At 54.0% G+C, this 57,671-nt stretch carries 54 protein-coding genes (1 of these 54 running past the window's edge); 22 read left to right on the forward strand and 32 right to left on the reverse strand.

Annotated features, from left to right (window positions below; all coding sequences use genetic code 11):
- The first annotated feature begins 20 nt into the window (after positions 1-20).
- On the forward strand, positions 21-821 hold the full coding sequence (locus B1C80_RS17500; RefSeq protein WP_077922498.1) for a molybdopterin-dependent oxidoreductase: 801 nt from the start codon (positions 21-23) through the stop codon (positions 819-821).
- 55 nt (positions 822-876) lie between these two features.
- Positions 877-1,614: a thioredoxin family protein gene (locus B1C80_RS17505; RefSeq protein ID WP_077922499.1), complete on the forward strand. Its 738-nt coding sequence runs from the start codon at positions 877-879 to the stop codon at positions 1,612-1,614.
- Between the two features lie 21 nt (positions 1,615-1,635).
- On the opposite strand, the gene B1C80_RS17510 is transcribed toward B1C80_RS17505, so the two are convergent.
- Complete coding sequence (locus B1C80_RS17510) at positions 1,636-4,074, reverse strand: alpha-L-rhamnosidase C-terminal domain-containing protein (RefSeq protein WP_077922500.1); 2,439 nt, start codon at positions 4,072-4,074, stop codon at positions 1,636-1,638.
- 641 nt (positions 4,075-4,715) lie between these two features.
- Between B1C80_RS17510 and B1C80_RS28140 the strand changes: the two genes are divergently transcribed.
- The 8 genes from B1C80_RS28140 to B1C80_RS17540 all read left to right on the forward strand — a co-directional run bounded on the left by B1C80_RS28140 (position 4,716) and on the right by B1C80_RS17540 (position 11,682).
- Complete coding sequence (locus B1C80_RS28140) at positions 4,716-5,408, forward strand: hypothetical protein (RefSeq protein ID WP_139361674.1); 693 nt, start codon at positions 4,716-4,718, stop codon at positions 5,406-5,408.
- Between the two features lie 385 nt (positions 5,409-5,793).
- Positions 5,794-5,994 carry a hypothetical protein gene (locus B1C80_RS28145; RefSeq protein WP_099076887.1) on the forward strand — a complete coding sequence of 67 codons (201 nt, stop codon included), beginning with the start codon at positions 5,794-5,796 and terminating at the stop codon, positions 5,992-5,994.
- Positions 5,995-6,047: 53 nt separating this feature from the next.
- The gene (locus tag B1C80_RS17515) at positions 6,048-6,758 is read left to right on the forward strand and encodes a hypothetical protein (RefSeq protein WP_077922501.1); all 711 of its coding nucleotides are present in this window, start codon (positions 6,048-6,050) and stop codon (positions 6,756-6,758) included.
- Between the two features lie 41 nt (positions 6,759-6,799).
- Complete coding sequence (locus B1C80_RS17520) at positions 6,800-7,381, forward strand: hypothetical protein (protein WP_139361675.1); 582 nt, start codon at positions 6,800-6,802, stop codon at positions 7,379-7,381.
- A gap of 4 nt (positions 7,382-7,385) precedes the next feature.
- Positions 7,386-7,874 carry a peroxiredoxin gene (locus B1C80_RS17525; protein ID WP_077922503.1) on the forward strand — a complete coding sequence of 163 codons (489 nt, stop codon included), beginning with the start codon at positions 7,386-7,388 and terminating at the stop codon, positions 7,872-7,874.
- Positions 7,871-9,610: a peptidase domain-containing ABC transporter gene (locus B1C80_RS17530; protein WP_077922504.1), complete on the forward strand. Its 1,740-nt coding sequence runs from the start codon at positions 7,871-7,873 to the stop codon at positions 9,608-9,610. Before B1C80_RS17525 ends, B1C80_RS17530 begins: the two co-directional genes overlap by 4 nt.
- Positions 9,555-10,058, forward strand: coding sequence for an ATP-binding cassette domain-containing protein (locus tag B1C80_RS28895; protein WP_161492785.1), 504 nt, complete (start codon positions 9,555-9,557; stop codon positions 10,056-10,058). The genes B1C80_RS17530 and B1C80_RS28895 overlap by 56 nt, the downstream gene beginning before the upstream one ends.
- 136 nt (positions 10,059-10,194) lie before the next feature.
- The gene (locus tag B1C80_RS17540) at positions 10,195-11,682 is read left to right on the forward strand and encodes a xylulokinase (protein WP_077922506.1); all 1,488 of its coding nucleotides are present in this window, start codon (positions 10,195-10,197) and stop codon (positions 11,680-11,682) included.
- A 139-nt stretch (positions 11,683-11,821) separates the two neighbouring features.
- Here the strand turns inward: B1C80_RS17540 and B1C80_RS17545 are convergent, their stop codons facing one another.
- The gene (locus B1C80_RS17545; RefSeq protein ID WP_077922507.1) at positions 11,822-12,505 is read right to left on the reverse strand and encodes a DUF3431 domain-containing protein; all 684 of its coding nucleotides are present in this window, start codon (positions 12,503-12,505) and stop codon (positions 11,822-11,824) included.
- Between the two features lie 138 nt (positions 12,506-12,643).
- On the opposite strand from B1C80_RS17545, the gene B1C80_RS17550 reads away from it, so the two are divergent.
- Positions 12,644-14,776, forward strand: a complete 2,133-nt coding sequence (locus B1C80_RS17550) for a S9 family peptidase (protein ID WP_077922508.1) — start codon at positions 12,644-12,646, stop codon at positions 14,774-14,776.
- 225 nt (positions 14,777-15,001) lie between these two features.
- On the opposite strand, the gene B1C80_RS17555 is transcribed toward B1C80_RS17550, so the two are convergent.
- The 20 genes from B1C80_RS17555 to B1C80_RS17655 form a co-directional block, all read right to left on the reverse strand.
- Positions 15,002-15,700: a DNA alkylation repair protein gene (locus B1C80_RS17555; protein WP_077922509.1), complete on the reverse strand. Its 699-nt coding sequence runs from the start codon at positions 15,698-15,700 to the stop codon at positions 15,002-15,004.
- 75 nt (positions 15,701-15,775) lie between these two features.
- Complete coding sequence (ftsZ, locus tag B1C80_RS17560) at positions 15,776-17,233, reverse strand: cell division protein FtsZ (protein WP_077922510.1); 1,458 nt, start codon at positions 17,231-17,233, stop codon at positions 15,776-15,778.
- An 87-nt stretch (positions 17,234-17,320) separates the two neighbouring features.
- On the reverse strand, positions 17,321-18,736 hold the full coding sequence (gene ftsA, locus B1C80_RS17565; protein WP_077922511.1) for a cell division protein FtsA: 1,416 nt from the start codon (positions 18,734-18,736) through the stop codon (positions 17,321-17,323).
- Entirely contained in the window at positions 18,733-19,506 is a 774-nt protein-coding gene (locus B1C80_RS17570; protein WP_077922628.1) for a cell division protein FtsQ/DivIB, read from the reverse strand. The genes ftsA and B1C80_RS17570 overlap by 4 nt, the downstream gene beginning before the upstream one ends.
- A 37-nt stretch (positions 19,507-19,543) precedes the next feature.
- The gene (gene murC, locus B1C80_RS17575; RefSeq protein ID WP_077922512.1) at positions 19,544-20,929 is read right to left on the reverse strand and encodes a UDP-N-acetylmuramate--L-alanine ligase; all 1,386 of its coding nucleotides are present in this window, start codon (positions 20,927-20,929) and stop codon (positions 19,544-19,546) included.
- Positions 20,926-22,020 carry an undecaprenyldiphospho-muramoylpentapeptide beta-N-acetylglucosaminyltransferase gene (gene murG, locus B1C80_RS17580; RefSeq protein ID WP_077922513.1) on the reverse strand — a complete coding sequence of 365 codons (1,095 nt, stop codon included), beginning with the start codon at positions 22,018-22,020 and terminating at the stop codon, positions 20,926-20,928. Before murG ends, murC begins: the two co-directional genes overlap by 4 nt.
- A 64-nt stretch (positions 22,021-22,084) precedes the next feature.
- A complete protein-coding gene (locus tag B1C80_RS17585; protein WP_077922514.1) occupies positions 22,085-23,206 on the reverse strand; it encodes an FtsW/RodA/SpoVE family cell cycle protein in 1,122 nt (373 codons plus the stop codon).
- Between the two features lie 51 nt (positions 23,207-23,257).
- Entirely contained in the window at positions 23,258-24,613 is a 1,356-nt protein-coding gene (murD, locus tag B1C80_RS17590; RefSeq protein WP_077922515.1) for a UDP-N-acetylmuramoyl-L-alanine--D-glutamate ligase, read from the reverse strand.
- An 88-nt stretch (positions 24,614-24,701) separates the two neighbouring features.
- Positions 24,702-25,034 (reverse strand): large-conductance mechanosensitive channel protein MscL, encoded by a 333-nt coding sequence (mscL, locus tag B1C80_RS17595; protein WP_077922516.1) that lies wholly within the window; start codon positions 25,032-25,034, stop codon positions 24,702-24,704.
- A gap of 269 nt (positions 25,035-25,303) precedes the next feature.
- The gene (mscL, locus tag B1C80_RS17600) at positions 25,304-25,624 is read right to left on the reverse strand and encodes a large conductance mechanosensitive channel protein MscL (RefSeq protein WP_077922517.1); all 321 of its coding nucleotides are present in this window, start codon (positions 25,622-25,624) and stop codon (positions 25,304-25,306) included.
- 84 nt (positions 25,625-25,708) lie between these two features.
- On the reverse strand, positions 25,709-26,659 hold the full coding sequence (locus B1C80_RS17605; protein WP_077922629.1) for a DUF3078 domain-containing protein: 951 nt from the start codon (positions 26,657-26,659) through the stop codon (positions 25,709-25,711).
- 55 nt (positions 26,660-26,714) lie between these two features.
- The gene (locus B1C80_RS17610; RefSeq protein ID WP_077922518.1) at positions 26,715-27,539 is read right to left on the reverse strand and encodes a hypothetical protein; all 825 of its coding nucleotides are present in this window, start codon (positions 27,537-27,539) and stop codon (positions 26,715-26,717) included.
- 207 nt (positions 27,540-27,746) lie between these two features.
- Entirely contained in the window at positions 27,747-28,352 is a 606-nt protein-coding gene (locus B1C80_RS17620) for an RNA polymerase sigma factor (RefSeq protein WP_077922520.1), read from the reverse strand.
- Between the two features lie 178 nt (positions 28,353-28,530).
- Entirely contained in the window at positions 28,531-29,082 is a 552-nt protein-coding gene (locus B1C80_RS17625) for an RNA polymerase sigma factor (protein ID WP_077922521.1), read from the reverse strand.
- Positions 29,083-29,219: 137 nt separating this feature from the next.
- On the reverse strand, positions 29,220-30,053 hold the full coding sequence (gene tsf, locus B1C80_RS17630) for a translation elongation factor Ts (RefSeq protein ID WP_077922522.1): 834 nt from the start codon (positions 30,051-30,053) through the stop codon (positions 29,220-29,222).
- A gap of 200 nt (positions 30,054-30,253) precedes the next feature.
- On the reverse strand, positions 30,254-31,099 hold the full coding sequence (rpsB, locus tag B1C80_RS17635) for a 30S ribosomal protein S2 (RefSeq protein WP_077922523.1): 846 nt from the start codon (positions 31,097-31,099) through the stop codon (positions 30,254-30,256).
- Between the two features lie 153 nt (positions 31,100-31,252).
- On the reverse strand, positions 31,253-31,639 hold the full coding sequence (gene rpsI, locus B1C80_RS17640) for a 30S ribosomal protein S9 (protein WP_077922524.1): 387 nt from the start codon (positions 31,637-31,639) through the stop codon (positions 31,253-31,255).
- An 11-nt stretch (positions 31,640-31,650) separates the two neighbouring features.
- The gene (gene rplM, locus B1C80_RS17645) at positions 31,651-32,094 is read right to left on the reverse strand and encodes a 50S ribosomal protein L13 (RefSeq protein WP_077922525.1); all 444 of its coding nucleotides are present in this window, start codon (positions 32,092-32,094) and stop codon (positions 31,651-31,653) included.
- A 124-nt stretch (positions 32,095-32,218) separates the two neighbouring features.
- Positions 32,219-33,427, reverse strand: a complete 1,209-nt coding sequence (gene mraY, locus B1C80_RS17650; protein ID WP_077922526.1) for a phospho-N-acetylmuramoyl-pentapeptide-transferase — start codon at positions 33,425-33,427, stop codon at positions 32,219-32,221.
- A 94-nt stretch (positions 33,428-33,521) separates the two neighbouring features.
- Entirely contained in the window at positions 33,522-35,000 is a 1,479-nt protein-coding gene (locus B1C80_RS17655; protein WP_077922527.1) for a UDP-N-acetylmuramoyl-L-alanyl-D-glutamate--2,6-diaminopimelate ligase, read from the reverse strand.
- Positions 35,001-35,207: 207 nt separating this feature from the next.
- Between B1C80_RS17655 and accD the strand changes: the two genes are divergently transcribed.
- The 3 genes from accD (at position 35,208) to B1C80_RS17670 (ending at position 38,172) form a co-directional block, all read left to right on the forward strand.
- Positions 35,208-36,050, forward strand: coding sequence for an acetyl-CoA carboxylase, carboxyltransferase subunit beta (gene accD, locus B1C80_RS17660; protein ID WP_077922528.1), 843 nt, complete (start codon positions 35,208-35,210; stop codon positions 36,048-36,050).
- A gap of 36 nt (positions 36,051-36,086) precedes the next feature.
- The gene (locus tag B1C80_RS17665) at positions 36,087-37,064 is read left to right on the forward strand and encodes a radical SAM protein (protein ID WP_077922529.1); all 978 of its coding nucleotides are present in this window, start codon (positions 36,087-36,089) and stop codon (positions 37,062-37,064) included.
- Positions 37,065-37,359: 295 nt separating this feature from the next.
- A complete protein-coding gene (locus B1C80_RS17670) occupies positions 37,360-38,172 on the forward strand; it encodes an enoyl-CoA hydratase/isomerase family protein (RefSeq protein ID WP_077922530.1) in 813 nt (270 codons plus the stop codon).
- A gap of 4 nt (positions 38,173-38,176) precedes the next feature.
- Here the strand turns inward: B1C80_RS17670 and B1C80_RS17675 are convergent, their stop codons facing one another.
- On the reverse strand, positions 38,177-38,620 hold the full coding sequence (locus tag B1C80_RS17675; RefSeq protein ID WP_077922630.1) for a nuclear transport factor 2 family protein: 444 nt from the start codon (positions 38,618-38,620) through the stop codon (positions 38,177-38,179).
- 156 nt (positions 38,621-38,776) lie between these two features.
- Complete coding sequence (locus tag B1C80_RS17680; RefSeq protein ID WP_077922531.1) at positions 38,777-39,538, reverse strand: hypothetical protein; 762 nt, start codon at positions 39,536-39,538, stop codon at positions 38,777-38,779.
- 191 nt (positions 39,539-39,729) lie between these two features.
- On the opposite strand from B1C80_RS17680, the gene B1C80_RS17685 reads away from it, so the two are divergent.
- The 5 genes from B1C80_RS17685 to B1C80_RS17705 all read left to right on the forward strand — a co-directional run bounded on the left by B1C80_RS17685 (position 39,730) and on the right by B1C80_RS17705 (position 45,060).
- The gene (locus B1C80_RS17685; protein WP_077922532.1) at positions 39,730-41,223 is read left to right on the forward strand and encodes a M28 family peptidase; all 1,494 of its coding nucleotides are present in this window, start codon (positions 39,730-39,732) and stop codon (positions 41,221-41,223) included.
- A gap of 93 nt (positions 41,224-41,316) precedes the next feature.
- Positions 41,317-41,718 carry an FtsL-like putative cell division protein gene (locus tag B1C80_RS17690; protein WP_077922533.1) on the forward strand — a complete coding sequence of 134 codons (402 nt, stop codon included), beginning with the start codon at positions 41,317-41,319 and terminating at the stop codon, positions 41,716-41,718.
- Positions 41,708-43,819, forward strand: a complete 2,112-nt coding sequence (locus B1C80_RS17695) for a penicillin-binding protein (protein ID WP_077922534.1) — start codon at positions 41,708-41,710, stop codon at positions 43,817-43,819. The genes B1C80_RS17690 and B1C80_RS17695 overlap by 11 nt, the downstream gene beginning before the upstream one ends.
- A 423-nt stretch (positions 43,820-44,242) precedes the next feature.
- On the forward strand, positions 44,243-44,728 hold the full coding sequence (locus B1C80_RS17700) for a nucleotidyltransferase substrate binding protein (RefSeq protein ID WP_077922535.1): 486 nt from the start codon (positions 44,243-44,245) through the stop codon (positions 44,726-44,728).
- Positions 44,725-45,060: a nucleotidyltransferase domain-containing protein gene (locus B1C80_RS17705; protein ID WP_236648823.1), complete on the forward strand. Its 336-nt coding sequence runs from the start codon at positions 44,725-44,727 to the stop codon at positions 45,058-45,060. The genes B1C80_RS17700 and B1C80_RS17705 overlap by 4 nt, the downstream gene beginning before the upstream one ends.
- A 311-nt stretch (positions 45,061-45,371) precedes the next feature.
- Here B1C80_RS17705 and B1C80_RS17710 read toward each other — a convergent pair whose 3' ends face one another.
- The 5 genes from B1C80_RS17710 to B1C80_RS17730 all read right to left on the reverse strand — a co-directional run bounded on the left by B1C80_RS17710 (position 45,372) and on the right by B1C80_RS17730 (position 52,493).
- Positions 45,372-45,719, reverse strand: coding sequence for a DoxX family protein (locus B1C80_RS17710; protein WP_077922536.1), 348 nt, complete (start codon positions 45,717-45,719; stop codon positions 45,372-45,374).
- Between the two features lie 36 nt (positions 45,720-45,755).
- Positions 45,756-48,563 carry a response regulator gene (locus B1C80_RS17715; RefSeq protein WP_161492786.1) on the reverse strand — a complete coding sequence of 936 codons (2,808 nt, stop codon included), beginning with the start codon at positions 48,561-48,563 and terminating at the stop codon, positions 45,756-45,758.
- A 340-nt stretch (positions 48,564-48,903) separates the two neighbouring features.
- Complete coding sequence (locus B1C80_RS17720; RefSeq protein ID WP_077922538.1) at positions 48,904-50,763, reverse strand: PQQ-binding-like beta-propeller repeat protein; 1,860 nt, start codon at positions 50,761-50,763, stop codon at positions 48,904-48,906.
- 89 nt (positions 50,764-50,852) lie between these two features.
- Positions 50,853-51,302 carry a GNAT family N-acetyltransferase gene (locus B1C80_RS17725; RefSeq protein ID WP_077922539.1) on the reverse strand — a complete coding sequence of 150 codons (450 nt, stop codon included), beginning with the start codon at positions 51,300-51,302 and terminating at the stop codon, positions 50,853-50,855.
- 18 nt (positions 51,303-51,320) lie between these two features.
- Positions 51,321-52,493, reverse strand: coding sequence for a glutathionylspermidine synthase family protein (locus tag B1C80_RS17730; protein WP_077922540.1), 1,173 nt, complete (start codon positions 52,491-52,493; stop codon positions 51,321-51,323).
- Between the two features lie 174 nt (positions 52,494-52,667).
- On the opposite strand from B1C80_RS17730, the gene B1C80_RS17735 reads away from it, so the two are divergent.
- Both B1C80_RS17735 and B1C80_RS17740 read left to right on the forward strand, forming a co-directional pair.
- A complete protein-coding gene (locus B1C80_RS17735; RefSeq protein ID WP_236648824.1) occupies positions 52,668-53,615 on the forward strand; it encodes a nucleoside hydrolase in 948 nt (315 codons plus the stop codon).
- A 113-nt stretch (positions 53,616-53,728) separates the two neighbouring features.
- A complete protein-coding gene (locus tag B1C80_RS17740) occupies positions 53,729-55,270 on the forward strand; it encodes a YifB family Mg chelatase-like AAA ATPase (RefSeq protein ID WP_077922541.1) in 1,542 nt (513 codons plus the stop codon).
- 15 nt (positions 55,271-55,285) lie between these two features.
- On the opposite strand, the gene B1C80_RS17745 is transcribed toward B1C80_RS17740, so the two are convergent.
- Complete coding sequence (locus tag B1C80_RS17745) at positions 55,286-55,795, reverse strand: hypothetical protein (RefSeq protein ID WP_077922542.1); 510 nt, start codon at positions 55,793-55,795, stop codon at positions 55,286-55,288.
- Positions 55,796-55,822: 27 nt separating this feature from the next.
- Positions 55,823-56,737, reverse strand: coding sequence for a phospholipase A (locus B1C80_RS17750; protein ID WP_077922543.1), 915 nt, complete (start codon positions 56,735-56,737; stop codon positions 55,823-55,825).
- Positions 56,738-56,978: 241 nt separating this feature from the next.
- Here B1C80_RS17750 and B1C80_RS17755 point away from each other — a divergent pair, with 241 nt between their 5' ends.
- Positions 56,979-57,488, forward strand: coding sequence for a hypothetical protein (locus B1C80_RS17755; protein WP_077922544.1), 510 nt, complete (start codon positions 56,979-56,981; stop codon positions 57,486-57,488).
- Positions 57,489-57,492: 4 nt separating this feature from the next.
- Here the strand turns inward: B1C80_RS17755 and B1C80_RS17760 are convergent, their stop codons facing one another.
- Positions 57,493-57,671: the end of a sugar phosphate isomerase/epimerase gene (locus B1C80_RS17760; protein ID WP_077922545.1), read on the reverse strand. Its footprint extends 754 nt past the window's final position; only the last 179 of its 933 coding nucleotides appear in the window; its start codon lies off the right edge, out of view; its stop codon occupies positions 57,493-57,495.

Genomic DNA, 57,671 nt, shown 5'->3' on the forward strand with positions numbered 1-57,671 from the left:
CCCATACACCCTGCCCTGTCATGAAAATCGATAACGAACCCAAGCTCCCGGAAAGCGACGCTCCCGAATCAGCCATACGTCGTCGAACGCTCCGCTCGTTTGGGCTGTTCGCGCTGGCCGCCACCGTTCCGTTCGGCGTTTATTCGTGGATTAAAAGCAGCCCGAAGGTCCTGGGCATGAAAAAACCGTTGCGCCGGGTACTGGATGCCAACGAACAGATTGCCCGTACGTATTTCAGCAACATCAACCTGGTTAAGACCTACTCCCGCGAAGAAGCGGCTAAACAACCGCGCGTAAACGGCTTCGACGGGTTACGCGCACCCCTGCCGACCGACTGGAAGCTACAGATCGACCGGCCGAACCAGGAGCCGCTGCTCCTCACCATGGACGACGTTCGGGCGCTGCCGAAGCAGGAGCTGATCTATGATTTTAAGTGTGTAGAAGGCTGGAGTCAGATTCAGCACTGGGGTGGCGTACGACTCTCCGATTTTCTGGAGCGTTACAAACTCGGCACCAAAAGCGGCAATGCCCCTACGCCGGACAGTCCGACCGATCTGTATTCGTTTGTCGGTATGGAGACGCCTGACAAAGGGTATTATGTGGGTATCGACATGGAAAGTGCGCTGCATCCGCAAACGCTACTGGCTTACGAACTCAACGGGCAGCCGATCAACAACCAGCACGGCGCCCCGATCCGGCTGATTATTCCGCACAAATACGGCGTCAAGAACCTCAAACGCATTGGTCGGATTTTCTTTTCCGACACCCGACCGCGCGACTTCTGGGCCGAGCGTGGCTATGACTATTACCTGGGTCTGTGAAACGGCTTGTGTACCGTTCACAGCAGCCCTGCATCATCACTCAACAACGTTACTCATGAACGCATTTTTCTGGCTGGCGGTGACCCTGCTGCTGGCCCCAGCCGAGTCGATACCAGCACCCGTCAAACCAGCCGCGCAGCCGGTCGTGGTGCTGGAGTTGTTCACCTCGCAGGGCTGCTCCAGCTGCCCGCCCGCTGACCGGGCTTTACAGGAAATCACCGAAAAAGCCGCCCGATCCGGCCAGGCGGTATACGGTCTATCGTTTCACGTCGACTACTGGAACCGGCTTGGCTGGCAGGACCCGTTTAGCAGTCGGCAATTCACCGATCGGCAACGGCAGTATAACCGGCAGCTACGCACACAAACCTATACACCCCAGCTGATCGTAAATGGGCAGCAGGATATCATTGGCGGCCAGCGAAGCCGCATTGAGCAGGCTGTTGCCGCCGTTCAGAAACAACCGGCTTCCTCATTTGTAACAGTAAACGGCCAGATGAGTCGTACGGCCAAAATCCTGACGGTGAGCTATACGCTGTCGGCGAAAGGGCCTTACCGCGTCAATATCGCCCTCGTACAGAAAGAAGCCCGTACCGCCGTCGGCAACGGAGAAAACGGGGGGCGAACGCTTGTCAACACCAACATCGTACGGCAGTTCAGGACCATCGACCAGGCGGGGTCGTCGGGCAGCGCCACCCTGGCGATACCCAATGGTCTCAGTCCGGATCAAAGCAGCGTACTGGTTTACGTTCAGCGAACGGACAACGGACAGGTTGTTGGCGCCAGCTTGCTGTAGCCGACCCAACAGAAACTGGTCTTATAAACTTACCGTCTGCGTGCCTCCTTTCAGAGGGAGACTTTTGCCTTTCCAGCGCAGCGTACCAGTCATTTTCTCGGGTAAGCTCACGCTGCCGGTCAAACCGCCCGCTGCCGTTTTCTGGAAGCTGACAGCAATCTCACCCTGCGGATGAGGCACGCGGCCATCAACGCGGGTCAGGGTACCGAAGGCCGGCTCGATGCGCACCGTGCGGAAGCCCGGCTCGGCAGGCTGGATACCGCAGGTCGTCGACAGCAGCGCATACAGGGGCGAGGCACTCCAGGCGTGACAATCAGAGCGGGTTGGTTCTGGATTTTCGGCAAAGGTAGTCAGGCCAATAGCCAGCATATCGCGCCATGGCTTGAGTTGCGGCACCAGTTCATCGCCCAGCCCGGTTTTCTTCAGAGCCTCGAACAGGTAAAACTTGAAGTAAAAGGTAGCCTGAATGATATCCGTAGCGGCCATTGTTTTTGTCAACAAAGCCACCTGCTGATTTTTCGGCACGGCGTCGGTCAGGATCGCCAGCAGATTGGCATGCTGGCTGAAGCTGTTTTTCGCGGGTGTATCGGCCAGCAGGCCCCGTCCGGCATCCCAGCATTGGGCATAAACTGCCTTGTTCAGCCGGCGGGCCAGCTCGCGGTAATGCTCGGCGCGTTCGTTCTGACCAAAATGGGCCAGCAGATCGGCCGCGCGGAAATAGGTATAAGCCTGTTGTAAAGTTAAAATGCTGGACCCACCCTTCTTAGCGCCCGGCGGCACCCCACCCGCCACCTCATCTTTCGCGTTCTGCCACTTGGCCCAGTCCACAAAATTCCACCAGAGCAGCGGCCCATTCAACCCGTTCTTATCGAGCCGCTCTTCGTGCCAGTTCAGCACGCTCAGTACGCCGGGCATCATAGACTTGACGAAGGCATCGTCGGACCGGTGCATCCAGTAATCGTGGATCATGCAGACCCAGAAGAGCGAAAACGTCGGTATTACCTGAAAGTCCGCACTGGGATAGCGGCTTTGGGTCAGCCCGTCATTGAAGCGGCTGTGGTCATAATCGAGAATGGCTTTGCGCATCAGCCGATCGTCACCCGCCACATACAGCGAAATCAACGACTGTACACGTGTATCGCCGGTATACTGCAGCTGTTCGTAATAAGGGCAGTCGTAGTAGGTTTCGCCCGCACAAAGCCGGGCCGTTCGCCAGCCCACCTCCCAGATTCGCTGCAACGACGAGTCGCCCGGCGTGGATGCGCCCGGCGCATTCATGCCGGGCGTGGATGTTGTTGATGTGGGGGCGTTTGCGGTAAACGTTCCTTTTTGCTCGAATGGGTAGCCGGTAAATTGCCCGACGAGGTCGTTCAGTACGAGCGGTTCGTCTTTGGTTTCTACCGTCAGCTGCAGGTACCGATACGTCCGGAACCAGAGTGGCCGAAACGTACGGCGGTCCGACCCGTCGGCTACGAACTGATCGTCGAAGCCGCGTAACGACCGGCCTTCCACCTCGTTCCGGTTTCCTTTTTTACCGGCTGCGTCGATCAGGGCTTCGGCATAGCTCAGGGTGATTACCGCGTTTTTGCCACGGCTTACGGTCAGTTCCGGGTAGGCGTTTGTCAGCACCCCATTGTCAAGCAGAAAGACCGCTTTCTTATTAGCAGTAACGGTTACGGGCGCTTTTCCCTGCAAGAAGGCGGCCTCCATCTGTCCGTTCTCTACCCGCCGAACGGCCGCCAGTCGCTCGGGATGTTCTTCCATCATCGGAATCTGACGGGGTACCAGCCCCCAGTTCCCATCGGTGCCGAGTCCGCGGGGCTTGGTTGGAAAGCCAAACGGTTTGGCCGCCAGCCAGGCACTGTCGTTGAAGTCAGGCTGCTCCCACCCCCAGGGATAACGGGCCGCATCGACCCGGTCGCCATCGCCCGCCACGATGTAGGTTCGCAGTTTGGAGATATCGTTCTTGATAGGCGAGTAAGCCGGGTTCTGGTATACCTTCCAGCTGGCGTCGGTATTGGCTATTTTTTCAGGGTCGGTGTCGCCCTGCAGCACGAATCCGGTCTGGTAGCTCATCTGCGCGAAAGGAATGCCCTCGCCCATGTTCCAGACCTGCGCGGCCAGCACATTCCGCCCGGCCTGCAGATACGGCGCCAGATCAATCGTTTCGTAGTTCCAGTTCTGTGTATCGCTGCGAGCCGGCCCCAGCAGCACCGCCCGACCGTTCACGAACAGCCGATACCGGTTATCGCCCGAGACGTGTACAACGAAGCGGGCCGGCTTCTGCGGCAGGTCAATGGCTTTTCGCAGGTGAAACACCCCATACTGCCGGGCCGGCGCCGTTGGGTGCAGAATCCAGCGCGCAGGCCAGTAGGTAGTAGTCCAGTCGGTAGTAGGTGTCTGAGCCAACGAGGCTATCGACGCAACAAAGAAGAGGAACACGAATTGGAACCGGATCATAAGGCAGAGGGGCTTAACAATAGGACTGCAAGTTAGCTTTCTGCCCTTTTTCCTGTTTCCGGAGCGGTACAAATAATGGATATGAAGATTCACCAACCGTGCTTTTTATAGGTTTATGGGTGATTTCACACATAAAAAGAGTGATTTCACGCAGTTTAACCCACAAACAAGTACACATTCTACAGCATGATGTCGTCTTAACTGAAGGAGTTAATCCTACCCACCATTATGATTCAGAAACTATCTAACCGGTTCCGCTTTTTAGATTATCTAATCCGCAAACGGGCCACTGGCTCACCCAGAGAACTAGCCCAGCGCCTGGGCATTACCGAACGCGCCTGGCACAAGATTCGCGACGAGCTGGCAATGATCTCAACCTGCCCCTCGCCTATGATCCAATCCGCAAAACGTATTACTACACCGAAGAGGGCCAACTCGTGTTTGGGTTTCAGCGAAAGCTAAATAATAATGACATGGAGAAGTTGGAAGGCGGAAGAAAACTTCAGACAGTTGGCTCCCTATGTTCATTTTGGTCTCTGATTTCAGCAGGCTATTGAAACATACACACGCGGTGCACTATGATTATTTTGACCAGCAACAATTTTGGATACTTTAACAAAGCACCTCTTTGTCTTACCAAAATGGTCCTCATCATTGGATTACAAATCAGCTACGGACAATCTGTGCAATCTATACATGAGAAGTATTTACAGAACCTTGGTAGCCGACGTTGTATAGATTCTATCACCACCATTTTCTTATCCGGAGATGGATTTGATAGTCAAACAGGAACCAGGTACATAGTTAATATACATAAAGCTCTTCCGAACCTTTGTTCTTATGAAAGAATTAACGATACTGATACAACATACTTTAATTATGATGGTCACACTAATTGTTTAGGTAGTAGACCCGAGCGCAATTCTATAAAGCTACTCAATAAAATTTTATCTGATAATCAGTCTTATTTCAGAAATGAAAAATTATTTAATGATTTTGTATACATTGGCGATAAATGTACTCTTATAAAAAGAATAGTTGAAAGCGACGAAGAGTTTTATGTACTTGAATATAATGACAAAAAATTCATACAAACATTTTACACAAACTGTCAAACCTACAACATATCTAAAGAGGTAGTATATAATACTATAAGTACAGCCAAGAAAGAGACAAAATACTCTAATTTTAAAATCATAAATTGTATAAATATTCCATTAACAGAAGTAAGCAACTTCAATATTGATGGCATTCCCACTTCCACGTCTATTTATAACTATAAAACTGTAGTCATAAACAAAGACATGAGTAAACATCGTTTCTCATGCGATTAAAAATCAACTCAAGCTTCGGAAAATATATTACTGCGTGTTTATTAACCAGTCCGCAAAATGTACTACTATACCGAAGAAGGGCGAATCATACTCAGGTTTCAGCGAAAGCTAAACAATGAGGATGTAGAAAAACAACAAGTAAGCTAATAATTTCAGACAGCTAGCCTCCTCTGGTCTTTGGCTGCAGCAAGTACCAGCTCAATGAACCGAGAGAATAGTTATTTAAAATTCATTTTAAATAATGGATTTACTGCTGCTTTATAAGATAAATTGGAAATTTCTATAAAATTTATATCGATGAACTCTCAGTTCAGTGAAAGCCCCGAAGTTGCGAGGGTCATTCAGTATCGAATGACACGTATTTAACACTAAATTTTTAAAACGCATGAAAAAGCTAAATGTTATCCAGTTGGAACGCATGATGGGTGGAAGATGCACGGGGGAGTCTATTTCGTTTGCTTCGTCAGTAGCAAGTCTTGGCAAAGCAATCGGTGATGATGATTCTTCAGGATGGGACTATGCTACAGCCTCTTTAGGAGTAGCTGCTGCAGGCGAAAAATGGATGGCTTGCATGGGCTGGCTTTAATCTGAAATCTACGGTCAGTAGGATTATCTACTGACCGTTTTATCTTAAGCAATATGAGAAAATATTTAATTTTATACGCCTTCTCTTTTTACACTTGCTTTTGTCATGCCCAAAAAATAACACGTTTTATAGGCACGTATTTTTCAAAAGACACCTTACAACCAGTTAGCCTTATTTTAAAACCGGGCGATAATAAATCTATTTCAGGAATACTTATTACGGCAATAGGTCAGGAATACACATACTTCACGCATCAAAATGACACCCTGACAGGGTATTTTATCCCATCTCAACCCGACAATTATATTAAAGCTATTATCAAAGGCGACTCCCTTGAACTATTTATTATGCATAACGACCTAACAAAACATCTATTTTTGTCAAAACTAAAAAACTTCGATTCAGAATTAACTAAAAATAAGCAATTTGACCAGGTACTTTTTGGGAGGTGGGTCTATTATGACGAAAAACAAAGAAAGCTCATAAATACTCAGTACTTTGTATTTTATCCAGATGGAAAATTAGAATTTAGCCACGCCAAACACCCTGACATAATGAATTCTGATATTATCAAATCAGGTAAAGTTAAGCCTAAATGGGCTACACAAAATCAACACCTACATCTATTATTTGAAACAAGCCTACCATTATACACTCCTAGTATCCCAGCAAGCATTTATCGTATAGGTGGCGATACGCTTTACATGACTAATAAATCTGGCCGCGTTCATAAAGCGGTAAGAGACAAATCGTTTATACCATGAGTAGGTTGATTCGATATTTACTACTCTTTTCATTACTTCTAATGATCGACTTTACATTAGGAGCAATCGTAGATCACTTTTTCTTACCTGAACAGTTAGTATTAGAAAGTTTATCTAAAAAATTTACACAGTCTGAAATAGCAACTCTATTGAAGCACAAAGAGGGACATTATGTACTTTTGAATCTATTAAAAGGAATTTTTAAGCTATTTAATATTGTGGTTATTACAAGCATTTTGTCAATTGGTATTCTGCTAAATGATTTCAAAGTTCAGTGGATACGTATTATTAATATAGTAACTATTGCTCAATTTGTATTTTTCATCCCATTGCTTTTAAAACTAGGCTGGTTTTCCTTTATCAAGACAGACTATACCTACGCTAATTTCAGCGATTTTAGTGCGCTTTCACTATATAACCTCCTGGATTATTCTGAGGAATGGCAAAGATGGCCTCTTAAACAACTCAATATTTTTGAATTTTTATTTTGGCTTATTCTGGCAATAGGTTTACAGAAGGCTTATAACATTCCACTAAGCAATGGAATGTCAATTGTGGTGCAGTCATACGGCGTGTCTTTCTTTTTATGGATAACAGTGATTGTTTTTTTAAGTATTATGTAATCACATGAAGAATTATTTGTATTTATTATTATTCATTCTATTTACTGGAATGATTTACAAAATTCTTGATCGTTTAGCCGTACGCAAAGAGACGTCCCACAAGATTCACACCCTGCCGATCGTGGCATCAGCCAAGTTCACAACACTCAAGCCCATGCTTCTCGGAAAACCTACTATCGTCATTTTCTTTGATCCTGATTGTGAGCTATGTCACCGGGAAGCTGCACAAATACGCCAGCAACAAGCAGCCTTTGCCAATACGTCTGTTTACTGGCTCACTACGCAACCCCTTAATAAAGCCCGAGCCTTTGCGCACCAGTTCGGCTTAGATACGCTCTCGATGATGCACGTAGGGGCGCTCACCCGCGAAGAAGCTTACCAGGCTTTTGGCCCCACAGGCGTACCTCATATTTTCATTTACGGCGCCGATAAGCGACTCCGTAAGGAATACAAAGGCGAAGTAAAAGTAGAGGCCCTCCTGAAATACTTATGAAACACATTCACCGGACCTTCACCCGCCAGCTCGACCAGACCGATTGTGGAGTAGCCTGCCTGTTGTCTGTTTTGCGGTATCATGGCGGAGATGCCAGCCGGGAACGACTCCGCGAACTCAGCGGCACCAGCATTCAAGGTACTTCGCTGCTTGGGCTGTACCAGACTGCGCAGGCGCTAGGCTTTGATGCCGAGGGCCTCGAAGCCGAAGGTATCCATAATCTGAGCGAACTAACCGAACCGGCTATTCTGCACGTCTTAGTCGACGACGGCCCCACCGGGCAGCGGTTACAGCACTATGTTATTTATTACGGGCAGGACAATGGACACTATACCATTGGTGACCCGGGGCAGGGTGTGGTGCAGATGCCAGCCGAGGAGCTAACCCAAATCTGGCAGTCGCGGGCCTTACTGTCGCTCAAACCCACCAATACGTTTGTCAGAACGACTCAAAGTCGCCAACAGCAGTGGCAGTGGTTCCGGCAGTTGCTGCATGACGACCTGCCGCTGCTGGGCATTGCAGCCGGGCTGGGTGTGCTGATGGCGGCTTTGGGTCTGACGATGGCGCTGTTTTCGCAAAAGTTGCTGGATGAGATTCTGCCCCGGCAAAACGTAGAAAAACTGACGCTGGGCTTGTTGCTATTGGCGGTGCTGTTGCTCGCTCGGGCGGGCATTGGCTACCTGCGAGGCTTTTTGCTGCTGCGGCAAAGCCGGGATTTCAACACGCGCATCGCCAATCACTTTTTCCGCGATCTGCTACGGCTACCCAAATCGTTTTTCGACACCCGCAAAACCGGCGATCTGGTGGCACGGCTCAACGACACCCGCCGGATTCAGGCTACCATCAGCTTCCTCACGGGCAGCGTAGTCATCGATGTACTGATGGTGCTTATTACGGCTGGTTTCCTGTTTATTTACCACTGGCAAATCGGTTTACTTAGCCTGGTTTGCCTGCCTTTATTTGGCTGGCTGGTATGGCGATTCAACTCCCGGATCATTGCGGGCCAACAGGAAGCCCTGGCAGGGTATGCTCATACGGAAAGTCATTTCATTGACTGCATGGGCGGTATTGGCGTCATTAAGGCGCATCAGAAGGAACCGTTTTTTGGTGCTGTAACGTCGGCTATTTACAGGTCTTTTCAGCAAAAACTCTACCAATTGGGCTTACTAGGCAATCGCTATAGCCTGCTGAGTGAGTTAATCAGCGTCGGGATGCTGGTTACGCTTATTGCTATGAGTACGTTTATGGTACTGCATAAACACTTGAAACTGGGCGAGATGATGGCCGTACTAAACATGTCCGGTACACTCATCAGTGCCATCGCCCGGCTTTCCACAACCAATATTCAGTTGCAGGAAGCGCGTGTAGCATTTCAACGGATGCGCGAATTTACCGAACTCCCCGCCGAAGTGTCTGCCAGCCAGAACGGGTCAGCCAGCAATAATCAGCCACCGGAAATCATACTGGAGTCACTGACGGCCAAAAGCTTGTCGTACCGGTTTGCTGGGCGTCCGGCCCTGTTGAAAGACATCTCATTTTCGGTACAGAGAGGTCAGATTATAGGGCTGATTGGCGAAACAGGTTCGGGCAAAAGTATGCTCCTTCAGATTCTACAGAAATTTTATGAGCCGGAAGAAAAAGACCAGCTAAGCGTCAGAATGACTCTCCCTGGCACTTCATTTGCGGGGGGGGGGCGATACCGCCTGGGCAGCCATTCCCGCTGCCGATTGGCGTAGACTGATCGCCTGCGTACCCCAACCGATCAAGATTTTCAACGGCACCCTGCTCGACAACATCTGCCTGGGTAACTCAATCGAGGAAGCCGACGCGGTTGTACAGTTTTGTCAGGAGTACGGTTTCCACGATTATTTCATGAAGCTGCCGCAAAACTACCTTACCCTTGTCGGCGAGGAGGGCATAAACCTGTCGGGTGGTCAGCAGCAACTGGTTGGTCTGGCCCGGGCTCTGTACCGCCGTCCTCAACTGTTGTTGCTGGACGAAGCTACGTCTGCCCTCGACCGCCAAACGGAGCAGTTCGTGCTTACCCTGCTTCAGCGGGTCAAATCGCAGATGGCCATTATCATGGTTACGCACAGGAGCCAGTCCGTTTTACTGGCCGACCGGGTTTATGTGATGGAAGACGGCATTCTTCAGGTAACCAGTACAGCATCGACGGTTGCCTGAGCCCGTCTGGACACGACAGGCGGTAAGGCACAACTCTACCAAAAATTGGCGGATTGAGAGCGGTTTGTTAACTCATTTGTCACCTTCGGGTTGTACTTTCGCGTTAAATTTCCGACTCCCAAATTCTGGTATCTGCATGTATTTTCTTGGATTCGACCTCGGCTCATCGTCCGTCAAAGCGTGTTTACTCGATGCCGAAAGCGGTAAAGCCGTAGCGTCGGTGTTCTTCCCCGAAACCGAAATGGCCATCGATTCGCCCCAGCCCGGGTTTGCCGAACAGCAGCCTGAGCAGTGGTGGCATAATGCCTGCCGGGCCAGCCAGGCGGTACTGAAACAGGCCAGCGTTCGGCCCGAGGACGTCAAAGCCATCGGCATCTCGTACCAGATGCACGGGCTGGTGGTGGTAGACAAGGATATGAACGTATTGCGGCCTTCCATCATCTGGTGCGACAGCCGGGCCGTTCCGTACGGCAACCGGGCTTTCGATGACCTCGGCCGCGACCGGGTCCTGAAACATCTGCTCAACTCGCCGGGCAATTTTACAGCCGCCAAACTGGCCTGGGTCAAAGCTAACGAACCCGACGTATACGCGCAGGTAGCTCACTTCATGCTCCCCGGCGATTACCTGGCGGCCCGCATGACGGGCGAGATCGTCACAACGGGATCGGGTTTGTCAGAAGGAATCTTCTGGGATTTCCAGACTAACGAGCCCGCGCAGTTTCTGCTCGATTATTACGGCTTCGATGCATCGCTGCTGCCTACCATCCGGCCTACGTTTGCCCCCCAGGGCGAACTAAGCGCCACGGCAGCCGCCGAACTGGGTCTTGCCGCCGGAACGCTCGTTACCTACCGCGCCGGCGACCAGCCCAACAACGCTTTCTCGCTCAACGTACTCGAACCAGGCCAGATTGCCGCTACGGCGGGTACGTCTGGTGTCGTATACGGCGTCAGCGACCGGGCCGATTACGACACCAAATCGCGGGTCAATACGTTTCTGCACGTCAGCCACCGCCCCGAGGCCCCACGCTACGGGGTACTGTTGTGCGTAAACGGAACGGGTATTCTGAACAGCTGGCTCCGCAACCAGGTGCTGCGCCGGACTATCAGCTACGACGAGATGAACCGCCTGGCCCACGAAGCACCCGTTGGTGCCGATGGCCTGGTTTGCCTGCCGTTCGGCAATGGCGCCGAACGCGTACTCGAAAACGCCGATCCGGGCGCGTCGTTCCACGGCCTGCAACTGACCCGCCACGAACTGCCCCACCTGATCCGGGCCGCTCAGGAAGGTATCGTTTTTGCGCTTTATTACGGGATTCAGGTTATGGAGAGCGTGGGCGTTGGTCTGCAAACGATCCGGGCCGGCGAAGCCAATATGATGCTCAGCCCGCTCTTCCGCGACACGCTGGCCAACCTGACCGGGGCAGCTATCGAACTGTACAATACCGACGGGGCGCAGGGAGCCGCCCGCGGAGCCGGACTTGGTCTTGGCTATTACAAAACCGCGCAGGAAGCATTCACCGGCCTCCACGTCACCAAAACCATCGATCCCAACATCCGCGATCAGGAACGGTATCGGAACGCGTACGGAACCTGGCTGACCCAGCTGGAAAAGACCGGCTTGTAGATAATTAGCGTTGCCGACTACCCCTTTGCTCATCCCTACAAACCGGCGGCCAGTGATCGAAACCACTGGCCGCCGTTTTATAAGGCCTCATGCGCCACAAGACAGTTTCTGCATTTGCTTACAGCAACTGGCCTCAAACTCACTGAAGCAGATCAGGCGTCTGGTGTCGCATCGGCTTCAGATGAACCGTTTGCCGACCGGCCAGCCACTGGCGGTCAATACCGACCAGGCCAAATACCAGATCCCAGCTCCGCTCGAAACAGTGGGCTGCGTCGGGAAACGTGATCGATACAGCCAGAGCCCGCTCGTAAAAGGCGCGCGTTTGCCGACGCACTACATCGCGATGAACGGCAAACTGAGCACCCAGCACAAAGGTGTACGCTGGCGGTCCGTCAGTGTCGAACAACGCCCGATGAAAGCCGCGCAGATCAAGACCGCGCCCGTCTTCGTTCTTGCTCCAGGGCCTGAACAAGCGGTCACCCTGATTATCGTCGGTATCGATCAGATGGCCCAGCCAGCAAAACCCCAGCGGACTGATCGCGTCGGGAGCATCGGTAAAGGCCCGCAGGGTTTTTTTGAAATCGAAGGCATGGTCAAACGGTTTCCCCTGACAGAAGATGGTCCATTCGGCCAGCGTGTCGTAGCGCTCAACGAGGTGGTGGAGATAGGTATGGGCCTCACGCCCTACGTTGGGGAGCACAAGCGCATCGGGCCCCGCCGACCCATCGGCACTTTTATCATAGACGGTTACGTGCAGACTGGCAGGGCGTTTCCGTAGCCAGGCCAGGTCTTCGGTATAGCGGGCAACAACAAGTTCTAGCATAGGCGATACTCGCAGAACAGTACAGGTCGGGCAAAGTTCGATCCGTCGATTGGTTTCTTCCTGTTGGCGAGTCGGCCGCATCGCCGGTGCGCGCAAACAAAGCGTATCTTTACAAACTGACCTCTTAAACGAACTGCTATGAAGGGAACGTGTTTACTGATTATTACCACCCTCACGCTGCACAGCATGACTCAGGCACAAAACGTACAGCCCCCCAGGGCCGCTATCAAGCCCAAAGAACTTACCATTCACGGTGACACCCGCGTCGATAATTACTACTACCTCAACGAGCGCGAAAATCCGGATGTAATCAACTACCTGAAGGCCGAAAACGCCTACCTGGACCAGGTGCTGGCCCCGGTAAAAGGACTGCAGGACAGACTGTTCGACGAGATGAAGGGCCGCATCAAACAGCAGGATGAATCGGTTCCCTACAAAGAAGGAGACTACTACTACTACACCCGCTACGTAACCGGTGGCGAGTACCCGATCTACTGCCGCAAAAAAGGCGCGCTGACCGGTACCGAAGAAGTCATGTTTGACGGGAACGCCCTGGCCCGCGGCCATAACTACTATCAGCTGGGCGGCTATGAGGTGTCGGACAACGACGAACTGGCCGTATTCTGCGAAGACACCGTAAGCCGACGACTCTATACACTGCGGATCAAGAACCTCAAAACCGGCCAGATCTACCCCGAGATCATACCCAATACCGAAGCAGGCAGCTTTGCCTGGGCGGCTGATAACAAGACGCTGTTCTACATCAAGAAAGACCCGCAGACGCTGCTCGGCTATCAGGTATTCCGGCACGTGCTGGGCACCAGCCCCGAGCAGGATGTGCTGGTCTACGAAGAGCCGGATAACCAGTTTTACATGGGGCTGGGCCGTTCGAAATCAAAGAAATACATCACAATCGGCGTCGATCATAATGGTGTCGCTACGGAATACCGGCTGCTCGACGCCAGCAAACCCACTGGGGCCTTTTCGGTATTTCTGCCGCGCGAGAAAGGACACGAATACGACATCGTTCATTACAAAGACAAGTTCTACGTGCGGACCAACTGGAAGGCAGAAAACTTCCGGCTCATGGAAGTGCCGGAAGGCAAAACGGCCGACCGGAACGCCTGGAAAGAAGTCATTCCGCACCGGGCCGACGTGTACCTGAGTGACCTCGACGTGTTTGCCAATCACCTCGTCCTGGGCGAACGCAAAGCAGGCCTGACCAACATTCGGATTATCAGCCAGAAACGAACCGGCGATCCGGCCAGAGCTGACTTTTACCTGCCGTTTCAGGACCCGGCCTACGTAGCAGGCATCGGCTACAACCCGGACTTCAACACGAACGTAGTGCGCTATACCTATGCGTCGCTGACCACGCCCAGCTCGACCTACGATTACAACATGGACACCCAGACCGCCACCCTGATGAAGCGTCAGGAGGTACTGGGTGGCTTCGATCCGGCCAACTACACCTCCGAGCGTATTTTCGTAACGGCCCGCGACGGTGCCAAAGTGCCGGTATCGATCGTGTACCGGAAAGGAACCAAAAAAGACGGCTCGGCACCCCTGCTGCAATACTCCTACGGCTCTTACGGTATCAACATGGAACCCAGCTTCAGCTCGACCCGCCTGAGCCTGCTGGACCGGGGGTTTATTTACGCCATGGCCCACATTCGGGGCGGTCAGGAGATGGGGCGTCGGTGGTACGAAGACGGAAAGATGCTGAAGAAGAAAAATACCTTCAACGACTTTGTCGACGTATCGCAGCACCTCATCAACCAGAAATACACCTCGCCGGATAAGCTGTTTGCTATGGGCGGCAGCGCAGGTGGTCTGCTGATGGGTGCGGTCATTAACCAGGCGCCCCAGCTCTACCGGGGCGTTGTAGCCGCCGTCCCCTTCGTCGATGTAGTCACGACTATGCTCGACGAAACCATTCCGCTCACGACGGGTGAATTTGAAGAATGGGGCAACCCCAAGCAGAAGGTTTACTACGACTACATGAAATCGTATTCGCCTTACGACAACGTCACGAAGAAAGCCTATCCCAATCTGCTCGTGACCACGGGGCTTCATGACTCGCAGGTGCAGTATTGGGAACCCGCCAAATGGGTTGCCAAACTCCGTACGCTGAAAACCGATACCAATCAGCTATTGCTCCATACCAACATGGAAGCGGGCCACGGGGGTGCTTCGGGCCGTTTCCAGGCCCTGAAAGAAATTGCGCTGGAGTACGCCTTCATGCTGAATCTGGTCGGGGTGCAGCAGTAAATAGCCATAGTGCACGACCATTGTACAGGCGTGTCGCCCTATCAGCGGCTGAAGTTCAGTACGTTCTGACAGCTACTTATTCCGTCCGGGCTGTGCTGGCAGAAGAAGATTACGTCTTGGATTTTGTGCTAATTTTTGTCGGATCGGGTGCCGGGCTAGAAGCGCACCCGATCCGACGAAACCGTCCTGTTGTTAACCAGACAGGCTGAGTACCGTGCCATCACCTTACAGCTTCAGATAATACTGCCGACGGGCGGGGTCAAATTTCTCGATGGCATAGCGTAGAGCCGTACGCGGCATCTGCCGGATGTGGTCGTGCAAAAACTCCTCCAGCGCTTCGGGGCTGCGTTTACCCACCTCGCGCAGCATCCAGCCAATTGCTTTATGAATCAGGTCGTGTTTGTGGGTCAGGAGTAGTTCGGCCAGGGCAAACGTATCCGCAAACTGTCCTTTCCGGATAAACGCCAGTGTCGACACCATGGCTATTCGCTGGCTCCAGAGGTGATCCTGCCGGGCCAGATCGTACAGCACCGATCGATCGGTATGCAGGAGATACTCGCCCAGAATAGCCGGGCAGGTCACGTCTACCAGGTCCCAGTTGTTGACATACTGTCGATTGGCCAGGTAGCGGTCGGCCAGGTCAGCCCGACCGGTTATCCCTGTTTTTCGGGCCTGATACACCCAGATAAGCAGGGCCGTCATCCGGCATTCGTGGTACGGATCGTGGAGCAGCTGCTCCACGTCATCGGCCGGTAGCAACCTGAACTGCCGCGCAATCGCATGCTGCTGCGGCATCGAGAGCCCCAGGAACTGGTCGCCCTCGCCGTACTGGCCGGGCCGGGTCTTGAAGAAACGAGCTACAAACGAAGCCCGTTCGGGTTGTTCCAGCGCCAGCAGCGCCGTCTTAACGTCGGTATGGGTCACGGCAGGGTCGGGCTTAACGCAAAAGTCCGGCAATTGCGCTACCGCAACCCCGGACTTTTGTAGGATAGTGACTAATTAATCGTTCAGTTTCGAGCGGACGAACTCATGTTCGGGTAGCATCGGCAGCGAATACAGCAGCGTCTTGTTCCGCTCGAACGTAGGCCGGTCAAGTTCGGTGGCGGTGTATTTACCATCCACAAACGTCCGGATCATCCGTTCGATCAAGTCTGCGTCGCTCGGGCGTTCATCTTCGTCGAGCAGTAAAATGCCATTTTCGTCATGCTGGTGGTTAGGCCGCATGCCCGCGCCCGGCAGCGTGTCGGGCCGGACGATGGTGGCGCCGTTATAGCCGGTTGGTGTCAGCTGCCGTTCATCGACTGCTACCACCACGCCTTCCGGTTTGGGAGCTACCACCGGGTCGATGATTACAGGATCGGCAGGGAATAGCTCGGTCGGCTCGGTCGCATCCTGTGGCTGTTCATCGATCACCTCTTCCGGCTCTTTCTCCGGCTCCGCAATGAGTTCAGGTTCAACAACCGTGTTCTTGAGCTGATCCATCAGCGTTGATGTCCCGTCGAAGCCAGCCGCAATGATCGTAACGCGCAAACTGTCGCCCAGATTCTTGTCGGTAATAGCGCCAAACTTGAACATTCGGGCTTCGGTCTGAATTTTCTTGGCTACATGCTCCGAGATGGCCATCTGCTCCTTCAGTCGCATGGCGTGTTCCTTACTCGACGAGATCGTGAGCAGAATCCGTTTAGCACCCCGAATGTCATGATCGTTGAGCAGGGGCGAGTTCAGAGCCGCTTCGATAGCGCGTAACGCCCGGTCTTCACCAGCCGCTTCGGCCGATCCCATCACCGACTGACCCGCGTTTTCCAGTACTTTCTTAACGTCGGCAAAGTCAGCGTTGATGTCGCCCTGGGTCGTGATGATTTCGGCAATACTCTTTACCGCGTTGGCCAGTACATCATCGGCATGTGCGTAGGCATCCGTCCAGGTCAGTTCGCTGTAGAGTTCGGCCAGCTTGTCGTTCAGAACGACCAGTACCGTATCGCAGCTGCGTTTCAGCTTCTCGATCCCTTCGCGAGCCTGTTCTTTTTTGTCGGTTCCTTCAAAGTAGTAGGGCGCCGTGACGACAGCTACTGTCAGAAGTCCCATTTCGCGGGCCACCTCGGCCACTACCGGCGCAGCACCGGTTCCGGTACCACCGCCCATACCCGCCGTAATGAACACCATCTTGGTCGGTGGCGCCAACAGGTTTCGGATCTCGTCGATGCTGGCACGGGCTGCATCTTCGCCCGCTTTGGCTTCGGTACCTGCTCCCAGCCCATCGCCCAGTTGCAATTTGGTTGGAACGGGGTTGTTCATGAGTGCCTGACGGTCGGTATTGCAGACGGCAAAATTGACGTCCTGCATCTTCATGTCAAACATGTGCTTGACGGCATTGCCGCCCATGCCCCCTACCCCAACCACTTTAATGATTGTCGGATTGTCATCCGGTATGTCGAATCTATAGCCCTGACTTTGCATGTGTGGGTCTGTGGTGTCTGTTTCGATAGTTGGTACTGCCTGAATGCAAATGAACCGGCTTGGGGCCGGTCTCCCCTCGCGGGTCGGTTAATAGGGGTCGGTTTCGTTACCGCGAATCGGTCGCGTTACCTTACGGAGCCAGCCCAGCAAACCTCCGCCCTCTTCGGGCGCCTTCTCGGGGACAGGTGCTTTCTCTACCTTCTCGCGCACCGGCGTTGGTGGCGGACCGTATGTCGGCTGGCGGGTTGGCACGTTGGCTGGCTCGTCGTTATAGGCGGCCCGGTTGGGATCGCTGATAAACGAAATCCGATTATCAATGGTCTTATAACCAGCCCACACCAGACCCACGGCCGTAGCATAGGCAGGGTCGCCCACCAGATCGGCCCGACCGTTGGGTTCCAGATGCTCGGGATAGCCAACGCGCACTTCTTCAACGCCCGTTACCCGCCCAAATATCTGCTCAACGCCGGGAATCAGCGCCGTACCGCCGGTCAGGACAAGCCCGCCCAGTAGTTTGCCTTCGTAGCCCGACCGAATGATTTCAGCCTGGATCAACGCAGCAATTTCGCGCAGACGATCTTCGATAATAACCGCTACATTCTTCAGTAAAACATCTTTAGGACGCCGGTTGCTCAGACCCGGTACCGCCACCACTTCGTTGAGATTGTACTCACCCGGTATGGCACTGCCGAACTTGCGCTTGAGCTGCTCCGCCTGATTGGGCAGAATTTTACAGCCCGCCTGAATATCGGACGTCAGGCTGTTACCGGCCCACGGGAACACCGCCACATGACGAAGCACGTTGCGGTAATAAATAGCCAGTTCGGTCGTGCCACCACCAATATCGACCAGGGCCACGCCGGCGTATTTTTCTTCATCAGTCAGTACCGCCAGGCCCGACGCCAGGGCCGACAGCATCATCGTTTCCTGCTCCAGATTGTTTCGGGTAATGCACTTGCGTACGTTACGGGCCGCGTTGGCCTGCGCCGTAATGAGCTGAAAATCGGCCCCGAGCTTTACGCCGTTACGACCAACCGGCTGATTGATATTCGATTCGTTATCGACCATGAAATCCATGGGCAACACGTGAATAATCTCTTTATCGGCCGGAATTGACGTACGGTTTCGGTACATATCGCTCAGGAGGTGATCGATATCCTCAATCTGAACTTCATCACCCATCGACGAGCGCGTGATGTTGCCATTCGCCTTGATCGACGTCACGTGTGCTCCGCTAAAGCTAACGTTGACCGAGTGAATGTTCAGGTTCGACTGGTTCGATGCTTCGGCTACGGCGCGCCGGATGGCGTTTACCGTGTTGTTGACGTTAACCACCGACCCTTTCGTAACCCCATCGGCCAGAGCGGTTTCTCCCACGCCCAGTACTTCAAGCGTTTCCTGTTCTCTGTTGTTACGAACCAACCGGCCAGCCACCGCACACACTTTGGTGCTGCCGATGTCGAGCCCGACCACAATTTTCTCGTCACTTCCCGTTGTTGTCATTCGCACACGATTTGATTTCGGTACTGAACGTTTACCCGGCTGTAGCGATCCCATCCCTTAGCCGGTAAAACGTCGGTATATACTAACTTCAATTTCTTAAACTTCGCATCCAGATCGGTTGGCAAGCCAAGCTCGATTCGGTGGTTTCCCACCTGCGGCCACATGGTTACCTCGCCCTGCTCATCGACCGACAGTTCGGCGATCTGCGCCCGCCAGAGCGGGTCGTCGGCAATGTACCGAAGCAGGCCAAGTAAAGGCTGGTTCCGTTCGCTGGCCAGCGAGCGGTTCCGTTTAAAATACGGCCCGGTCAGGATAGGCACACGAGCGGTATAATTCATCGAGATCGGAAAGAACCGACCTTCTTCGCTAATGTACTGCCCCGAGACGGTCCGAACCCCTTCGCTGTCTGTCATCAAACGAGCAACAGGCCTGGGCTGTTCAACACTGACGAGTAGATTTCCCATTAAGTCTCGGGATACCTGACAAGTTTTTACCAGCCCATGCTGCCGTAAGCGAACTTCCAGCTGCCGAAAATCAACCTCTTCGTACTGTTTACCAATTACCGGGTCAGCTCCGCCGTTTGTTAAGTACCCCGTCACGTCCCGACGCGTCAGAAACTGGTGACCGTCAACCTGATTAAGTTTTACAACCACCGCACGAACCCGTTTTTGATCCTGCCGCACTTCGGTGAAGGCGATCAGACCAAGCAACGTGACAAGCCCGCCGGCCATGTAAAACCACTTCCTGGTTGATTTAAAGGTAGAAAACATCTGCGTATAAGCTAAGTCATTATCCAACTATTTTTATCTATTGGTCTATTAATGCTGATTTCAGTGCCGGCAGTTGCTGATCAATGTCGCCCGCTCCGATCGTGACCAGCAAAGAAGGCTTCATATCCCGCACAACGCCTGCCAATTCAGCTTTGGTACTTTGTCGTTTGGTTTTCGATTGTACCGCCCGAAATATCAGATCTGACGTTACTCCTTCGATCGGTAATTCCCGCGCCGGATAAATATCCAGCAGAATCACATGATCGGCCAGCGACAGACTTTCGGCGAACCCTTCGGCAAAATCACGCGTGCGGCTGAAGAGGTGAGGCTGGAAAACAGCCGTCAGCTCCCGATCCGGATACAGCGCTTTTACCGACGACAAAAAGGCTCTAACTTCTTCAGGATGATGCGCATAATCATCGATCAGAACCGCATCGTCTGTTTTGAGAATGTACTCGAATCGCCGACGAACACCCCGGTACGTATTCAATGCCGAACGAATGGCTTCTGCCGATACACCCAGCTCCAGCGCAACCGCGCCAGCCGCCACAGCGTTCTCAACATTGTGAAAACCAGGAACCGTCAGGCGAATATCGGTAATTACACCGTTCGGATACACAAGGTCGAAAACAAAAGCTGCATTTTCTATTTTTAGATTCTGACTACAATAGTCGCCTTTTTGTAACGAATACTCCTTAACGGTAGCATTTGTCTGGTCAGCCAGCGTCAGGCCCTGTTTCATAAACAGCACACCATCATCCGCAATCTGGCTGACGAACAGCCCGAATGATTCGAGGACAGCATCGTGCGCCCCGTAAATATCGAGGTGGTCGGCATCGGTCGACGTAACGATGGCCAGCTGTGGGTACAGCGTCAGAAACGACCGGTCAAACTCGTCGGCCTCGACAACGCAAACCACCTCCCGCAGATCATCGGCGGGTTCGTTGAGCAGAAAATTGGTATTGTAATTATTGGTGATCCCTCCCAGAAAAGCCGCGCAGTTTACCCCCGAATCGCGCAGGATATGAGCGACCATCGACGAGGTAGTGGTTTTTCCGTGTGTACCGGCCACCCCAACGGTTTTCATTTGACCGGCCAGCAGGCCCAGTACCTGCGAACGTTTCTGCAGGGTAAACCCATGATCTGTCAGGTAGATGTATTCGGCATGTGTGTTGGGTACAGCCGGCGTATAAACGACCAGCGTCTGGGCCGGGTTGGCCAGAAACTCGGCCGGAATCTGTTGCGTATCCTCGGTAAAATGGATGGCCATACCTTCGGCCTCCAGCGCATTGGTCAGGGCGGTGGGGGTTCGGTCATACCCGGCCACCTCGTAGCCGTTGATCCGAAACCAGCGTGCCAGGGCACTCATACCGATTCCGCCTATACCCAGAAAATAGATGTACTTGAACTGATCCAGACTCATCGTTTCATTAGATTTACTACTTCTTCCGCAATCTCGCGGGCTGCATCTGGCCTGGCCAGGGTTTTGATAGCGGTTCGCAACTGCTGGCGCTGGGCCGGGTTGTTCAGTAGCGCCAGCGCAGCCGGAATCAGATCGGTACGAGCCGCCTGATCACGCACCAGCAGAGCTGCATCCCGATCAACCAGCGCCATGGCGTTTTTGGTCTGATGATCTTCGGCTGCCGCCGGAAACGGTACCAGAATAGCCGGTCGCCCTACCAGACACAACTCCGACACCGACAGCGCCCCCGCCCGCGATACAACCGCGTCGGCTACGGCATAGGCTTTATCCATGTCGTAGATAAAGTCATACGCTTTTACCAGCGATGACCCTACGGTGGCTACGGCCTTCCGGGCGCGCTCAATAAAAGCGGGGCCTGTTTGCCAGACTACCTGAATGCCGGCATCGACAAACTGCGTCAGTCCGGCCTCCATCGCTTCGTTGATCGTTCGGGCGCCCTGGCTACCGCCAATAACGAGCAAAGTGGGGCGGGTGGCTTCCAGCCCGAACAGCTGCTGCCCCGCGCTGACCTGCTGATCGGCAAACTGGATGTCGCTCCGAACCGGGTTCCCCGTCATCCTGATTTTAGCGGCCGGGAAAAATGCCTCCATACCGGGGTAGGCCACACAGATCCGTTCGGCCCAGCGGGCCAGTACTTTATTGGTTAGCCCGGCATAGGAATTCTGCTCCTGAATAAGCGTTGGAACACCGGCCATAGACGCAGCCAGCAGCAAAGGGCCACTGGCATAGCCACCAACGCCAACGGCTGCATCAGGCCGAAAGGTCCGTACGATCTGGCGGGCCCGGAATAGGCTCTGACCCAGTTTCACCGGAAAAATCAGGTTCTCCAGCGTCAGCTCGCGCTTGATTCCCACAACGGGCAACCCCTCGATGGGGTAGCCGGCGCGGGGCACCTTTTCCATCTCCATTTTACCTTCGGCCCCCACGAACAAAATGTCGGTGGTCGCATCCAGGCGTTTCAGTTCGTTGGCGATAGCAATAGCCGGGTAAATATGCCCGCCTGTTCCACCCCCACTGATTATAATTCTCATAGCTATTCCTGACAGGTAGCGGTAAGCTGGCTGTTCAGCGGGTGAAGCGGCCAGCTTACGACTCCTAGATTTTACTCTCGTCTACCTCTTCCCGACTCACGCTCAGCACAATACCAATGGCCAGGCCCGTAAATATGAGCGAGGTTCCTCCCATGCTCAATAAGGGCAGCGGTTGTCCCGTAACCGGAGCCAGCCCGATAGCGACACAAACACTGGCAAAAGCCTGGAAAACAATACTGAAGGTTAGCCCGGCAGAGAGTAGCCCCCCAAACGGTCGGGAGGCTTTCTGTAGTGTTTTCATACCACGCCAGAGGAACCACAGGTACGCCAGCACCACCGGAATACCGCCCAGCAGCAATCCATATTCTTCAACGATGATGGCGTAGATGAAATCCGAAAATGGGTTGGGCAGGGTGTTGCGCTGGTGACTGTTGCCAGGCCCCTGCCCGGTCAGGCCGCCATTGGCCAGGGCAATGTACGACTGCTCGACCTGATAGACGATGGTGTCGGAATCCATGAAATTCTTCATCCGGTTGGTAGCCGTTCCGAAGCGTTCGCCGAAGAACAGACCGATGCCGCCAAAGAATACGCAAACGCCCACCATGATGATCAGGTAGCGAACCGGCACCCGGCCAATGTACATCAGCAGAAAACAGGTAAAACCCAGCAGCAGGGCCGTAGAGGTGTTCGACAGGATAATCAGCGAGCAGATCAGCCCGATCCAGATGATAATGTTGAACAGGACGGTTGGGTCGCTCATGAACCGCTGCCGCTTGGCCAGCATAGCAGCCAGATTCGAGATCAGCGCCAGCTTGGCCAGATCGGAGGGCTGAAACGTCTGGTTGATGATCGGAATCGTTACCCAGCGAGAGGCATCGTTCAGGGTCGACCCCTTGAAAAATGCCCATAACAACAGCGGAATAGACAACCACAGCCCGAACTTGGACAGGCGGGCGTAGTAGACATAGTTGATCTTATGCGCAAAGTACGTGCAGGCCAGACCGACCAGCAGCAGTGAACCATGTTTCAGCAGAAACACTTCGGTGTTGCCGTCCAGCTCCCGAAACGCCTTGGTACCGGTAGCGCTGTACACCACCAGTACGCTCATGATCGACAGATAAAGCACGATCCACCAGATCTGGCGATCCCCTTTTAGATGTGTACGAATCCAGTCGCGAAGGAACATGAGTTTGAGGGATGAGGGATGAGCAATATACGATGAGCGAGTTGGCTTCGGTTACGTATTGCCGGCCAGTACATTTTTTACGGCTGCCTTAAACTGGTTGCCCCGGTCTACGTAATTTCTGAACAGATCGAAGCTGGCGCAGGCTGGCGAAAGCAGTACAATATCTCCGGGTTCGGCCAGCGCCAGGCCCATCGATACGGCTTCCTCTACGCTGCGGGTCTCCTGAATAGACGGCACGACCGGGCCGAAGTAATCTGTCAGTTTATGATTATCGACGCCCAGGCAAATCAGCGCCTTTACCTTCTGTCGAACCAGATTAGCTAACTGGCTGTAGTCATTACCTTTATCCTGCCCACCTGCAATCCAGACGGTTGGCGCGTCCATGCTGGCCAGCGCATAGTATACCGAATCGACATTAGTCGCTTTCGAGTCGTTGATGAACCGAACCCCCCGAATCGTACCGGCAGGTTCCATACGGTGTTCTGCGTTCGCGAACGTGCGTAACCCCTCGGCAATGGCCTCGTCTGACACGCCGACCGACTGTGCCGCCAGGATAGCCGCCAGGGCATTGATGGCGTTATGCGGTCCGCGCAGCGTTGTTTCGGCCTGCGGCATCTGAAACGTATGGCCGTTGCGAATGGCCGTCAGGGTGTTGTCCAGAAAATACCCCCCTTCCTCCACCGGGTTCTCCAGCGAAATGGGTAGTTGGGCGATAGCCGGATTTCGTTTGGCCAGTTCGGTCTGTATAGGCTGACTCTCGGCAAAATAGATGAATGTATCGTCGGGACGGGCGTTTTGCAGAATCCGGAATTTGGAATCTACATAGTTCTGAAAAACGTACCCGTAGCGGTCGAGGTGATCAGGAGTGATGTTGAGCAATACCCGCACGTCGAGATGAGTCTGCTCCATATCGTCGAGCTGGAAGCTGCTTAGCTCGAGCACAAAATAATCGAACGTGTCGTCGATAACCTGCGCGGCAAAGCTATCGCCCACGTTTCCGGCCAGGCCTACATTGTAACCCGCTGTTTTCAGCAGATGATACGTCAGCAGGGTTGTGGTTGTTTTGCCGTTGCTCCCGGTAATACCGATCAAACGGGCCTTTGTATAGCGGGCAGCAAACTCAATTTCGGATATAACGGGCGTTCCCTGCGCCCGTAGTTTTTCGACCAGCGGCACCGTTGCCGGAATACCGGGACTTTTGATCACTTCCGAAGCCGCCAGAATACGGGCTTCGGTGTGCTGATTTTCCTCGAACGGAATCTGGGCGGCTTCGAGCGTAGCCCGGTAACTGTCTTTCAGTGAGCCTTTATCCGACAAAAAGACCTCAAACCCTTTCGCCTGAGCCAGCAGGGCCGCGCCGACTCCACTCTCTCCCCCGCCTAAAATGACTATTTTCTTTGCTGACATGATAACGACGTACTACTGGCAAAATAACGCATAAAACAAAAGCTCCCCGAATGTCCGGAAAGCTTTTACCCTAAGTTTTGCCGTAACGCTACTCTTTCGCGGCCAGTGACTCAGACAGCCGCAACCGGTTGGCCAGCTTGACGATCAGAAAAATGACCCAGGCAATCAGCACAAACTGGATAACTATATTCAGAAAATTACCGTAGCGGATGGCCACTTCGGGGCTGGTTCCTGCGGCTTCTTTGAGCACAAGCTTGAGCTGACTGAAATCGATACCGCCAATGAGTAGCCCCAGAATAGGGTTAATGATATCTTCAACCAGCGATGTGGTGATTTTGCCGAAAGCAGCACCAATGACAACCCCGACAGCCAGATCGAGTACATTACCCTGGGCGATAAATGTGCGAAATTCTCTTAGCATACAGATGACTGATTTTAGTTTACTAATTGAATAGATCAAAGGTACTAAATGCAACATACTGATCTGCGCACAACTAACCAAGTAAAATTACTTTTTTAAAAAAGTTGGTACCTTACAGCCAGGTAAACCATTCTCATTCACTACCCGGGAGGGTTTTGCCGCGTGCTGATTGCGGTCAAGACGTCGTTCCGATCAGCAGTTGACCAGACGGCATAAAAAAACCCTCCGGCCAAGCGGAGGGTTGCTGACAGGCAGATAGCCATAGACTTTTATGCGTTCGGTACCTGGCGGCTTCGGTTCGCAGCTTTTACAATCAGGAAGATAACCCAGGCGATCAGCACAAACTGAATAATTGTATTCAGAAAATTACCGTACCGAATAGCCACTTCGGGCGCTGTACCAACGGCTTCCTTCAACACAATCTTCATCTCTTTAAAGTCGCCCCCCCCCAATACCAGGCCAATAATTGGGTTGAGTATATCTTCGATCAGCGATGTGATGATTTTGCCGAAAGCGGCACCAATAACAACCCCGACGGCCAGATCGAGTACGTTACCCTGCGCAATGAATGTGCGAAATTCCTTTATCATGATACAAGTGGGAGTTTAGGTGGTACTAGCAGATACGGCTTCTTTGACGCAGCTTGACCAACCTGGTAACCACCCCGCCCCTTGTCATTTCTTCCGAAACGTCGTCACGTTGTAGACGAGTCCGATACCCAGCGTCTGCTGGAGTTGCCAGTCGCTGGAGAAATCTTTGTCGAACAGGGCAATTATGCCCAGGGTCGTACTGATGTATCGACTGACTTTGGCGGTGAGAATGATATCAACGCGATGATCGATGGCATTGAGGGTCTGGTAGTTGGCAAACAGGAGGTATTTGGCGTTGATGCTTACGTTCTCGCTCAGATTGCGGGTCAGAGCCGCCTGCAGTTGTAAGGCCAGCCATTCGGTACGAATGCTTCGTCCCGGCTCAACGCCATAGACCGTCGCATTGGGGTCGCGCACCGGGATTTTATCGGCCCCCTCCCGGAAACGGACGCTCTGGTCGGCCAGGAACGTAAACCGTGGCGCAAACGGGCTCACCCGCAAGGCAAACCAGTCGTTCGGCTTGTAGGCCAGGCCCCAGGCTATAGTTAGCTGACCGGGCGCCAGAAAATTAGCTACTTTGAAACGTGTCTGACCGGGCGCCAACCCCGTGTATCGATAGCCTGACGTAAAAAACGACGTGAATGTACCCGACCCAAACATGTCCCACTTGGGCGAGATTTTATAGCCAGCTACCGAATTCAGCAAAATCTGATCGGCGGCTTTTCGGGTCAACCCCGCCTGCGTCACAAACCCTAACTGAAGATCGGCGGTATTGTCCCACGACCATCGTTCTTTTTCGTACAGCGCCCGCGCGGCAACGACGGCTCCGAGGGCTACCGAGTTGACCCCACCCCCCGTCCAGTTATTGAACGAGGCCTGGTTAAAATTGACACCTCCGCTAAACGAACGCTGCCAGTAGGATGTATCGGGTTTTATGGCTACGGTATCTTTGAAGTTGGCGACAATTGTTGAGTCCTGCGCCTGTGCAGGCTGACAGGCAAGCCAGCCCAGTAGTAAATAGACGTAGTGTTTCATACCTATAGATTTGGCCGTTTGGACGTCATTCAGCCCCAAAGGCAACGGATTCATGTTAATAAATCTCTACTTTTTTTGTCTGTAATAGTTGCAGCGGGAATACCGTTGTGGTCTGATCAGTCTGGAGCGTTATCGATGTCGTATCGATCCTGGTAATCTGTCCCTTCACCCCGTCGATCTCAATGGTTTGTCCTTCCTGATACTTGTTTTTTGTATAGAAGGCAGACAATATGTTGGCCATCAGATCCCGCGACGCTATGCCATACCCGAAGGCAAAGGCAAAAATGACGCCACCGATCATCAGGTTGAAGCTGGACTCGAGCAGTTCCGTATTGATACCAGCCTGACCCAGCGCACTGATCAGCGTAATCAGGAGAAAGAAAACGAATACAATCGTTCCCAGCAGGCGACCCGATGCGATTTTGAACGACTCACAAACGCTAATAACTGCACCTCTTATTGCATCGGCCAGTAACACGCCTACCTGCAGCATAATGGCGGCCGCAATCAGTTTAGGAATGAAGTTTACCAGCGACGATACCATGTCTGTGATGGCCGCTACGCCCAACGTTTCGGTTGCCGCTGTAATAAACACGAGCAGAATAAAGTAATAAAGGATTTTCGCTACGATCTCGCTCAGCTTTATTTCCGTTTTGAGCTGCTTGATGATGCTGATTTCGTTCAGGCGCTCACCAATTTTATCGAAGCCAACCCGGGCCAACACTCGCCTGACCACAAAAGCAGTCAGACGCGCCACGGCGATGCCGATGATCAGAATAACCAATGCGCCCAGTAAGCGCGGTACAAACTGAATAAACTGATCGATCAGCGTCTGAAAAGTCGTCCGAAGAACCTCTGTCAGGTTGGGTAATTGTTTCATAATTAAAAAGATTGGCCAGAATTAGCGACCGGAGGGTCAGCCAGTACAGAGGCTGCTTTAAAGAATTCGCCCACGTACAGTTCGATAACTGTCATTGTGTCGCGAATCAGATCAATTTCGGATATTAGTTGCTCCCGCAGTTCGGGTGGGCACGTGGCATCGGGCTCGATTGCCAGGAAAGGATTTGGTTCATCCATACTGATACGGTCAACGAATGGGCCAGCGGAGCAATACCGCTACTTTAAGTGCCAGAAGCAACCAGAATACAACCGCTTCGAGGTAATATTTGCGCAGTTTATCACGCGAACGCTTCAGCCGCATTTTCACCGCGCTTTCGGTCAGACCACTCACCTCCGCAATATCCCGGAGGCTGGCCCCATCCTGATACTTCATTAGCAGCATGGTCCGTTCTTCGTAAGGCATTTTCTCCAGCGCCCACTTGAGTTTCCGGGCTTCAAATTCGGCCAGCTCAGCGAGTTCGTCGTCCTGTGAATTATCGATCCGATCCCAGCCTTCATCAATGTGTACTTCCGTATGCCGTTGCGCCGACCGTATGTAGTCTGCACAGTGATTGTAGGTTATGGAATAAAGCCAGGTCGAAAACTTCGATTGTTCTTTGAAGCTGCCCAGTTTGAGCACCAGCTTTAAAAAGACATCATGAGTAAGGTCTTCGGCCTGCGCCGGCGATTTGCTAAATGACAGACACTTGCGATACACTTTATCGCAATAGCGTTCGTACAATTGCTCGAAGTACTCATTTCGCTGGGTCTCCGTGTAACGACGCACCAATTCTTCATCCGAGTAGTCAGCCATACGGTGGTTATAACCTGTCTAAGACTTGAATTAGCCAGAAAGTAACGGTCTATTACTCACCGATACTCAAATAATCCCATGGGATTAGCAGCAAAAAAGCCCGACTGGAGCAGCCGGGCTTTTTTGCGAAATAGTATACTCTGTTTGTCTACACATCGATCTTCGACGGCTGGCGGGTTTAATCGTTTTGCCAATAGTACTGACGCAGGCGATCACGGGATCGTTTCAGACGCATCTTCACCGCGCTTTCGGTTAGCGCATGCTGCATTGCCAGTTCCTTTACGCTGATACCATCCTGATACCGCTGATGAAGCAGCATCTGCTCGTCAGCGCTCAAACAGGTCATGGCCCGATGAATTCGGCGGGCTATCTGCTCTTCCTGCTCGGCTATACCATCATCGGCACTGACATCCAGCGTATCCCAGTCGTTATCGCCAGTCAGCGCCTGCCGTTTGTTGGCGCCCCTGATCTGATCAGTACAATAATTATGCGTTACCGAGTATAACCAGGTCGAGAACCGGGCCTGGTGTTTGTAACTGTCAAGCCGGGTCATCAACCGCAGAAAAATGTCCTGGGTTAAATCCTGAGCCTGTACGTCATCTTTTGTAAACGAAAGGCACTTACGATGTACTTTATGGCAATAGCGTTCATACAATTGCTCAAAGTAGTCATTCTGGTGGGTTTCGAGGTAATTGTTGACCAATTCCTCGTCAGTTAACTTTTGTTTCATAAAGTTACTGTGGGTTACTCGGTAAATTTAGTTAAATAATTTCATGTACGTAGGTCATTAAGTTGTCAGATTGAATAAAAACAAAAATACCCGGCTCAAAAGCCGGGTATCTACTAAACGGTAGTTAACTACTTATTTTATCCTATTGCAACACGTTTGAAGGCTGAAACCGTCAGCCCTTTGCTGGTTTTCTCCAGCAGCTGTGCAATAGTAAGCGAGCTATCTTTTACAAACTCCTGATTCAGAAGGGTGTTCTCTTTGTAGAACTTGTTAAGCTTACCCATCGCGATCTTCTCCAGCATAGCTTCAGGCTTTCCTTCCTGACGAGCCTGCTCTTTACCAATCTCAATCTCACGCTCAACAATGGTAGCATCGACGCCATCCTTGTCAAGAGCAACGGGCTTCATCGCTGCAATCTGCATAGCTACGTCCTTACCTACTTCGGTCACGTCGGTACCGTTCGTGTTGGTCAATCCAACCAGCACACCCAGTTTACCGTTCGAGTGAATGTACGATACCACTTTGTCGGCCGAAACGGTTTCGAACGAAGCGACATCGATTTTCTCGCCGATCTTACCCATCAGATCCGTGATATGATCCTGCAGGGCGCGACCATCGGCCTGGGGGGTTGCCAGCAGCGTTTCCTTATTCGCAGCGTTGGTAGCAACAGCCGTGCTCATAACGGCCATGGCCAGATTCTGGAAATCGGCTACTTTCGATACGGGTTCGGTTTCGCAGGCCAGGGCAATCACTTTGCCGGTTTTGCCATCTTCGCTAACGTGAGCCAGTACGATACCTTCTGCAGTAGCGTTGTCGGCCCGTTTGTCGGCTATTTTCTGACCCTGCTTGCGCAGAATCTCTTTGGCTTTTTCAAAATCGCCGTCGGCTTCGGTGAGGGCCTTTTTGCAATCCATCATCCCGGCTCCGGTCTCTTGCCGAAGTTTGTTTACGTCAGCAGCAGTAATTGCCATTGTAAAAAACGGTTTTCAGTTGTTAATTTTTCGATTCACAAAGCCGCCTGTTATTAACATAACGGTAAATTTCTTTTTATCAGAAAATAGCCCATAGCGGCTGCTACGGGCTATTTTCTGATGTTGATGTCGGGTATCAGTCGGTCGGCTATCAGCAGCCGTAGCACCAAACCGCCGGAACCGGTATACCGTCAATCAGTTTATGCATCCTGCTCATCTTCAGCAACAGCGGCTGGCGAGCCGGTTGCTTCGGGCTGATCAGCCAGTTTGCTCTCGTCTTCGGCGCGGGCCTGCACAACGTCTTCGTTACGCTTGGCTTCTTCCTCTTCCTGAACGCGCTGGTCGTCTTTATCCTGTTTGCGCTCCATCAGCCCTTCTTCGATGGCCCGGCCAATGGCCAGCGTAATCAGAGCGATAGATTTGTACGCATCATCGTTGGCTGGGATCGCGAAATCTACTTCCTCGGGGTTCGAGTTGGTATCGCACATAGCAAAAACCGGAATACCCAGACGGTGTGCTTCCGATACGGCAATGTGCTCACGCTTTACGTCGACAACGAACAGAGCAGCTGGCAGGCGGGTCAGGTCGGCAATACCGCCCAGTACGCGCTCCAGTTTCTCTTTATCGCGGGTTTTGGTCAAACGCTCGCGCTTGGCAATGCTCTTGACGGTCTCCTCGTCTTTCAGCATTTTGTCCAGCGTCTGCATTTTTTTCAGCGACTTTCGGATGGTTGCGAAGTTGGTGAGCATACCGCCCTGCCAGCGGTCAGTCACGTACGGCATTTTCAGGCGACGCGCTTCTTCCGAAACGATTTCCTGAGCCTGCTTCTTCGTAGCCACGAACATCACTTTCCGACCCGAGCGTACAATGCCTTTGATGGCGTTGCAGGCTTCATCGAGTGCCGCAACCGTTTTGTTAAGGTCAATAATGTGGATGCCGTTTTTCTCCATGAAGATATACGGAGCCATCCGGGGGTCCCACTTCCGCGTTAAGTGGCCAAAGTGCACACCAGCGTCGAGGAGGTCTTTATATTCGATTTGTGCCATTTCAGACTTTGAAAATGAATGTTGTTAAAAATACGCAGCACCACCCGTCGGCATCATCTAAGGGTAGTCTGGACAATTTTAAATGAATAATGTGTAATGAAAAATAGGCTTACAGGACTGTAACGGCATTGTTCATTATACATTTTCCATTGATTAGCGTTTCGAGAACTGGAACCGACGACGAGCCTTGGCGCGACCGTATTTTTTCCGTTCTACCATACGCGAATCCCGGGTCAGGAAGCCTTCTTTCTTGAGGGCAGGGCGGAACTCGGCGTTCAGTTCGACCAGTGCGCGGGCAATGGCCATACGGGTTGCTTCAGCCTGACCGGCTACACCACCACCACGAACATTGACCTTCACGTCGTAGCCACCTACGCCGTTTACCGTTGCGAACGGCTGGTTCAGAATGATTTGCAACACTTCGGTGGGAAAATACTGCTTGTAGTCTTTTCCGTTCACCGTGATGGCCCCGCTGCCTGCCGACATGTAGATGCGGCTGATGGCAGTCTTCCGGCGACCAATGGTATTAATACGATCCATTCGGCTGTGACTTAGAATTTAACGACTGTGGGTTGCTGAGCCTCATGCGGGTGCTGATCCCCGGCGTATACGTGCAGGTTGGTAAACAACCGACGGCCTAACCGATTTTTAGGCAACATGCCTTTAACGGCGTGCTCGATGATGCGCTGAGGATGCTTTTCGAGCAGGATACGGGGCGACGCGAAGCGCTGACCACCGGGGTAGCCGGTGTGGCGAACGTAGACTTTGTCGGTCATCTTGGCGCCGGTCAGACGAACCTTCTCGGCATTGATGACGATTACGTTATCTCCACAGTCAACGTGGGGCGTAAAGTTGGTTTTGTGTTTGCCGCGAATCAGGCGTGCGATCTGGCTGGCCAGCCGACCTAACACCTCACCCTGAGCGTCAACCACAACCCATTCTTTCTGCGCCGTTTCTTTGTTGGCAGAGATGGTTTTGTAACTGAGCGTATTCACTGTTATGGAGACTAATTGGTTGATTTCTAATGATTTGCTTACGCAAAAAACACTCCCGTCCTGAAACGGGAGTGCAAATATAGGCGGTATACTGCTGAAATACAAGGGAGTGACTGAAAATCCTCTACCGGAGCTTCAGGGTGGCCAGCGCAAGCACGGCCAGAATGATAGCAATGATCCAGAAACGGGTAACGATTTTTGCTTCGTGGTATCCTTTCTTCTGGAAATGGTGATGCAGGGGCGACATCAGGAAAATACGCCTGCCCTCGCCATACCTCTGTTTCGTGTATTTGAAATAACTGACCTGCATAATGACCGATATGTTTTCGATCAGGAAAATACCGCAGACAATAGGAATAAGCAGCTCTTTTCGAATGGCCAGAAACAGAACCGCAATGACGCCCCCCAGCATCAGGCTGCCCGTATCGCCCATGAACACCTGCGCCGGGTACGAATTGTACCATAGAAACCCAACGCAGGCCCCCACAAAAGCCGCGCAGAAAATCACCAGTTCACCCGAGTTGGGGATGTACATGATGTTTAGGTACTGGGAAAATACTTTGTTACCCGACAGGTAGGCCAGCACCCCGATGGTCAGCCCGATAATAACCGATGTACCGGCCGCCAGCCCGTCAATGCCATCGGTAATATTGGCGCCATTCGATACGGCCGTGATGATGAAGATGCAGACCAGCACATATACGATCCAGGTATACTCGTCGGGTAGTACGCCGAACAGCAGGGAGCTGTAGTCGAATTCGTTATTCTTCAGAAACGGTACCGTTGTCAGCGTCGACTTAACGTCGGTGTACACGTCCGGTACGTTGGATGTGCTCAGCAGCCGGGGGGCATAAATACGTATCTTCACGTATTCGTTGAAGTACAGCGTCAGGCCAACGATCAATCCCAGACCAACCTGCCCAACTACTTTGAACTTCCCCTCCAGTCCTTCTTTATTCTTCTTGAAAACTTTGATGTAATCGTCGAGGAAGCCGATCAGCCCGGTCCATACGGTCGATACCAGCGCCAGTACCACATACACATTCGATAACTTGGCAAACAGCAGCGCCGGAATCAGCAAAGACGACAGGATGATGAACCCACCCATCGTAGGCGTACCGCGCTTCTGCATTTGCCCTTCCAGCCCCAGATCCCGAATCGATTCGCCGATTTGCAGCGTACGTAGTTTATCGATGATACGCCGGCCGAAAATGGCCGCAATCAGCAGCGAGGTGATGACCGCCCCCAGCGCCCGAAACGAGATGTATTGAAATACCCCGGCCCCCGGAAAGTTGTACCGTTCGTCTAAAAATTGGAAAAGGTAATACAGCATACACGAAATGAGTGAATGAGTGGTTGAGCGATTTGCCAGTGCATGATTAATTCGCTCAATCACTCAATCGCTCATCCATTATTATTGGCCAAAGTTACTGATTTCGGCGTTCTGCGAAAGCATCGCGCAGTACGGCCCGGTCGTCAAAATCGTATTTTATCCCACTGATTTCCTGGTAGGTTTCGTGGCCTTTTCCCGCTACCAGAATGATATCGTGCGGCCGGGCCAGGGCAACAGCCCGCTTGATCGCTTCGCGCCGGTCTTCGATGGTATTTGTTTTTTTGAAGTCGACCGGCGACACCCCCGCCTGCATCTGCTCCAGAATAGCCATCGGGTCTTCGTTGCGCGGGTTGTCGGATGTCAGAATGACCCGGTTGCTGAACCGGCAGGCAATATCGGCCATGATGGGTCGCTTCGCAGCGTCGCGGTTGCCTCCGCACCCCACTACGGTGATAATTTGCGGCAGGTAATCCTGCTCGTCGGTATGCCGAAGGCCGACAATGGTTTCCAGCACGTTCTGGAGCGCATCGGGCGTATGGGCATAGTCGACAATACCAACAATCTTATCGTCAGATACGACCTGCTCGAACCGACCCGGCGGGGGCATCAGAGCCGACAGCTGGGTCAGCACCTCAGTTGGGTCTTCGCCCAGCAGCACAGCCGCTCCGTAGACGCTTAACAGGTTGTAGGCGTTGAACTTCCCGATCAGCTTGAACCATACCTCCCGATCGTCGACCAGCATGTTCAGGCCAAACAGCGTATCGGCCAGCAGCTTACCTTTAAACGTGGCCAGCGTCTGGAGTGAGTACGTTTCCCGGCGGGCGGCTGTGTTTTGCAGCATCACCAGCCCGCGCTTGTCGTCTACATTGGTCAGCGCAAAGGCCGAAGCCGGCAGCTGATCGAAGAAGCCTTTCTTGGCCCGGATGTAGTTGTCGAATGTACCGTGAAAATCGAGGTGGTCGTGGGTGATATTGGTGAAGATCCCCCCGGCAAACTGCAAACCCGCAATCCGCTCCTGGACCACGGCGTGCGAACTCACCTCCATGAAGACGTACTGGCAGCCATTGGCCAGCATCTGGGTGAGCAGCTGGTTGGTCGTGATCACATCGGGGGTGGTATGGGTCGCCGGTATTACCTGATCATCGATCTGGTTCTGCACGGTAGATAGCAGGCCGCAGCGGTAGCCCAGGGCCCGAAAAAGCCGGAACAGCAGCGTAGCCACCGAGGTTTTGCCGTTTGTACCGGTTACCCCCACGAGTCGTAGTTTCTGCGACGGTCGGTCGTAAAAGGCAGCGGCTATCAGGCCCAGGGTATGCGGGGTATTCTGGACCCGTACGTAAGCTACCCCATCGGCGGTATTGTCGGGAAGGTCTTCGCAGAGAATGGCGGCTGCCCCCTGCCGAACGGCGGTTTCGATAAACGCATGGCCGTCGGTCAGGGTGCCGCGAACGGCCACAAACAGGCTACCGGGGCCTACCCGGCGTGAATCCATGGTAAGGCTGGTAATATCGGTATTCATACTGCCCGACGTAGCCAGCAGCGGAATTTTATACAGAAGATCGGTTAGTTGCATGAAGATGATACGGCCGTACCAGCGGTTAAACGCCGGCCTTCGTTAGTCTACCACAAAAAAACGGACTAAATACGAAACGATAGCCGGACGAGGGTACCTATATTTTCTTTTGCAACCCACCACTCGTTTTCTTTGTACCTTTACGACCCGTTTATGAAAAGCCCTCATCAACGGCGGCTCATAAATCGTAAACCGTAAATAAACGTCATGTCTTGGTTCGTCCGAAAAGATAAGGGGATTCTGACCCCGACCGAAATGAAGCGGGAGGCCCCCGACGGTCTTTGGTATCAATGCCCGAACTGCAAAAAAGTAATGCACACGCGGGAGCATAAGATCAATGCATATACCTGTGTTCACTGCAATTATCACGAAAAAATAGGGTCCGACGCTTATTTCTCGATCCTCTTCGACGAGAACGCGTTCACCGAGCTTGACCCGAACATGACCTCTGCCGATCCGCTCAAGTTCACCGATACCAAATCGTATCCCGGCCGGGTTAAAGCCACCATGGCTAAAACCGGCCTCAAAGACGCCGTCCGGACCGCCTACGGGCCCATGAATGGCGTAACGGTAACGGTTGCCTGCATGGACTTTAATTTCATCGGCGGCTCGATGGGATCGGTCGTTGGCGAAAAAATTGCCCGTGCCGTTGATCACGCTATTCAGAGCCGCACCCCCTTCCTGATGATTTCGCGGTCGGGTGGCGCGCGCATGATGGAAGCGGGCTACTCGCTGATGCAGATGGCCAAGACATCGGCTAAACTGGCGCTGCTGGCGCAGGCTAAACTGCCGTATGTATCGCTGCTGACCGATCCGACAACGGGTGGAGTAACGGCATCCTACGCCATGCTGGGCGATTTCAACATCGCCGAACCCGGTGCGCTGATTGGTTTTGCCGGTCCCCGCGTTATCCGCGAAACTATCGGCAAAGACCTGCCCAAAGATTTCCAGAGCGCCGAATTCGTGCTGGAACATGGCTTTCTGGATTTCATCGTCGACCGGAAAGATCTGAAAGACAAGCTGTCCAGCCTGTTTACCATGCTCGCCTAGAAACGGGCCGGTACGGGAAGAAAATTGGTTTATTCTATGCGCCTTGTCCGACACCCGGTTCTGTGTAACTACTATGTGACGTACCGCTGTAACGCCAGCTGTAGTTTCTGCGATATCTGGGAGCGGCCATCGCCCTATGTTACCCTCGACAATGCCCGGGCGAACCTCCGCGATCTTCGTCGGCTGGGCGTTCGGGTCATTGATTTTACGGGGGGAGAGCCATTACTGCACCGCCAGCTGCCCGAGCTCCTGAGCGAAGCTAAACAGCTCGGCCTCATCACGACCGTTACAACAAACGCGCTGCTCTACCCCAAACAGGCCGAGCGGCTTCGGGGACTGGTCGATATGCTGCACTTCTCGCTCGATTCGCCGGTGGCCGAGGAGCATGACCGATCCAGGGGGGTCCGTAGCTTTGACAAAGTGATGGAGTCGATCGACATAGCCCGGCAACTCGGCGAACGGCCCGACATTCTGTTTACCGTCTTCGACCATAACGTTCACCAGATCCGGGCTATGTACGAAGACATTTGCCGACCCAACGATCTGGTCCTGATTCTGAATCCGGTTTTCGAGTACAACAGCGTCGACACCGGCGGGCAGTTATCCGACAGTGCCCTGCGGGATATGGCCTGGTGGGGCAAACAACCCAATGTTTACCTGAACGACGGCTTCATCCAGCTCCGGCGCGATGGCGGCAACCACATCGACAAACCCGTTTGCCGGGCCGCCAGCACAACCATCGTAATCTCGCCCGAAAACAAGCTCGTTCTGCCCTGCTATCACCTCGGCCTCTCCGATCACCCGATCAACAACAATCTGTACACCCTCTACCGCTCAGCCGATGTACAGCAGCTGGTAGCGCAGGAAGGTCGGCTGCCCGGTTGCGAAGGCTGTGCCATCAACTGCTACATGCAGCCGTCATTTGCGGTCGATGTGACGAAGTATTTCTGGAAAGCCCTGCCCAGCACGCTGAAATACAACTGGATCAAAGGCACCTGGAAACAGCTCGTCTAGCTCCCCTCCCTCCCGGCTCCGTACAATTTCTTTTCGCGCCCCCCGTCAGCTGTTATTCCACGGGTTTCATCTACACACAGTTTATTTCCAAAGACCTAGAGTGCGGAGGCTGGCGTAACAGATCAGCCCGGACCCCGGCGCCTTAAGCTGCGGTTAACCAAACAATTGAACGACCAGTTTCTACCATCTTATGCAGACGAAAGGGTACCGGGTCAGTATCCTGAGCAGCTACGGTAGTTTTACCATATAGCCGACTAAGTACATTCCGTAAACGGCCTTTTCTCTACTTTTGCCCATGCTTTACACCGCCGAACAAGTCGCGCAGCTGCCCACCGATACCTTCCGTTACCTGCTCGTTTCTCTCAACGATCATATACTGACCATCACCCTGAACCGTCCGCAAAAAAAGAACGCGCTCCACCCGCCCATGCTGGCCGAACTGGCTTTCGCCCTGGCCTATGCGCACTACACCGCCGACGTCTGGATCGTTGTGCTGGCGGCTACGGGCGACACGTTCTGCGCTGGTATGGATTTAAAATCGCTCTCGGCGGGGAGTGATGAACAGGCGAGCGTGCCCGAACCGGCAGGCCCCGTTCGGCTGGGCGAACTCATGGCCGGTTTACACAAGCCCTGTATAGCGCGGGTCCAGGGACCGGTTTATGCCGGTGGTTTTTTGCTGGTGGGGGGCAGTACATACGTGGTAGCGGCCAATTCGGCCACCTTTGCCCTGCCCGAAGTAAAACGGGGGCTGTTCCCGTTTCAGGTTCTGGCCGTTCTGCTCGACATCATGCCAGCCCGGCGGGCCCTCGACCTCTGCCTTCGGGCCCGCACCCTCAACGCAGCCGACGCGCAGGAGATCGGGCTGGTGACCCATTCCGTACCCGCCGATGGACTCGACCCAACCGTCCGGCTCCTGACCGACGAACTCAGGCTGTATTCGCCCGTGGCCATGCAGTTCGGTCTACGGGCCTTCCAGACGCTGAAAAGCCTGCCACCCGATCAGCAGCAGGCCTTTTTACACGATCAGTTTCAGCAGCTTCAGCAAACCCACGATGCCCGGGAAGGCATGGCGGCTTTTCTGGAAAAACGACTACCTAACTGGGGGTAGTAACCTACTGGCACTTTCGGCGGGTGTCGATGATGTGCTGAATTTTCCAAGCACCCGATATTCGTACAAGGGTAAACGCATTAGCACCACAATGGCTTTGCTGACCATTGTAATAAAACGAGTAGGGTGTCCAGACGGTAGCCAGATCGCCATCTACCTTGACCTCCATGCCACTGAGCCGCTCGTCCAGCGCGCCCGCCTTTGCTTTGCCTACCGAGGTGATAAACCGATCGATGGCCTGATCGCTGACCGATACCTCGCCCTGCTTATTGACAACACTCTGCAGTCGGGCACCCGGCAGAAATAGGGATTTGAGCGCCGTTGAATCGGCTCGTTTCATGCCGTCGAACATCTGGGTGATAACGGCTTTGGCAGCCGTTTCGTCGGCGGTTTGCGCCAGAGCGGGAACGGCCAGCAACAGACCGATCAAAGCAAGTAGTGGTTTCATACGTACGAAGGTTACGGCCATTGATGCACCAGAAAACGGCCCCGACCCAAGGTTACAAAAACGCAGGTGAGCCCCCAAATGGGTTGGTATCAATGGTAACATGTATGCCTGAAAGGTTTTCTGGGAAAAGGGGCCAAGAGTTTAAAACCCGTTTTTCTATTGCTGGGCCGGCAGGGGAATGTAAAAGCCGTCGTTTTTTTTGAACGGCACCTGCGCCGAATACGTCCCGTTAAACTGCTGTACCATGGGTCCCATCACCTGCAGCTTTGGCATCACCTCAACCCCGGCCGCCCAGAAAGACGTATCGAGATGAAACTCGGATTTGAAGTCTTTATCGGTCGAGAGCGTCAGGTAATTGCGGAACCTGAGGGGCGACTCGCTGGGCTCGTACGAATAAACCGCTATATCGATTGGTTTTTTGCGTTCAGGATTCCAGTTAGGCCGCTCGTTCCGAACCGTTGGGGTTCCCGTCAGCCGCAGGGCCCCGTTCGGCACCACCACAAACCGGCGTTTTTCAAGCCGGGTGCGGGGCGGAATAAACGACACCGCATCGTCTTTCGAAATAGTGCCCGCTACCGAGCCAATTGTGTAGCGCCAGTAGCGGCTGGTATAGGACGACGTAGCCAGATTGACATCGGCCACATCGGTCCAGTAGTCCATTTTATCTTCGCCAATGATGAACGACGACCGTTTCCAGTCGACATACAGCGGGCGGTCGAGTTTATTGACCAGCGAGACGACCATCTGACCGCGCTCACTCGAAAACGAGTAGCGCAGGGTGAGCGTATCGGTATCGAGTACAAACCCGTCGGCAGCGGGTTGTACATTGCTGCCCCGTAAGGTTACCACCTGGGCCTGCGGTGTGCAGGCCGACAGGGCAGCCAGTAGGGCGATGACGTAAATAAGCTGTGTTTTCATAGTTTGATGGATCGATCAAATATATAAAACCAACCAGGTTACCATCAACACCTAAAGGTAAATAAGCGTTGTTTGGCAAACTTTTTTGCCGTTTGCTAGAACGCTTTTGAGAAAGGCGGTGTCTAAACAATTGTGCTTAATCAGTGAGCTTTTTTTTCTCTATCTTTAGCAACGAATCTTACTCTCGTTCTATGCACCGAACGTTTACCGTGCCGCGACTCCGGCTCGTGCTGTTCACCCTCAGTTCTGCCGGTTTTATAACCGCCTTCAACCCAGATAAACTCCCGCTCGAAAAAGCCTTTACCCGCATCAACAACGAGGTTCAGCAGCACAGCAAAGCGTACGAAACGCTGTCTGACGCGTCGCAGCGGATTGGCCATCGCCTGACAGGCAGTACCAACGGCTCCCGGGCGGAAGAGTATGCCCATGCGCTGCTGACCCAGTACGGGTTTGACAACGTGCGCTACGAACCCTTCGAGGTAGAAGCCTGGGGGCGCGATACCGTTACGCTGGCCGTAGTTCCCAACCGCAGCGACAACTTCCGCGAAGTACCCGTGGTGGCACTGGCCCACTCACCCGTCGAAGCCCACATCAAAGGCGAAATCATTGACGTCGGCAATGGCCTGGAAGGCGATTTTGCGGGGCTGCGCGACAAAATCAAGGGTAAGGTAGTGCTGGTCAATATTGGTCTGGCCGCCCCGACCAAGGGTGCGCGTAACCTGCACCGGTCCGAAAAAACCGCCCTCGCCATCCAGTACGGCGCAACGGGGGTCATCATGGTCAACCTGGTTCCCGGCAATGTATTGCTGACCGGCACCGCATCGGTTACGGGGAAGCTTATTCCCATTCCGTCGGTCTGCGTTTCGCTGGAAAGCGGCCAGGCGATTCGGGGCTGGATGGAAGAAGAACGCGAGCGGCTTCATGCCGTCATCGACATGACCAATACGAGTCGGAAAATTCGCGCCCGTAACGTCATCGCCACCCTGCGCGGGTCCAAACTCCCCAACGAAAAAATCATTGTGGGCGGTCATCTCGATTCATGGGATCTGGCAACGGGCGCTATCGATAACGGAATCGGGTCGTTTGCGGTGATGGACATTGCCCGCACCTTCCGCGCCCTGAAGCTGAAGCCCAAACGGACCATCGAGTTCGTGCTGTTCATGGGCGAAGAGCAGGGGCTGCTCGGCTCACGGGCGAGCGTCGACAACCTGAAGAAAAGCGGGCAGCTGGACCGGGTTCGTTACATGATGAACCTCGACATGACCAACGATCCCAGCGGTCTGAATGCCTTCGGCCGTACCGATATACTGCCGTTTCTGACAACCGTCGGCGAAACCATGAAGCAGGTCGAACCCGCCTTTGCCAACCAGATGCTGAACCAGGCCGGGCTGCACTCCGATCATCAGCCGTTTATGCTGGAGGGCGTACCGGTTGTGGGTATGAACGGTCACCTCGACCGCTCCGTACTCGACTGTTATCACGCCAACTGCGACCGGATCGACCTCGTCAACCCCGATCAGCTAAAAAATACGGTGCGCTATGCCAGCATGCTCCTCTACGCCCTGGCCGATGCCGACGATATTCCGACGCGCCGACAAACCGACACCCAAACCCGCGACTACCTGGTTGCCCAGGGGTTACGCACTCCGCTGCAAATTGCGAACGAGTGGCGCTGGAAAGAGTAGCCGGGACCATTTACTACGAAGGCGATTTCGGGCTACAACAAGCGCCGGGGATTTCGTTACTTTGTCGTATTGCGTCAAGACCCCACCCACTTCATGGCAAAAAACACGTTCAAACAGCCCGAACGGGTTGCCAAACAGAAAAAGCAACGGCGGCAGATCAGGCTGGCGTCGTGGCTCAACGATTTTATTGGACTCGACCGGCTCTTTGGCGAAGATAACGCCTGGCCGATTCGGCATATCGACCGCATTTTGTGGGTTACCTTCCTGCTGATTATCTACATCGGCCTGAACCACAATGCCGAACGGCTGGTCCGGCGGATTCAGCGGACCAAAACGCAGGTTGATGAGCTTCGTTCGCAGGCTACCGTATTGCAGGCCGATTATAACCTCAGCGGCAAGCAATCTGAACTAAGCAAGCGGGTGGCCGCCCTGGGCCTTACCGACAGCAGTCTGACACCACCCCATAAACTCGTTGTCAAGATCGATGAACATTAAGCAGGACATCATTGCGCGGGCCAATCACGTCTACTACGTGGTTATTTTTCTGGCCATGTGCGTTATCATGCGGCTGGTGTACGTCCAGTATTTCCAGACGTTCAAGGGCAAATTCTGGCGCGAACGGGTAGCCGCCACCCTGATCCGGCGCGACACCATTCCGGCCATGCGCGGCAATATCTACGCAGCCGACGGGAGCCTGCTGGCTACCTCCCTGCCTACCTACGTGGTCGGTCTGGACCCGACGCAGGCCAAACCCGAGTATTTCGCCAAAAAAGTTGACTCGCTGGGGCTGCTGCTGTCGCGCATCTACAAAGACCGGTCGGCGCGGGACTATACCGATCTGGTACGCGATGCCCGCGCGCGCAAACGCCGGTACGTACTCCTGAACCGCCGTCGGGTTACGTTTCAGGAGCGGCAGGAAATGCTCAAATGGCCGTTTTTTCGATCGTCGCCCAAGGTGGCGGCCCGGGGCGGTGTGCTGCGTCCGTATTACGAACGATACCATCCGTTCGGATCGATGGCCGAACGAACCATCGGCAACCTCGATGCCAAAACCGGGCGGGGGCTGATTGGGCTCGAGGCCTCGTTCCAGCCGGCGCTGGCGGGTAAAAACGCCGTCGGGCTAGTCGAAGTGCTGTCGGGTGGTGTCCGCAAACCGGTTGAAGATGGGCCCGACATGCGCCCCGAGCCGGGTATGGATCTGTACACCACCATCGATATCAACTACCAGGACATGGCCGAGTCGGCGCTGCGGTCGGCGCTGGAAAAATACAACGCGGCCAAAGGCTGTGTGATCGTGATGGAGGTCGCTACCGGCGAAATTCGGGCCATGGCGAACCTCAGCAAAACCCGCACCGGCTACACCGAAAACTTCAACCATGCGCTGGCCGGCCGCACAGACCCTGGCTCTACCTTCAAGCTGGCGACCATGATGGCCCTGATGGAAGAAAAAGCCATTTCGCTCGAGCAGCCGGTTGCTACGGGCGGAGGCTCAACGATCTACAAAGGGCTACACATCCGCGATGCCAAGCGGGGCGGAGCCGGTACCATCACGGCCCGGCAGGTCTTCGAAAAATCGTCGAATGTCGGTACGCACATGCTCATGCGCACCTATTTCTACAGCCGCCCAGACCTGTATTGCCAGTACCTGCGCCGGTTTCACCTGACGCAGCCAACCGGCATACACATGAAAGGCGAAGCTATACCCGTGGTCCGGAACCCCGATATGAAAGGCTGGAGCAAGGTCTCGCTCACCTCCATGTCGTACGGCTATGAGATGCAGATCACCCCGCTTCAGATGCTGGCGTTCTACAACGCCGTGGCCAACGGAGGGCGCTGGGTACGACCTACTATTGTCCGGCAGATCAGGCTCGCCAATGAACTCATTCAGGACAACGTACCCTACGTGGCACCCGAGCCCATCTGCTCGGTAGAAACTGCCCGCAAGGCACAGGAGCTGCTGCGCGGGGTAGTATCGCACGGAACGGCCAAGCACATCAACAATCCGCACTACGCCATTGCCGGCAAGACCGGTACGGCCCAGAAAATCATTGATGGTAAATACCAGGTGGGGAAATACTACACCTCGTTTATTGGCTACTTCCCGGCCGACAAGCCAAAGTACAGCATGATTACGGTTGTCGATAGTCCGCAGGGCAACAACATCGATCTCCTGTACGCAGGCTCGGTAGCGGCTCCGGTATTCAAGCAGGTAGCCGACCGGATTGTTGCCTACGATATACGTATGCACGCACCCATCCGGGCCAGCACCCGCCCCAGCAGCACCACAACCGGTATGCTGGCCGGGTATTCGGACGATCTGCATACCATCAGTACGGCCCTGAACACCCAGAACGAGCCCAGCACCGAAGGCTGGGTCGAAAAGTCGGCCACGGGCCGCTGGCAATCGCGGCCGACCCGATCGGATCAGGTACCCGACGTACGCGGGCTGACCCTGCGCGATGCGCTCTTTCTGCTCGAAAACCGCGGGTTTCGGGTTGTGGTAGAGGGCCGGGGCAAGGTGAAAGAGCAGTCTGTAACCCCCGGTACCGGTGCCAGAGAGCTGGCTGAAAAAGTAATCACGCTGACGTTGAGCTAGGCGGTACAATTTTAGTTGTAGAGGATTTACCCGATTTATAAGGCTATACCAATTTGACAGTGTTTAGAGTGTATTGAGAAATTATGCTGGTACAAAGCATCAATCCGTTGCAACATGATTTGGCTGTTAGCCAAATACAGCCAATTTACAGAAGTTGATGTAGCATACTCGTAGTCTTTGCTAATCCGTCGAAAGAACAGGGGCGCCCGTGCGCTCCATCCAGGCGATTGACTGTTCCACTACCTACGTTCTACGTTTGGCTATGAGTACGAAACCGTGGGCTGTTTCAGGGCGTGAAGCCTTCTCAAACCGAGCCGCCGGGGCGGTCGGTATTCCATTCGACCAAAGCTCACGACGCTCAACCTTTCTCAATTTCTAAACACGCTCTAAAACATTCGGCTCCAAAACAGAAGAATAAAGCCTATGAACAATAGTCAGGATATTCGCTGGCAACAACGGTTTGCTAATTATAAAAAAGCGTTAGCCAAATTAGATCAGGCGGTTATTCGCATTAAAGCAAATTATTATAGGCACGATGTTTTTCAGGAAGAACTATTTGCCGAAGAAGATGAACTCATCAAGGAAGGCCTCATTCAACGATTTGAGTACACCCATGAGTTGGCCTGGAATGTCATGAAAGACTTTCTTATGGAAAGAGGAACAACACCTATATATGGCTCCAGAGACGCAACCCGAGCAGCTTTTGCTACGGGATTAATTAAAAATGGCGAAGCCTGGATGGCTATGATTGCAAGCAGAAACAAAACCTCGCATACGTATACGTATAACCAGGCAACTGCTGACGAGATTTTTATCGATATTCTAGAGTTATATCACCCTGAGTTCCTCAACTTTCAATACGTTATGGAACAAAACAGGACTGGTACACAAACAAGTTTATTTCAATGATGCCTTTTGGATTACCCGATAGTGCAACAATGGCACTGCAGCAGATATTCAAACGGTATCCTCAGGTTGACCGGGCTATTTTGTATGGTTCAAGAGCTAAAGGCAACTATCATACAGGCTCTGATATCGATCTGTGCTTAGAAGGCTCCAAACTAACTATGTCAATTTTATATAACATTGAAAATGAAATTGATGATCTTCTGCTACCTTATACAATTGACTTTTCGATCAAACATTACATACAGAATACAGACCTTAAAGAACACATAACACGAGTCGGTAAAGTTTTTTATGAATCTGGTCCTGCACTAAACAGTTCCGACGTTGCGTAGATCGTCTGTTTTCGCTCATGGCCAACATGACGGATATCGACGCCGAAATCATTGCTCCCCTCTACGCCGTCTGGAACAGCCGAATCATTCTGAATCACCCCGTTACGGAGAGCTACTAATGGAGGATTTCTACCACTGAATCGATCGGAAGCTGTTGTACACCCAGGAGCCACTGCAACAGGGTTTACAATGGATGCGCACCCACAACACCGTACCTATTGGTTTCGGCAAAGAGCTAAAGAAAACCAACCAATTGAAAAAGGCTTAATGCTCCACAACTTCGTTCTGAGCCAGGTATAAAGCGCTTAGAGCTAGGTGTAGCGGTAGGCCCACCAGATGAGCAGGGCCTGCAGCGGCAGCCGCCCCCAGCGTAGCCAGGCCGGCAGTTTCCGGAACCGGCTGCTGGTTGCCATGAACACGTTGGCCGGAAATACAGCTATCAGCAATAGAATTATTCCCCAGGCGGCCCAGGTGCGGGTGGCAGGCAACAACAGGCCAAGCCCCAGCACCACTTCGGCCACCCCGCTCCAGATCACCATCTGGCTGTGGGCGGGTATGTAGGGCGGCATCATGGCCAGATAAGGTCTGGGGTTTATGAAGTGATTCAGCCCGGCCGCGATGTACAAAAAGGCCTGTAAATACAGAGACAAGGAATTCATGCCGCAATAAACGACAAAGCCGGTACAGTTGTGTACCTAGTCGGCAGTGGTGCCTCGCAGGGTTGTTTCCAGGGCCAGCCGCATAACGGGCAGCTCGGCTTCGATGGCCTGTATGTACTGTTTGACTAGTGGCGCAACGTCGGCGGCTTCGTTACCGGCGGCAATCTGCTCTTCCAGGGTGGCAATCAGCGGACTCATGTACGTCAGGCCAAACGTCCGGATGGGCACCTTCTGCGTGTGGATGAGCCGGCCAATTGTTTTTGTGTCCTGTGCGGTCAGGGCCTGCCGGATCTGCTCCAGTTCAACCGGTGTCTGCTCAAGAAACAGGTCCAGAATCTCAGCCGCAAAGCCCGGATCGTTATCTACCGCGTTCAGTAGCGGTTCGAGCGTAAAGGCCGAACTGGTGGCGGGCTGGGGCGGAGCCGGGGCTGGCTGGGCCGGCAGCGGATCCGCAACCGCATCAGGACGGGCCATGGGGGTGTATTTCCGCATAACGCGCTGCAGCTCCTCAACCTGAAACGGCTTGGGCAGGAAGTCATTCATACCGGCCTGAATACACTGCTCGCGTTCGCTAGCCAGCGCATGGGCCGTCATGGCGATGATCGGGACCGAGTTTTGCAGGGTGTTCCGAATGTGGCGGGTGGTGGTGTAACCATCCATGACCGGCATCTGAATATCCATCAGCACCAGATCAAACGGTTCTTCCTGCAGTTTGTCCAGCGCTTCCTGCCCGTTTTCGGCCACCTGCGCCGTATAGCCCAGCCGCTTGAGGACCTGCAGAGCCAGCTTCTGGTTCATCATGTTGTCTTCAACAACCAGTATACGCACGTTCTGGCCAATGAGCCCGGATGGCGCTACGAACAGATCACCTTCTGTCTCGACCTGGCTGGGCGCTATCTTATACGGTATCTCCAGCGTGAAACACGACCCTTCGCCCAGCCGGCTCGTTACGGTTACCCAGCCGCCCTGCATCTCGGTCAGCGACTTGACAATATTGAGTCCCAGCCCGGTACCGCCGTAATAGCGGGTCGTAAAATCGCTGGCCTGCCGGAATCGTTCAAAAATATAGGGTAGTACATCGGCAGCTATGCCGATTCCTGTATCCTGCACCACAAACCGCACCCGAACCAGATCAGCCGTTTCGTCCAGTTTTTCGATTCGGGCGGTTACGCCCCCCTGTTTGGTGAATTTGATGGCATTACTGAGCAGGTTCAGCAGAATTTGGGTCAGCCGGGTCGGGTCGCCCAGCACGATGGCCGGTAAGGAAGGATCGACATAGACCGTGAGCTGTAAATTCTTTTCCGAAGCCACGGGCTGGAGCATGGTTCGGATTGAGTCCGTCAGCGAATTGATACTAAACGGGATCGATTCTAAGGGTAACATGCCAGCTTCAATTTTAGCAATATCGAGGATATCATTAACGATGGTCAGCAGGTTTTTGCCCGCCGTACGAATAAAGCCCAGAAACTCCTGCTGATCCGTATTGAGGGGCGTTGTTTCGAGCATGGCCGAGAAGCCAAGAATAGCATTGAGGGGCGTCCGGATTTCGTGGCTCATGTTGGCCAGAAACTGCTTCTCCGTATAGCGGGCTTCGTTCAGGGCGAACGAGAACCGGTAGGCCAGCACAAGCGCCTGCAGGAAGAAGAAGCCCACATAGCCCACAAACAATATGAGCACAACGGGAGTGGCAACGCCGAAATACTGCGCCAGAATCAAACTGAATACCGACAGGAGCAGCCCCGTACTCATGAGCGAATACGCGGCTCCCGGGCGCTGCCGCCGATAGGCCGTCCAGTACACATACATGGCATACCCAATGTAGGCGACCATCAGGACCAGAAACGGATTCATCAGCTGCGTGAATACGACCGTTGGCAACACCAACACCGTTCCGGCAAAGAGGAAACAGATCCAGGTCATGGGCGTAATGATGCGCCGATGGGTATCTTTCGGGTACAGCGACTGCGTATAAATGACAAAGATGCCGATGGCCAGGTACAGCGATGCGTATTCGAGCCGGAGTGTGAGGCCCCAGGGTAAACCCGGAAACAGGGTATGCAGCGAGTACAGGTTGGTGCCGATCAGGCGGTAGCTGTACACCAGACAGAACAGGCCGAAATAAAGCATGGGATGATCCATCCGGCTAAAACCGTACAGCCCCAGAAAAAACAAGCCGATCATCAGCACGCAGCCCGTCAGAAACAGCGCCAGGGCCCGGTCTGTGGCCATACTGGCTTCCATCTGCGTGGTCTCCCCAATCCGTATAGCTTGTGAAGCGCCCCCTTTGGCGTGGTGAAAATTAGCCACCTGAAGCAGTAGCTGCAGGGTATCGGCAGCTGGCATCCGAACCAGCTGGGTCGACCAGTGCGGAATGGTTTGGGCAGCGGTAGTGGCCGGGTTGCCATCATGAGCGACGTCTGTACCGTTCACGAACAGCCGATAAGCCGAGTAGTGATCGGGTACTTTCAGCATGATCGGCGCCGAGCCCGGCGGCAGCAGAACGGTTAGTCTGTAGGTAGCAAACCCCTGGCTGGGTATGGCATGTCTCTGCCATTGGCTGGACGACCATAGCTTCGGAAAATCGGTGAACTCGTGTGCCGATTCGGGCTGGTTGGGTAAACGCAGCTGGTTCCAGTACCAGACCCACTCCCCCCTCAGCGCCACGTCATCCTGCGACAGATCCGTCTGCCTCAAATCCAGCACGCCCTGCCGGGCAACTGGCTGACCCACGGCCGTACCGCCACCCAGTAACCCCAGAAAACCAGTCAATGCAATCAGAATGTAGGTATATCGGGGCAGGTTACTCCTGAACGAATAGCCCGCAAACGCCTTCACAGGCGGCATATACCCGTCAAAATCACGCTGAAAAACATGGTTTAAATGGGTATATGGAATGGAACGGTGGTAATGCATCCGCAAATCGTCTACGAATAGCTGAACAGTTAATCACTAATGTAGAAATTGTAGGGGAGAGGCTGTATTGAAGGCTAAAATTAGAAATTATACTATAAAAATATTTACTTAGGGATATCTTTATTTACTTATACTATTACGTATATACGGAATAAGGCGCTATTCGACTCATTAGTTTTCTATAATAATATAACGGATACAAATCACCCTACCCCGTCCCTCCATCGGATTGCGGCTATGGCTGCGGAGAGCGGGGCTCCTGGTTTCGTACTTAGGGGGTATACCGGAGCCGGGTTACTTTCCCGTCCATCGTAGTCATCAGAACCTCGTACTGACTCAGGGGATACACCCGGTTTACCATGGCGTTGGAGAGTTTATGAGCCCAGGCAAGCTGTTGCTTTCGCTCATCGACGGCATACAACACCCCATCGTCGGTCGGGATAAACGCCATGCCGTTCCGTACCGTAACCGGCGAAGGGCTGATCTCGTACCCGTATCCGCAGTTGACGAACCAGGCCGGTTTTGGCGTCTCGGAGTGGGCCGATATAGCCCAGAGCGTATCGGTCATGCATTTGATAAACACCAGCGACCCATCGTCCGACAACCCGCTGGATTCGAAGCCTTTATGCTCCGACGATTTCCAGACTTCGCGTCCGGTTTCCGCATCCAGGGCGGTAAGGGTCCGGTCGGGGGTTTGCAGGAAAATACGTCCGTGGGTCAGCAGCGGAATACCGGCAGCGGGCGAGAAATTACGCCCTTTCTTATTGGTCCAGGTCCAGGCTGGCTGCCCCGATTTCCGGTCCAGCGCGTACAGCGTTGACCCCCACGAGCCCACGTATACCCGTTTTTTGTCAACTACCGGTACCGACTCGACAAAGCCCTCTACCCCGTTGAACGTCCATCGCTCGGCCCCCGTCCGGAGTGCCAGCGCCCGAAACTTACCTTCCGAACTACCGATGTATACAGTTTGGCCATCAATACGGGGCGATGCGACGATGGGTTGACCGGTTCTGACCGTCCAGATGGCCTTCCCGTTTCGTTTGTCGAGGCAGTAGATGGTGCCGTCTGTAGAGGCCACTACGATGCTGTTCTTATGCAGGGCAGGGGTCGAATAGACTTTCCCGCCGGTCATGAATCGCCAGCGTACCGAGCCGTCGGTCAGCGATAAGGCAACCAGTTCGCCCCGGGTGTTTGGGTAGAAAGCCATCTCTTTGTCGGCAATGATGCCGGCGCCAATGTCGCTGCTATCCTGTTTGACCCAGACCGGCCGAACCCGGCTGTACTGCTCGTTGATCTGGTACGAAGGCCGGGGAGCGGTGGCTGGTTTTTGCCCGAACCGGTGATTCTGAAGCGCAATTGTTCGCCAGGGGGCCGCCGTCTGGCCGGGCTGCTCACCAACGGCGGGCGTGCGGACGGCAAACGTCATGGTATCGTTCTGTATGGTAACCAGGTTATAGCCCCCTACCGCGTCTTTGGCCCGCAGGTTCGAGCGGCCCATCGTTGCCGGTATGCCCTCGAACTCCATGGCCTTGTTGGCGTGTCCATGACCACATAGTGCCGCCTGCACGTTGGTTTTTTTCAGATCGTCGATCAGCAGGTACCAGTTAGCCAGCGCATCGTCCAGCGGGTAGTGGTTCATGAAGATAACGGGTCGGTCGGTGCCGGCCAGTTTGTCGGTTTCGGACCGCAGCCAGAGAACGTCTTCGCGCGAGACCAGCCCCGGCGACATGCGCATGTTGGGTCCGCTGCCGCAGCCGATGAAACGGTATTTGCCGTAATCGAATACGAAGCGCTCGGCTCCGAATACCTGCCGAAAGCGGTTACAGCCATTTTCTGACCATTTCGTATCGTGATTTCCCGGAAACAGGTACCACTTACGGGTCAGTTTGTCGAGAATCTGTTTAGCCTGGTTCAGCTCCTGTTCGGTGCCGAAGTCCGTTATATCGCCGGTGATGACGACAAAATCGAGGTCTGGGAGGGCGTTGATGTCGCTGACCGTTCGCTGCAGGTCTTCGGCTGCAGTGGCCGTCGCCCCTACGTGGGTGTCGGTAACGAAGGCAAACCGGATGGTCTGGGCCGGACAGATAATACAGATAACGTTGAGCAGGAAAAACGCAGCCAGTCTAAACATATGACAGAATCGAAATGCAACATTAGCCAGAATAGCCCAAACGGCCTATACCCGTCTATTTTTTCTATCTGACAACTCTTTTGACTAGCTCAGATTTCTTTCTCCAGACACACGCTGTCGGCATCGTCAACGTAGGGTCCGTAGGCTGGCGTGGGCCGGTAACCAACTTTCTGATAAAGGGCAATAGCCTCGGGCTGTTTGATGGCCGTCTGGAGTTTCGCGATCCGGTACCCTTCTTCCCGGCCCCACTGTTCCAGCCCGGCCAGGATATGCTGCGCTACGCCAAGCCGCCGTATGCCCGGCTGCACATACATCCGCTTGATCTCGATGGTTTCGGCATCCAGCGGTTTGAAACAGGCACACCCAACTGCGGTACCTTCATTCATGGCAATTACCACCCGGGCGTCGGCCAGGCCCTTGTTGTGCACATCGTACTCACTCTGTTTGGCGCCGTATCGGACCAGCAGGTCGGCATCCAGCTCGCCCACCAGCGTCTGAAAGCGCGGGTCGGCAGACGTACATCGTTGTATCGAGATCATGGTGTAGTCAATTCGTTTTTATTCGACCACATGGCCTACAAAACCGGCGCCGTTATCGAGAATGAGTTCGCCACGCCGAAAACCGAGTCCACAGGCTTCGCCCGCGTAGAAGACGCCGGCCTGGTAGGTATGACCCGCCGAATCCTTCGCAAACTCAACGTATTGCTGATAAATTTTCGGAAAGTGTCCGTAGTCGCCCCCTACTGCCTGCCGCTCGCTGCCATCGGCGTTGAGCACGCGTACGTTGGCGCCTTCGCGACCAAACAGCACTTTTTCAACGCAGGCTTTCCCGGCCAGGGGCTGGCTGTCGGTCTCGAGCAGGAGCGGATGGTCGGGGTACATCTCCCAGAGGATTTTCAGCATGTATTTGGACTGGAAAAGCAGCGTATAGGCCGGGTTCAGCACCACCGCCAGTCGTTTCCGGACAATCTCGGTCAGGATCGCCGTCAGGTCGGGTTCTTCTTCGGCAATGGTTTCCCACGGAACGAGCTTAAACCAGAAGTCGAGCTTTTCGAACTCTCCGTTTTTAGGATTCTGCCAGAAAATACCTTCCTCGGCCGAAAACTCAACTGAATCGATAAAGTCGAACTCCTGCTCAAAACCGGCTTCGCGGGCGGCTTCGCCGATGAGCGCTACGTTGGCGTCATCTTCCGGAAATCCCCGCATGGCCGACAGCAGCAACGTGGGCTGTAAGTCGGGATTCAGCGCCAGCAGCTCCTCAAACTGCCCCGTCAGCGTCTCAAACACGGCGTTGAACTGATGACTCTCGTCGAGACCATTGGCCTTCAGGTGAGCGTACTGCACCACGGCCGTTTCGGGCAGGCAGGTGGCGGTGTCGGCGTTGAACTCGATCAGCTTGACAGGTTGCCCGTCCACGCCCCCGGCCAGGTCGAACCGCCCGTAGAGATGAATGTGCCGATCATCGTCCCACGACAGTTTGATAAGCTCAACGAGGTTCTCGGGAATACCCAGTTCGGCAAATCGGTTCTCGTCGATCACGTGCTGACCGGCCGCTACAAACATCTCGAACAATTCGTTGGCGGCTTCGTAATAGGCGTCGGCCTGAGCCGGGGTAATGATCACCGTTTCGTTGCTCAGATACGGTAGCGTATCCTGCCCCAGCATCCAGTCCCAGCCCAGATTACGCAGTTGAACGTCGGGCGAAATAGCGAGAGTTTTGAGAGAGATCATGAGTATTGGTATGGCTGGTAGCTTTCTAGGGTATATAACAACTGGTGGAAACAAATGACTACTAACTTTTATACCAAAGAAATAAGCCCGGGGGGCTGTTGCCTAGCTATTTTATTTGGATTGTTCATGGGGCTGATAGCCGGTCAGTCCCAGGCGCAATCTGTCCCGCAAACAGTGGCTAACACTACCCAAAACCGCCATTCGAGCACAATTCCGGTTATTTTCGATACGGACATGGGTCCCGACTACGACGATGTAGGCGCCATAGCCCTGCTCCACGCCTATGCCGACAGCGGGCGGGTCCGTATTCTGGCCACCATAGCCAGCACCAGCTACCCGAACGTTGGCCGGGTACTCGATGTGCTGAACACGTACTTCGGCCGGCCCGATCTTCCCATCGGCGTTCCCAAAGGCAAAGCCGTTACCGATCAGGACCGGCAGCACTGGTCCGATACGCTCGTGGCCCGCTACCCCCATACCATCCGCTCGAACAGCGACGCCCCCGATGCCGTTGCGCTGTACCGGCAGCTGCTGGCCAGACAGCCTGACCAGAGCGTAACCCTTATTTCGGTCGGGTTCCTGACCAATCTGGCCAATCTGCTAACCTCCGGTCCTGACCAGTACTCACCGCTTTCGGGTCGGGACCTGGTTCGCCGTAAGGTAAACCAACTGGTCAGCATGGCTGGCCGGTTTCCGGCCGGCCGCGAGTTCAACGTCCACATGGACACGCCGGCCTCGAAAATCGTTTACAGCGACTGGCCAACGCCCATGCTGCTGAGTGGCTTCGAGATCGGCGAGAAAATCCACAGCGGTTTACCCCTCATCCAGAACAGCCGTATCCGGAACAGCCCCGTCAAAGACGTATTCCGCATCAGCATACCGCTCGACAAGAATGATGCCGGTGGCCGCATGAGCTGGGACCAGACCGCCGTGCTGGTAGCTGCCGAAGGGTACACGCCCTATTACACCGTTCGAACGGGGCGGCTCACGCTGAACCCCGACGGCTCCAACGGCTGGGATGCGTCGGGTCGGGGGCATCAGTACCTGGTTGAACGGGTACCCGCCCGTCAGGTCGAACAGCGCATCAACGAACTCATGCAACACCAGCCCCTGAAGCGCTGAACTCATGGAAACACAATGGAAGAAAGCGCCTACTTATTGCCGGCGTCTGGTTTTTTATTGCCGGTCTGTTCCGTAGTTTTGGCGCTCTCCAGCAGTCAATTTCGTAACTCTGTATGTTAGCCAAAACATTCGGCGCAGCCGTGTACGGTGTCAATGCCACACTGATTACCATTGAAGTAACCGTTAGTCAGGGGCTTCACTTCTTCCTGGTAGGCCTGCCCGACAGCGCCGTCAAGGAAAGCGAACAGCGGGTCGAAGCCTCGCTGAAGCACCTGGGCTACCGGATGCCGCGGCAGAAAATTGTGGTCAACCTGGCGCCGGCCGACATCCGCAAAGAAGGGTCGGCCTACGACCTGCCCATTGGTCTCTGCGTGCTGCAATCGTCCGAGCAGCTGAGTCCCCAGCGCAACCTGGCCGACTATGTGATCATGGGTGAGCTATCCCTCGATGGGCGCCTGCGGCCGATCAAAGGGGTGTTGCCCATTGCCATCGAAGCTCGTAAGCAAGGGTTCAAAGGGTTCGTTTTGCCCGCCGAAAACGCGCAGGAAGCCTCTATTGTCAACAATCTCGACATCATCGGGGTCGAAACCTTACAGGATGCGGCCGAATTTTTCGAAGGCAAAAAAGATATCGAACCCCTCGTTACCGACACCCGCGACCTGTTTCAGCACCAGATCAATGCGTACGAAGTCGATTTCTCCCACGTGCAGGGGCAGGAGAACATCAAACGGGCCATGGAGATAGCGGCTGCCGGTGGTCATAACGTCATCATGATTGGTCCGCCGGGTGCGGGCAAGACCATGCTGGCCAAGCGACTGCCGAGTATCCTGCCGCCCCTGACCCTGCAGGAAGCGCTCGAAACAACCAAGATTCATTCGGTAGCGGGGAAGCTGGGTACCCGCGCCACCCTGATTGCAACCCGTCCCTACCGGGCTCCGCACCATACCATCAGCGACGCGGCCCTGGTGGGCGGGGGTGGTTTTCCGCAACCGGGCGAGATCTCCCTGGCGCATAACGGGGTACTGTTTCTGGATGAGCTACCCGAGTTCAAACGATCGGCGCTGGAGGTGATGCGCCAGCCGCTCGAAGACCGCAAGGTGAGCATTTCGCGGGCCAGATGGGCAGTGGAGTTTCCGGCTTCGTTCATGCTCATTGCCAGCATGAACCCCTGCCCCTGCGGTTACTACAACCACCCCGAAAAAGAATGCGTCTGCGGACCGGGCGTTGTGCAGAAATACCTGGCCAAGATCAGCGGCCCCCTGCTGGACCGGATCGATCTGCACGTTGAGGTAACCCCTGTTTCGTTCGATCAGATGACCGCCAACCGCCCCGCCGAAACCAGCGAAGCCATTCGGGAGCGGGTCATCCGGGCGCGGGCGCAGCAGACCGCCCGTTTTGCCGACCAGAGCGGCATCTACTCCAACGCCATGATGCCGTCGCAGATGGTGAAGGAGGTCTGTCAGATCAACGACGCCGGGCGCGCCCTGCTCAAAACGGCCATGGAACGGCTCGGTTTGTCGGCCCGCGCCTACGACCGTATCCTGAAAGTGTCGCGTACGATTGCCGACCTGGCCGGCACCGACGACATCCGCATCGAGCACCTCGCCGAAGCTATCCAGTACCGGAGCCTGGACCGCGAAAACTGGGCAGGCTAACCCCGGCTGCCCTCGCTACTCGACCCGGAACGAATACCCGTTTTTGGCCCGTTTGAGGCCGGGAATCCGGATTACGGCCAGCAGCAGGGTACCGGCAGCCGCGCTTGACCCCACGGTGAGCAGGAGTCGGGTCGCGCCCGGCTGTTCTTTGGTCAGGCCCCCGACTATATTACCGGTCAGGCTGATGGCCCCCGGCACGAGCAGCTTCGACGACCGACGGATGGTTGCGCTGGCCTTCGACACCCGCCGAAGCCCCAGAATATCCCGAACGGGCACCACCTGCGTCCGGCCAAACAGGGCCAGCGTAATCGAATCAGGCCGAATATCGGTGATGCGGGCAGCGTAGCGAGCTGTGGTCCCAAACCGGTTCGGCAGCATGATAGACACGTACTGGCCCACCACAACCGACTCAAAAACAGAACCGTCGGGACTGATCGTCTGCAGCCGTTGCGCCCCACAGGGCTGGCTGACCAGGACTACGAAAAACAGGAAGCAGGAGTAAGCGAGCGTAACGGGTAAACGCATAGACAGGCAGACGGTTAGCATCGGTCCTCAGAGCCACTCGACCAGCGAGATGCCAAAACCGATCGTGGTTTGAAAATGATTGTAATCGACCAGGGTTTCGCCGTAGCCGTTCAGCACCTGAAAATGACCGCGCAGGTTGCCCCAGACCGGATAGGTCCAGTCGAACTGCACCTGCCCCCGGTTGCGGTTACCCCCCCGGAGCGAATGACTTCCCAGCACGGCAAACAGATGACGGTTGGTATGAAAAACCAGCAGGGCATCGGCCCGGCCAATGTTGTCGGTGATGGCCGGATTTTCGTCATCGGCATCGGGCAGGCGGTACCAGCCCCGCAGCATCAGGGTCCAGTTTCCCCGCTCCAGACCGGCATGGGCAATGACGCGGTTCCAGCTACGCGAGAGCGGCAGCGACCGACCGTTCGACTGGTGGTTGAAGGAAATGCCCAGCATGCGGTTCCGAAGGCCCAGGACCGGAAAGTTGGTGGCGAAATTGAGAATAACCTCCGGCTCGTAGTTCGTTTCGCGGAAGGGGCGCGAAAAACGAGTGTTGTAGATCTGCCAGTGCGACTTCTGCGTGTAGCCGATCCATACGTCCCCCCGTTTACCGAGCAGGCCACGCACGACCTTTATCTTCATGCTGATCTGGTACTTGGCTTCGTAGTTACCGTAGTCGACCTGAAAAGGAAGCGAGTACATGGGATTCTCGCTCACAGGCTGCTCGTTCGGGCGGTTCGACCAGCGACCACCCGTAATGTTGAGCGGTTTGTAGGGCGTTACCCGAAATGTACTCTTGCGCGAGGCCGAATCCAGCTCCCACCGCTCGGCCAGCGAGCCGAAAACGGACTTTCTGGTGAAGAGCGGATCTTCCTGCCCGTAGCCCGGCGTCAGAAAACCACTCAGCAGCCCTGTAGCCAAACCAATTCTATACCCTATTTTGCGATTCATCCGGTGTTGGTTTCTACCAGTCCGATGGATTCGGCTGTGAAAACGGCCCCTGAGACGAAATCGAAAAACAAATGGTAATGAATTAAATAAACACGCCCGACCATAAAGCAACAAACCATTGACTGTCAATCGCATAAGCGTATCAAACAAATTACGCTAGCCTACGTGATTATTTCATTCTGACCCGTCCGCCCTGGCGGACAATATCCTGAATTCATCTACATAACCAACTCATCTTCTCATGCGACAAACGTTTTACTGGGTACGGCCTGTACTGATCCTGTGTTTCCTGTTCTTCCGGCTCCCGTCTGTTCAGGCGCAGCTATCCACCCAGTGGCACGGAACCTGGGCGGGTACCATGCACATCTACCGGCAGCAGGCGCTGGTCGACAGTGTACCGGTGCGGCTAACGATTAAGCCATCCGATAAACCCGGTGTGCTGACCTGGCGTACCGACTACCTGTCGCCGAAGCAGCCGATGACCAAAGACTATACCCTCGTTACCAAAGACGCGGCCAAAGGCATTTACATCACCGACGAAGGGGGTGGCACGGTGCTGACCAACTATCTGTTCGGCAACAAGCTGTTCAATGTTTTCGAGGTGCAGGGCATACTGCTGACGGCTACCTATGAACTGCGCGGCAACGAGCTGATTTTTGAGGTAACATCGGGCAAAAAACTGGCTGATCCGGCCAACGGCGTCAGCAGCTATGCCGTCGACAATCTACAGCGGGTCGTATTCAGGAAGTAGGTGGTCAGGCCAGCGGAATCGAGGCTTCGTCGGCTTTGCGGATCACGTAGCGCCGGGCTTCGTCGTATTCGGCGGCCGTGCGCAGGTGTTCGAGCATGAGCGGCACCGACTGCGGCAGCGAGGTTACGTTGCGGAGATAGGTCGTATAGTCCATACCGCCCCGACCGGGCATGGTTTCGGTAA

The organism is Spirosoma sp. 209, from assembly GCF_002006735.1.
GTDB lineage: Bacteria > Bacteroidota > Bacteroidia > Cytophagales > Spirosomataceae > Spirosoma > Spirosoma sordidisoli.

What these genes read in the sequence shown, in the direction of transcription:
- B1C80_RS17515 (WP_077922501.1), top strand. Translation starts at nt 6,048, where the DNA reads ATGAGAAAATATTTAATTTTATACGCCTTCTCTTTTTACACTTGCTTT.
- tsf (WP_077922522.1), bottom strand. Translation starts at nt 30,053, where the DNA reads ATGGCAATTACTGCTGCTGACGTAAACAAACTTCGGCAAGAGACCGGA.
- B1C80_RS17530 (WP_077922504.1), top strand. Translation starts at nt 7,871, where the DNA reads ATGAAACACATTCACCGGACCTTCACCCGCCAGCTCGACCAGACCGAT.
- B1C80_RS17545 (WP_077922507.1), bottom strand. Translation starts at nt 12,505, where the DNA reads ATGCTAGAACTTGTTGTTGCCCGCTATACCGAAGACCTGGCCTGGCTA.
- B1C80_RS17730 (WP_077922540.1), bottom strand. Translation starts at nt 52,493, where the DNA reads ATGATCTCTCTCAAAACTCTCGCTATTTCGCCCGACGTTCAACTGCGT.
- B1C80_RS17690 (WP_077922533.1), top strand. Translation starts at nt 41,317, where the DNA reads ATGGCAAAAAACACGTTCAAACAGCCCGAACGGGTTGCCAAACAGAAA.
- murC (WP_077922512.1), bottom strand. Translation starts at nt 20,929, where the DNA reads ATGAGTCTGGATCAGTTCAAGTACATCTATTTTCTGGGTATAGGCGGA.
- B1C80_RS17695 (WP_077922534.1), top strand. Translation starts at nt 41,708, where the DNA reads ATGAACATTAAGCAGGACATCATTGCGCGGGCCAATCACGTCTACTAC.
- B1C80_RS17755 (WP_077922544.1), top strand. Translation starts at nt 56,979, where the DNA reads ATGCGACAAACGTTTTACTGGGTACGGCCTGTACTGATCCTGTGTTTC.
- B1C80_RS17740 (WP_077922541.1), top strand. Translation starts at nt 53,729, where the DNA reads ATGTTAGCCAAAACATTCGGCGCAGCCGTGTACGGTGTCAATGCCACA.
- B1C80_RS17510 (WP_077922500.1), bottom strand. Translation starts at nt 4,074, where the DNA reads ATGATCCGGTTCCAATTCGTGTTCCTCTTCTTTGTTGCGTCGATAGCC.
- B1C80_RS17550 (WP_077922508.1), top strand. Translation starts at nt 12,644, where the DNA reads ATGAAGGGAACGTGTTTACTGATTATTACCACCCTCACGCTGCACAGC.
- B1C80_RS17540 (WP_077922506.1), top strand. Translation starts at nt 10,195, where the DNA reads ATGTATTTTCTTGGATTCGACCTCGGCTCATCGTCCGTCAAAGCGTGT.
- B1C80_RS17680 (WP_077922531.1), bottom strand. Translation starts at nt 39,538, where the DNA reads ATGAAAACACAGCTTATTTACGTCATCGCCCTACTGGCTGCCCTGTCG.
- B1C80_RS17585 (WP_077922514.1), bottom strand. Translation starts at nt 23,206, where the DNA reads ATGTTCCTTCGCGACTGGATTCGTACACATCTAAAAGGGGATCGCCAG.
- B1C80_RS17625 (WP_077922521.1), bottom strand. Translation starts at nt 29,082, where the DNA reads ATGAAACAAAAGTTAACTGACGAGGAATTGGTCAACAATTACCTCGAA.
- B1C80_RS17710 (WP_077922536.1), bottom strand. Translation starts at nt 45,719, where the DNA reads ATGAATTCCTTGTCTCTGTATTTACAGGCCTTTTTGTACATCGCGGCC.
- B1C80_RS17685 (WP_077922532.1), top strand. Translation starts at nt 39,730, where the DNA reads ATGCACCGAACGTTTACCGTGCCGCGACTCCGGCTCGTGCTGTTCACC.
- B1C80_RS17705 (WP_236648823.1), top strand. Translation starts at nt 44,725, where the DNA reads ATGATGCCTTTTGGATTACCCGATAGTGCAACAATGGCACTGCAGCAG.
- ftsZ (WP_077922510.1), bottom strand. Translation starts at nt 17,233, where the DNA reads ATGCAAAGTCAGGGCTATAGATTCGACATACCGGATGACAATCCGACA.
- B1C80_RS17665 (WP_077922529.1), top strand. Translation starts at nt 36,087, where the DNA reads ATGCGCCTTGTCCGACACCCGGTTCTGTGTAACTACTATGTGACGTAC.
- murG (WP_077922513.1), bottom strand. Translation starts at nt 22,020, where the DNA reads ATGAGAATTATAATCAGTGGGGGTGGAACAGGCGGGCATATTTACCCG.
- B1C80_RS28140 (WP_139361674.1), top strand. Translation starts at nt 4,716, where the DNA reads ATGGTCCTCATCATTGGATTACAAATCAGCTACGGACAATCTGTGCAA.
- B1C80_RS17525 (WP_077922503.1), top strand. Translation starts at nt 7,386, where the DNA reads ATGAAGAATTATTTGTATTTATTATTATTCATTCTATTTACTGGAATG.
- B1C80_RS17520 (WP_139361675.1), top strand. Translation starts at nt 6,800, where the DNA reads ATGATCGACTTTACATTAGGAGCAATCGTAGATCACTTTTTCTTACCT.
- mscL (WP_077922516.1), bottom strand. Translation starts at nt 25,034, where the DNA reads ATGCTAAGAGAATTTCGCACATTTATCGCCCAGGGTAATGTACTCGAT.
- B1C80_RS17720 (WP_077922538.1), bottom strand. Translation starts at nt 50,763, where the DNA reads ATGTTTAGACTGGCTGCGTTTTTCCTGCTCAACGTTATCTGTATTATC.
- B1C80_RS17745 (WP_077922542.1), bottom strand. Translation starts at nt 55,795, where the DNA reads ATGCGTTTACCCGTTACGCTCGCTTACTCCTGCTTCCTGTTTTTCGTA.
- accD (WP_077922528.1), top strand. Translation starts at nt 35,208, where the DNA reads ATGTCTTGGTTCGTCCGAAAAGATAAGGGGATTCTGACCCCGACCGAA.
- B1C80_RS17675 (WP_077922630.1), bottom strand. Translation starts at nt 38,620, where the DNA reads ATGAAACCACTACTTGCTTTGATCGGTCTGTTGCTGGCCGTTCCCGCT.
- rpsI (WP_077922524.1), bottom strand. Translation starts at nt 31,639, where the DNA reads ATGGATCGTATTAATACCATTGGTCGCCGGAAGACTGCCATCAGCCGC.
- B1C80_RS28145 (WP_099076887.1), top strand. Translation starts at nt 5,794, where the DNA reads ATGAAAAAGCTAAATGTTATCCAGTTGGAACGCATGATGGGTGGAAGA.
- murD (WP_077922515.1), bottom strand. Translation starts at nt 24,613, where the DNA reads ATGTCAGCAAAGAAAATAGTCATTTTAGGCGGGGGAGAGAGTGGAGTC.
- B1C80_RS17610 (WP_077922518.1), bottom strand. Translation starts at nt 27,539, where the DNA reads ATGAAACAATTACCCAACCTGACAGAGGTTCTTCGGACGACTTTTCAG.
- B1C80_RS17750 (WP_077922543.1), bottom strand. Translation starts at nt 56,737, where the DNA reads ATGAATCGCAAAATAGGGTATAGAATTGGTTTGGCTACAGGGCTGCTG.
- B1C80_RS17605 (WP_077922629.1), bottom strand. Translation starts at nt 26,659, where the DNA reads ATGAAACACTACGTCTATTTACTACTGGGCTGGCTTGCCTGTCAGCCT.
- B1C80_RS17570 (WP_077922628.1), bottom strand. Translation starts at nt 19,506, where the DNA reads ATGTTTTCTACCTTTAAATCAACCAGGAAGTGGTTTTACATGGCCGGC.
- B1C80_RS17700 (WP_077922535.1), top strand. Translation starts at nt 44,243, where the DNA reads ATGAACAATAGTCAGGATATTCGCTGGCAACAACGGTTTGCTAATTAT.
- mscL (WP_077922517.1), bottom strand. Translation starts at nt 25,624, where the DNA reads ATGATAAAGGAATTTCGCACATTCATTGCGCAGGGTAACGTACTCGAT.
- B1C80_RS17620 (WP_077922520.1), bottom strand. Translation starts at nt 28,352, where the DNA reads ATGGCTGACTACTCGGATGAAGAATTGGTGCGTCGTTACACGGAGACC.
- B1C80_RS17500 (WP_077922498.1), top strand. Translation starts at nt 21, where the DNA reads ATGAAAATCGATAACGAACCCAAGCTCCCGGAAAGCGACGCTCCCGAA.
- B1C80_RS17725 (WP_077922539.1), bottom strand. Translation starts at nt 51,302, where the DNA reads ATGATCTCGATACAACGATGTACGTCTGCCGACCCGCGCTTTCAGACG.
- B1C80_RS17715 (WP_161492786.1), bottom strand. Translation starts at nt 48,563, where the DNA reads ATGCCGCCTGTGAAGGCGTTTGCGGGCTATTCGTTCAGGAGTAACCTG.
- mraY (WP_077922526.1), bottom strand. Translation starts at nt 33,427, where the DNA reads ATGCTGTATTACCTTTTCCAATTTTTAGACGAACGGTACAACTTTCCG.
- ftsA (WP_077922511.1), bottom strand. Translation starts at nt 18,736, where the DNA reads ATGACAACAACGGGAAGTGACGAGAAAATTGTGGTCGGGCTCGACATC.
- B1C80_RS17655 (WP_077922527.1), bottom strand. Translation starts at nt 35,000, where the DNA reads ATGCAACTAACCGATCTTCTGTATAAAATTCCGCTGCTGGCTACGTCG.
- rpsB (WP_077922523.1), bottom strand. Translation starts at nt 31,099, where the DNA reads ATGGCACAAATCGAATATAAAGACCTCCTCGACGCTGGTGTGCACTTT.
- B1C80_RS17670 (WP_077922530.1), top strand. Translation starts at nt 37,360, where the DNA reads ATGCTTTACACCGCCGAACAAGTCGCGCAGCTGCCCACCGATACCTTC.
- B1C80_RS17505 (WP_077922499.1), top strand. Translation starts at nt 877, where the DNA reads ATGAACGCATTTTTCTGGCTGGCGGTGACCCTGCTGCTGGCCCCAGCC.